The sequence below is a fragment of the Phocaeicola sp. HCN-6420 genome (assembly GCF_037890145.1).
Classification (GTDB): Bacteria; Bacteroidota; Bacteroidia; order Bacteroidales; family Bacteroidaceae; genus Phocaeicola.
Genome location: NZ_JBBKBJ010000011.1, coordinates 57,672 through 109,793 on the forward strand (window position 1 = coordinate 57,672; position 52,122 = coordinate 109,793).

Genomic DNA, 52,122 nt, shown 5'->3' on the forward strand with positions numbered 1-52,122 from the left:
ATCACAGCCATGAATATCGGCTATGGCAGCAAAACGGGGCTGAAATCCCCAGGCGTGAAAAAAATAAATCCAGTTAATGTATTCTGCCAGATCGTGTATCTCGTATGTAACTGTTGTAATGTCTGTCTGCATCTTTCATCGGTTAAAGACAAGTGCCTCCCCTCGGTGCTGGGTGTCGACCTTGCCATCACTGTATACTAAAGTTCCGTTTACAAATGTCTTTTCTACTTTCGCATGGAAGTGCTTTCCCTCCATCGGACTCCATCCGCATTTACTCAAGACGCAATCCTTGGTAACTTCCCATTCACTGTCCGGATTAACCAATACCAAGTCTGCCTTATACCCCGGACGGATATAGCCTCGTCTGTCTATCTGGAAAAGCTCTGCCGGAGCATGACACATCTTCTGTACGAGCTGTTCTACGGTCAATACACCTTCTCTTACCAGTTCCATGATACTCACCAGCGAGAATTGCAGGCTCGGCATGCCGGAAACAGCCTTCAGTGCTCCTCCCTGTTTTTCCGTCAGCAGATGAGGCGCATGGTCTGTACCGATGACATCTATCAGATTCGTAGAAAGGGCCTTACGAAGCATATCTCGGTCGTTTCGGGTCTTGATGCTCGGATTACACTTGATGCGCGCGCCCAGTGTCTTGTAATCTTCATCGCAAAACATCAGATGTGACACGCATGCTTCGGAAGTAATGCGTTTCTCAGCTATCGGCTTGTCTTCGAACAGTTTCAGTTCCCGTGCCGTACTTACATGAAGAATATGCAGGCGTGCACCTGTTTCCTTGGCGAGCTGCACTGCCAGCGATGAAGAATGCCAGCAGGCTTCTTCGCTCCGGATACGCGGATGGAAAGAAATATCAACGTCATCTTCTCCGTATTTTGACTTGATCAATTCGGTATTCCAGCGAATGATAGTCTGGTCTTCGCAATGAGCCGCTATCAGCATACCAGCTTCGGCAAATATCTTACGCAAAGACTCAATGCGGTCTACCAGCATATTTCCGGTACTGGCTCCCATGAAAAGCTTTACTCCGCACACACGGGTCTTGTCGAGTTCATGCAGCAAATCTGCATTATTGTTCGTTGCCCCGAAGTAGAACGAGTAATTTACGATGCACTTGTTGGCAGCATCGGCAAACTTATTGTTAAGCGCCTCCAGTGTAGTAGTCTGCGGATTGCAGTTCGGCATATCCATGAACGAAGTTACTCCACCAGCCGCAGCGGCAGTTGTTTCGCTCATCATATCGGCTTTGTGTGTCAGTCCCGGGTCACGGAAATGTACATGATCATCTATAACTCCCGGAATAAGATAACATCCATGAGCATCAATTTCGATGTCACACAAAACAGAGGGCCGAGTTTCTCCGTGCAATACTTCACAGATCGTATCACCTTCGACAACAACAGAACCAGCAAACTTTAATCCTTCGTTTACAATTGTAGCGTTATAAATCCATGTACGTTTCATATTTATTTATATTTTGGATAACTTTTAAACCAACTATCCCATTTCAGCCGAATCACTCCAAATACGGCTTCACCAAAAATACTACTATTCATCTTAGATGTTCCCAGTTCACGATTAACAAAAATAACCGGAACTTCCACTATCTTGAACCCACACTTGTAGGCTGTGAACTTCATTTCTATCTGGAAAGCATATCCTTTGAAACGGATATTATCCAGCGGTATGGTTTCCAGCACCTTACGCTTATAGCATTTAAATCCCGCTGTTGTATCGTGAATAGGAAGTCCCGTTACGAAACGTACATATTTCGATGCAAAATACGACATGAGCACACGCCCCATAGGCCAGTTTACCACATTTACGCCACTGATATAACGAGATCCGATTGCCACGTCGGCACCGTCGTCATGACAAGCCTTGTATAAACGAGGCAAGTCATTAGGATTATGACTGAAGTCGGCATCCATCTCAAATATGTAGTCGTACCCATGTTCGACAGCCCACTTGAAGCCTGTAATATAAGCCGTTCCCAAGCCCAATTTTCCTTTTCTTTCTATCATAAACAGACGTTCGGGAAACTCGGTCTGCAATCGCCGCACAATATCAGCAGTACCGTCGGGTGAATTGTCTTCGATAATCAGAATATGAAAACATTTCTCCAGGCCAAACACTGCACGAATTATATTTTCGATATTTTCCTTTTCGTTGTAAGTAGGAATAATAACGATACTGTCACTTGTCTGCATAATAATCTACATTTTAGGGCAAAGATAAATATATTTCAGGTCAAGCCCATGAGAAAACCGAGATTTTATGTACTTTTGTACTTCCGAACATAGAAACAATTAACCACTTATATCGGCATATGGAGAATTATATCGTATCGGCACGTAAATATCGTCCCGCTACATTCGATACCGTTGTAGGGCAGCGCGCCCTGACTACTACCCTGAAAAATGCGATTGCCAACCAGAAGCTGGCGCATGCTTATCTGTTTTGCGGACCGCGAGGGGTGGGAAAAACAACGTGTGCACGAATTTTTGCCAAGACAATCAACTGCCTGCATCCTACAGCCGATGGAGAAGCCTGCAACGAATGTGAATCGTGCCGTGCCTTCAACGAACAGCGTTCATATAACATCCACGAACTGGATGCCGCATCAAACAACTCGGTAGAGGATATACGTTCACTTATCGAACAAGTGCGCATTCCGCCACAAATCGGAAAATATAAAGTATATATCATCGATGAGGTACACATGCTTTCTCAGGCTGCATTCAATGCTTTCCTGAAAACGCTGGAAGAACCGCCTCATCATGCCATATTCATTCTTGCCACAACCGAAAAACATAAAATTCTTCCTACAATTCTGAGCCGTTGCCAAATATACGATTTCAACCGTATCAGCGTAAACGACACGGTAGAGCATCTGGAAAACGTGGCAAAGAAAGAACATATCGAAGCGGAACCGGAAGCGCTGAATGTTATCGCACAAAAAGCTGACGGGGGTATGCGTGATGCCTTGTCTATCTTCGACCAGGTGGTCAGCTTTACCAACGGACATATCACTTACCAAAGTGTGATAGAGAACCTGAATGTATTGGATTATGAATATTATTTCAAACTGACGGATGCTTTTCTGGAAAACAGAGTTTCCGACTGTCTGCTTACATTCAATGAGGTTCTGAAGAAGGGGTTTGACGGAAACCATTTCATTACGGGATTGACTTCGCATTTCCGTGACTTGCTGGTAAGCCGTGATCCCGAAACGCTGCAACTGCTGGAAGTAGGTGCATCCATACGCAGCCGCTATCAGGCACAGGCACAGAAATGCAGTCCTCAGTTTCTGTACAAAGCGATGAAGTTGTGCAACGATTGCGATTTAAATTATCGGGTGAGCAAAAACAAACGCCTGCTGGTGGAACTGACTTTAATTCAACTGGCACAACTGACAGCCGACAATGATATTTCCGGTGGTGGGCAAGGCCCTGCCAAGCAATCATTAAAACCAGTTTTCAATCAGGCGCAAACCAATCATACCGCACAAGCAAGCGCTAATCAGGCATATCCGCAGGCTACACATGAAGTAACGGGACATTATAATACAACAGTATCTCAGAACCAGCCTGCCGGACAGCAGCAAGTGACTAATAAGCCTTCTACTCAGCAGCAGACAACTGCTCCTGCTGCGGCTGCATCGCCTGCCGGTCATCCGAATCCGTTTCCGAAAACAAATACGGAGAAGAAAATTCCGGTTATGAAAGCAGGTAGTTTCGGCATATCCATCCGAAGACAATCTGCCCAACAGCCTGCGGCAAACAGTAGTACCACAAATGCGAATGCGCCTGTACAACAAGTAGAACAAGCTTACGAAGATTATATCTTCAACGAAAAAGACCTGAATTATTATTGGCGTGAATTTGCAGCAAGGCTTCCCAAAGAAGAAGCTGCCAATGCAGCCCGCATGATGAATATGCAACCTCATCTGCTGAAGGATCAGACGACTTTCGAAATTGCTGTAGACAATGATATGGTACAAAAGTATATGACGCAACTGGCTCCGCAAATAGAGCAGCATCTGCGTCAGCAACTGCATAACCGCAAAATAAAAATGACGGTCCGTGTCAGTGCGGCAAATGAAAATATTCGTGCCTACAGCCATGTAGAACGTTTCCAGATGATGAGCAAAAAGAACCCCAGCCTGCTGAAACTGAAAGAAACTTTCGGACTGGAACTGTCATAATGAAACAGCAGCAAAGACTGACTGTTCTGTAAGAAATAGTACTTACCTAATAAAGCAAGAAAGGCTGTCTTGACGAGACAGCCTTTCTTGCTTTGAATAAGGGAATACTGTTCGGATTGAATTTTCTATAAATCTTTACCCATTCTCTCCCCCCTTTCAATCATCATTCTTTATTTAAAGATCGTGGTTTTGCATACGATATTCTGCCAATTTCTCGTATTTCGTTCCTGGACGTCCATAATTACAATATGGATAAATAGATATTCCTCCACGAGGAGTAAAGATTCCGGTTACTTCGATATACTTGGGATCCATCAGCTTAATAAGATCCTTCATGATAATGTTTACACAGTCTTCATGAAAATCACCATGATTGCGGAAGCTGAACAGATATAGTTTCAGACTCTTGCTTTCTACCATCTTGACATCGGGAAGGTAACAGATACGAATTTCTGCAAAATCCGGCTGTCCGGTAATGGGGCAAAGACTGGTAAACTCCGGACAATTGAAACGTACCCAATAATCATTCTCGGGGTGCTTGTTTACAAATGCTTCCAAGACTTCAGGAGCATAGTCTTGTTTATAAGTAGTAGTTCTTCCCAATATTGTCAGTTCATCTTTTCTTTCCATATACTACAATCTAATATTTTAACCAAAACATCATTTTTTCGCTCGCGCATGTATCAATCAACTCACGAGAAACGATTTTATTTTTCCTTGCTGGCAAGATATTTTTCAAGTCCTTCCCGACGTAAGGTACATGCAGGACAGTGCCCGCAACCGTCACCCGGAATACCATTGTAACAAGTCAACGTTTCATGGCGTATCAAATCGAGCACTCCCAGTTCATCAGCTAATGCCCAAGTCTGCGCCTTATCAATCCACATTAAAGGAGTATGAATCACGAATTGTTCTTCCATGGCAAGATTCAGCGTTACATTCAATGACTTGATGAATGTATCCCGACAATCAGGATATCCGCTGAAATCGGTCTGAGATACTCCTGTCACAAGATGACTAATGCCATGCTCACGGGCATAGACAGCAGCTATACTCAAGAAGAAAAGGTTGCGGCCGGGGACAAATGTATTCGGGAACGTTCCTTCAGGCTTCTTTTCATCCATATGGATAGATGTATCGGTCAACGAGTTTTTACCTAAATGACCTATAAAAGATACATCCATCGCTTCAAATTCCACTTCGGCCTTACGTGCTATTTCACGAGCCAGTTCCACCTCTTTTACATGCTTCTGCCCGTATATAAAGCTCAGTGCATATACTTTTTTAAAATGTTTTTTTGCCCAGAAAAGGCAAGTGGTAGAGTCTTGTCCTCCACTGAAGACAACCAGTGCAGCTTCGTTGTTCATATTAAATTTCTTTTATTTTCAATACATTATAAGAAATATGTTCATCGTATACATCACTATCGTCCACGCGCTTAATGTATTTGACTATACGAATAGTGATAGGCAGAATGATTACTTCATACATAGTTTTAAGAACTACCTGTACCAGCATCATTTTACCCAATTCGGACACCGGCATCAAACCGCCAAATGCCAATGGAAAAAAAATCAGTGAATCGGCACTTTCGCCAAAAACAGTCGAAAGAATGGCACGCGCAGAAAAGTTTTTTCCATGTGATGCTATCTTCATACGACTCATAACGTATGCGTTGATAAACGAACCGACTAAAAACGCAAGAAGGCTGGCTACAGCGATACGGGGTGCCATTCCAAATACAAAATTAAAGCCATCCTCGCCTTCCCAGAAAGGTGCTGCCGGCAAAGCTACGGCAATCTGTCCCATCGCCACTACCATGAAGTTCATAAGGAAACCCATCCAGATGATAAGGCGCGCCTTACGAAAGCCCCATACTTCGGCTATGCAGTCATTAATAATATAAGAGATTGGAAATACAATCAGTCCGGCAGTAACAGAAATCGGACCTAACTGAACTACTTTGGTTTCTAAAAGATTGGCTGCAACCAGACAGACACAAAACACAATACCCAAAACCATAAAAGGTACTGATACGAGATTTTCTTTTTTCATCGCTCCTGTTTTTTACGTGGTGTTCTAGAATACACGGCCGTTATTCACGGCATCGCATGTTAATGTTCTCTTGTTTTTAATTGGGCGCAAAGGTACAAACTTTTTGCCGATTTACAAATAAACACTTATATTTGTGCATACTAAATTCATCCTGACATGGCAAAGAATAACTTACTCAGCGAAAAGCTGAAATATATAGGAGAAAGTGAAACTCCTACTCATCTACACCTATGTAGCTATAACGCCGAAGGAACACAGGTCTGTCGCGGTGACCTGCAAGAGATAATCTCTCAACTCAAGACAGATTGCATCAACTGGATACAAGTACATGGCTTGCAAAACACAGAAACAATACATCAGCTGTGCAGCCATTTTAATATAGACTTCCTCACTACGCAGGATTTATTAAACTCAGAACATCTGACAAAGATAGAGGAACATGAAACTTATAATGTAGTTATTCTGAAACAACTCTCACCGACAGCAGAGAATGAACTTATCCCCCAACAGCTTTGTATCGTACAAGGAAAAGACTTTGTACTGACCTTTGCCGAGAAAGAAACAGACTTCTTCAATGAAATAAATATTGCACTGGAAAAGAACGTCTTGAAAATCAGAAACAGGCAGTCAGACTTTCTGCTGAGTGTCATACTAAACAGCGTTATGGCAAGTTTTATGTCGCTCATTTCTAAAATGGAAGATGACCTGGAAGACTTGGAAGAACAGTTTCTCTCCCCGCTCTCTCCTATCCCCGAAAAACAACCGGGTATAGAAGAAATACAATCTTACCGTAGAAACTACCGATTGATAAAAAAAAGTATTTTCCCACTGAAAGAACAGATAAACAAATTGTTCCATACCGAAAACCAACTATTGCATAAGGCAAACCGTCCGTTCTTCAGCGACGTAAACGATCACTTGCAATTTGTATTGCAAACACTGGAAGGATGTCGCGATTTACTTTCTGCCATGGTAGATTTGTATCTGGCAAACAATGACCAGCGAATGAACAGCATAATGAAACAGCTTACTATTGTTTCTACTATTTTCATACCTTTGACGTTTCTGGCAGGAATATGGGGAATGAATTTTCAATGGATGCCGGAATTGGGATGGAAATACGGGTACTTTTTGGCATGGGGACTGATGATCGTTGTGGGAGTCATTGTGTATTTCTATTTCAAGCATAAAAGATGGTATTAAACTAACAACTATTGTATTTCAACTTATATCGCAAAGACATGAGAAAACAAGAATTATACAATCGGGCTATCGCTTATTTCAAACAAGCTATTCCTGTAGCTGAAACAGAGTTACACTATGAAAATCCTTTCCAGTTACTGATAGCAGTGATACTGAGTGCGCAGTGTACGGACAAGCGAGTCAATATGATCACTCCGCCCTTGTTCGAAGCCTGTCCTACTCCGGAAGCTTTAGCCAACACAACACCTGAAGTCGTATACGAATATATACGTAGTGTAAGTTACCCAAACAACAAAGCAAAACATCTGGTAGGCATGGCGCAAATGTTAGTTAAGAACTTTCAGAGTGAAGTGCCCAATACGCTGGAAGACCTGATAAAACTGCCCGGAGTAGGAAGAAAAACAGCCAACGTAATACAAAGTGTAGTATTCAATAAAGCTGCAATGGCCGTCGACACACATGTATTCCGCGTAAGTCATCGCATCGGACTGGTTCCGAAAACTTGTACTACCCCTCTGGCTACCGAAAAGTATTTAGTAAAATATATTCCTAAAGAACTTATTCCAACGGCACATCACTGGCTGATATTACACGGCAGATATGTGTGTACAGCACGCAATCCCAAATGTGAAGAATGCGGACTAAATGGAATCTGTAAGGAATCACTAAACAGCAAAATCAAATAAGCTCCATCACAAAGCCAATACCCAACAGTGGAAAAGAGAACTATATACATAAAAAAACGCCATATCACTACTTTACAGTACCGATATGGCTTATATTATAAAATACATCAGAGCTTTACCGCTCTCTCTTAATCTATTACAAGTCCATCGTATGCTAGATGTACATGCTCAGGAAGCAGCTTCTCTACTTCGGCATGCAATCCCATCTGATGACTCATATGTATAAAATAAGTTTCTTTTGCTCCTATACGTACTGCTTGTTCCAACGCTTCCGAAAGCGACTGATGCGTCCAATGGGGTTCGATGCGCAGTGCATTCATAAACAAGTAATCCAATCCTTTCAGCACTTCATACGATTCATCAGGCATAGTCAGCATATCTGTAATCCAAGCTACATTACCTATACGATATCCCATAATTGGTAACTTACCATGCATCACTCTGAATGGGATCACATCTACCGACTTTCCCGACAGGTTAGTAACCTGAAAAGTCTTGTATGGTTCTATCACAGAAAGCGGGATACTGGGTACTCCCGGATAGGTATGCTCTACAAAACAATAAGGCATACGCTTTTGCAGGCGGTCGGCTGTATATTTCTCTGCATATACAGGTACATCCCGAAAGCTACAGAACGGACGAAGATCATCCAACCCTCCCACATGATCGTAATGTTCATGGGTTATCAAGACTCCATCAATAGGCAGGAACTTTTTTACACCAAGACTTTGTTGCCTGAAATCTGGTCCGCAATCTATCAAAATACGTACCCCATCCGTTTCTACCAAACCAGAACAGCGCAGACGATTGTCGCGCGGGTCAGTACTGGTACATACCGGACATGTACATCCCACTTGAGGTACACCTGTAGATGTTCCGCTACCTAATACTGTTACTTTCATCGTGTTATCAAGTATCTTAAATATAATTCACTTCAGGATAAATATCTATACCGAATTTCTCCTTTACGGAAGCAACTACGGCATTCGCAAGATGCATAACTTCCTGCCCTGTAGCTCCTCCCAAATTAACCAGCACCAGTGCCTGGCGACTATGAACACCTGCGTGCCCCAACGATTTGCCTTTCCAGCCACATCGTTCTATCATCCATCCGGCAGGAACTTTCACAAAGTTTTCACCAGCCGGATAAGAAGGCATATCAGGATAAGTCCGCCGCAAAGCCTCAAACTGCTCTTTGGGGATAACCGGATTCATAAAGAAACTTCCAGCATTTCCCGTTTGGGCTGGATCCGGAAGTTTGTCTTCCCTAATACGGATTACTATACGACGCAAGTTCTCTAAGGTCAGCGGACATGCTTCTTTTTCCAGTTCCGTACGAATATTTCCATAGTCTAAATGCCATACGGGCTGCTTATGCAAACGATAAGTCACATACGTTACTATATATTTCCCCTTCAGGTCCAATTTGAAAATGCTTTTACGATAAGCATACTCACATTCCTTATTGGTAAACCGACGAAATTCTCCGGTATCTACACATACCGTATCGACAGCGACTATCAAATCTTTAGCCTCCACACCGTATGCACCAATATTCTGAACAGCCGAAGCACCTACTTCACCCGGTATCAACGACAGATTTACAGCTCCATACCAGTTATGTTGTACGGTATACGCTACAAAGTCATCCCACACTTCCCCTGCTCCGACTCGTACGTCGACAGTGTCAGAAGTTTCGGCTACAATTTCATAGCCCTTAATGGCTGAATGGAGTACAGTTCCCTCAAAATTACCCGAAAAGAGCAGGTTACTTCCTCCTCCGATATGCAACAACGGAAGCTTATAACTCTTCTGCTTCAAGAAAGTACAAAGTTCATCTTCCGAACCATATTCCACAAAATACGCCGCATATACATCCATGCCGAACGTATTATGATGCAAAAGAGAATAGTCTTTCAGTTCTTTCATATCTGTTTTTATAATAAAAATAAGTTCTACTTTCCTAAAAAGCCCAGCGAATCAGTCACTCAAGTCTTCAAACTTCATCAGCATCCACTTTCCACCACGATACTCAAAGTAAAGTGTATTGCTGAAGCCATTACCAAATCCCTTGAATTCGATAATTTTCTGGTCCGTGTCAGCTACCTCCTCTTGTCCATAATGCACATTTGTCAAACGCTCTTTCAGCATCGGCGGGCGGAAAGAAAACCATTGTCCTTCATCAAGAGTTGTTTCAAGAATTTGAAACTCATCTTCTGGATCGACCGTAACAAAACCAAGTGGGTCATGTAAACGTTCACGCTGAAAAATGGAATCATTGACGAAATGATTGTAAAAGTCAAAAAAATCTTCACGTCCTTCGGATGCCGAAGCCAGCTTTTCCTTATTGATAGCTTCCAGATACCAACAGTCGGCAACACGTTCAAAATAGTAGCGTTTAACCTTCCGATCCTTCAGATAAATCCAGTCTACCTGCACGCTATGTATGGCTGTATCTTTTTCCATCTCCATATCCTCTTCCTTATCGAACAATACGGTATAGACCGGATCACGGCTAAACAACGGATCATACACCCATTTATCTTTCGACATACGCTCTACCTGCTCACCCTTATAAAAAGGTATAGGAAATTTTATCCGTGAACGCTGGAAACGTGCATCGGAAGCAAAATTATAAAAGAAATCGGCGAAACTCTCATCGGCTGTAGCCGGAACTACATCTTCTACCTCCGGAGTTTCTTTCTGTAATGTATCGGTGCCAACAGCCAGCGAATCAATCTGTTTAGTTAAAGCATCAAAAGGATCCATTTTTTTCTTTCCTCCCCCACAAGAGGCTGCCAGCATAAGTACACAACACCCAAATAAAACTTTTTTCATCTTAGTGCTTCTGAAAAATCACGTGCAAAAATACGTCTTTTTTTCATTCAACAAATAAAACATATACAGTTTTCTTTTTTATGAGCTTAAAAAGACAAAATTTCAGTTTAAATCCTTACCTTTGCGCACAAGAAAATAATAAAAAGAAGAATATGTTAGCAAAAATAGAACAGTTACTTCAAGAAGTGGAAGGCTTGACAGCTTCGAACGCAGAAGAGCTGGAAGCCCTGCGCATCAAATATTTAAGTAAAAAAGGTGTAATCAATGCACTGATGGCAGATTTCCGCAACGTTCCTGCCGAACAGAAAAAAGAGGTGGGTATGAAACTGAACGAGTTGAAGAACCGTACTCAAGAACGTATCAACAGCTTGAAAGAAGCTTTCGAGTGTCAGGACAACAGTTCTGCCGAACTTGATCTTACACGTACAGCTTATCCTATTGAACTGGGAACAAGACATCCGTTAAGCATCGTCCGCAATGAAATCATCAATATCTTCAATCGTCTGGGATTCACAATCGCCGACGGTCCTGAAGTTGAAGACGACTGGCATGTATTCTCGTCGATGAACTTCCCTGAAGATCATCCGGCACGCGACATGCAAGATACTTTCTTCATCGAAAGCCATCCAGACATTATCTTGCGTACACATACATCATCTGTTCAGAGTCGAGTAATGGAAGTTTCACAGCCTCCTATCCGAGTTATCTGTCCGGGACGTGTATACCGCAACGAAGCAATCAGTTACCGTGCTCACTGCTTCTTCCATCAGGTAGAAGGTCTGTATGTCGACAAGAATGTTTCGTTTACCGACCTGAAACAGGTATTGCTCCAGTTTGCACAAGAAATGTTCGGACCTGAAACAAAAATCCGTCTGCGCCCTTCATACTTCCCATTTACTGAACCCAGCGCAGAAATGGATATCAGTTGTGACATCTGCGGTGGAGAAGGATGTCCTTTCTGTAAATATACCGGATGGGTAGAAATCTTAGGATGCGGTATGGTAGACCCGGCTGTTCTGGAAGCTAATGGCATCGACAGCAAAGTATACACGGGTTATGCCTTCGGTATGGGAGTTGAACGTATCGCCAACCTGAAATATAAAGTAAAAGACTTGCGTATGTTCTCGGAAAACGATACTCGTTTCCTTGAAGAATTCGAAGCAGCAAACTAATTTAATATACAGCAAACAAGAAACGCGGATTAACGCAGATTTTCAGATACGCCGATAAAGGTGAATGAAAGTCTATGTTAATCCGCGTTTTTCAAAAATAAAATTAAGAGGATATGGAAAAGGAACGTCTTGTCACACCCAGTTATTGTTGCATACTGGCAGCCAATTTTCTGTTGTATTTCGGTTTCTGGCTACTGACACCCGTTCTCCCCTTTTACCTATCGGAAATATTCAACGCTTCAAATGCGACAATCGGTATAGTACTTTCTTGCTATACTATTTCTTCTCTCTGCATCCGCCCCTTTTCGGGTTACTTTCTGGATACGTTTGCACGTAAACCACTCTATCTGCTGGCTTATTTTATCTTTACACTGATTTTTGCCGGATATATGATTGCCGGACTACTGACTCTGTTCATTATATTCCGTATCGTACACGGCATATCCTTTGGAATGGTTACTGTAGGAGGAAATACCGTCGTCATCGATATTATGCCTTCCAGCCGGCGTGGAGAAGGATTGGGTTATTACGGACTGGCCAACAATCTTGCCATGTCCATCGGTCCGATGTTTGGATTATTCCTGCATAGCGGAGGAGCTTCCTATACAACGATTTTTTCTTATTCTCTCGGATCGTGCATACTGGGCTTCATAGCTGCTACACTGGTAAAGACTCCCTATAAGCCTCCCGTAAAAAGAGAACCAATTTCGCTGGACCGCTTTATTCTGCTGAAAGGTCTTCCTGCCGGCTTCAGCCTGCTCTTGTTATCCATACCTTACGGTATGACGACAAATTATGTGGCTATGTATGCCAAACAGATAGGACTCACAACCGAAACAGGTTTCTTCTTTACCCTGATGGCAGTAGGAATGGCCATCAGCCGTCTGTTCAGCGGACGCCTCGTAGACAAAGGCATGATTACACAAGTTATTTCGGCAGGGCTCTACCTGGTCTGCCTGTGTTACTTCGGACTCACGGCATGTGGCTGGCTCATCGACTGGAACAGCACCTTTACCACAATTCTGTTTTTCCTGATTTCCTTATTATTAGGTATAGGATTCGGAACAATGTTTCCTGCATACAATACATTATTTGTTAACCTGGCTCCAAACAGCCAGCGAGGAACAGCAACAAGTACTTATCTAACGTCATGGGATGTAGGGCTTGGCATAGGAATGCTAAGTGGAGGATATATTGCAGAAATTGCTTCTTTCCGCATTGCCTACCTGTTTGGCGCCATCCTGACAGTAGTTTCCTTGTTTTATTTCCGCTTTAAAGCAGGCCCGCACTTCATAAAGAACAAACTGCGCTAAAGTCCGGCAACAGGAATGTCTTTCTATTCTTTGTACGTAAAGACAAAAATATGCGAAAGTTTTCCATTTACGTTCGTTACCTGAACTGACAATATAAACGAGCGGAACAATTCTACATGATCGTAAATAAAGGCAGGCAGATAGTCTTTATAAGCATTCAGATTCTGAGCAATCTTATCCATGTCTGCCACCATAATAAACGAAGCATCACGCGACAGATTTGAAACACATTCATCGAACAATGTGTGGTGGGGGGCGACCGCTACCTTCGATATACAAGAATCAACCTTTTCCTGTCCGGATAAAATCAGAATGCTATCTTCTGCATGCGTCTGGATATTCTTCATCCGCTCTTCAATCTGATGCATACATGAATCGGGAGCATACATAGAACCGCTTAAATAGAAAACCTCACTACTCAGGTGGATATCAAACTCACTCCAGCACACTGTACTATCACCAGCCAGCAAAGGAACAGAAGCCGTATGCCCGTAAAGAGTCAGAAAATTAGCGGTCTTGGTATGTGCCACCGCCGTAAACCCCTCATCCTGACGCAGGGAGGTTTTGTCCTTCTCTGCATCGATAACCTTTTCTATCAAAGATTTCTGATAGCTGACAGCCAAAAAACCTTTTCCATTATAAATGGAAACGAAATCGCCGTTATTTACCGGATAAATATCAATAGACTTACCACGGTATGACACCTTTTTAGGCTTAAAGTTTATTCCCCTCTTACGCACCATCTCACGCACAAACTTCTTCCCCGGTTCATTGGTCTTAAAATAAATAACCAAATTTCTTGGAGAAGCCGGTGCATGAAAACTGACCATCATATAATCCATCCGATTGTGCAAATCGTGGGCATTATTAAGGACATAGGGAGCCAGATCATTTCCGATAACCGACAGAAGACCACTGCGTTGCAATGTGTCCAGTTGACCGGCATACGTAGTTTGAGGGAAAACATTGACAATAAACTCTATATTATCCGTTTCCAGAAGGCCGATACAATCGGAAGGGACAGAAGCCAGCACGTCAGTCTCCTTTCCACTCTCTGCAAAACTCAGACGGGCAAAACTGTAAAGCCCAACCCCAATACAGAATAATATAATGGAAAGTATTACTCCTAATTTACCGACCGTACGCAGCTTCATAGTAATTTATATTTTTTATGCAAATATAAATAAATAATTAAAAAGTGCAAAATCGGAGAAATAAAAAAGCGATTCTCATGCTGAGAACCGCTTCCTTTTCAGATGGGTGACTAGTGGGACTCGAACCCACGACATTCAGAACCACAATCTGACGCTCTAACCAACTGAACTATAGTCACCATATAAATTATAATGTATGGCTGCTTTAATGAAAGGGTGACTAGTGGGACTCGAACCCACGACATTCAGAACCACAATCTGACGCTCTAACCAACTGAACTATAGTCACCATGTTGATTATCCTTTCAAAAGCGAGTGCAAAGGTATACATTTATTTTGAATATGCAAATAGTTTGGGCAAAAATTTTCAATAAAAGTATACTTTGCACTTTAACCAGCCTCTTTTAAGGCCTTTTACTTATTACTTGTAAATAGCCTTCTTTCCGGCAAGCAACGTATTCTTCATCAACGATACGATGGTCATCGGTCCTACTCCTCCCGGAACCGGAGTGATGTACGAACATTTAGGAGCAACTTCATCGAATTTCACGTCGCCTGTCAGCTTAAAGCCTGACTTCTTTGTTGCATCAGGTACACGCGTAGTGCCTACGTCAATCACTACGGCACCTTCTTTTACCATGTCGGCTTTTACGAAGTTGGGCTGTCCCATCGCAGCAATGATGATATCTGCTTCACGGCACTCCTTAACAAGATCTTTGCTACGGCTGTGACAAACCGTAACCGTAGCATCGCCCGGATAGGCCTTCTGCATCATCAGCATAGCCATCGGCTTGCCTACGATGTTGCTTCTTCCCAGTATCACGCATTTTTTACCCTGAGTTTCGATGTTATAACGTCTCAGCAATTCCAAAATTCCATTTGGAGTAGCCGATACATAACAAGGAAGACCAATCGACAATCGTCCTACGTTGATAGGATGAAAACCATCTACGTCCTTCCGATAGTCTATTGTTTCGATCACTTTCTGTTCGGAGATATGCTTGGGCAGAGGCAACTGTACGATAAATCCGTCAATATCGGGATCATTATTCAACTCGCGTACTTTTGCCAGCAGCTCTTCTTCAGTTACATCGCTTTCGTAACGGATGAGGGTAGACTTGAAACCGCAGACTTCACATGCCTTAACCTTTGCGGCAACATACGTTTCACTTCCTCCATCGTGTCCCACCAAAACCGCAGCCAGATGCGGACGCTTGCCTCCATGGGCAACAATATCGGCTACCTCGGCAGCAATTTCTTGCTTAACCTGTTCCGAAACCTCTTTTCCATTTATCAATGTCATAATACAAACTGCAATATTAGGTTGTTCATAGTATTAACAAATGTACGATTTTTCGACGGCGCTTGGCAGGGATGGATTCTGCGTTTATATTTTATTAACAGATTTGTTTTATCTTCCATCAATATGCCTGCCATTTTTTATTTTAACGGCAGATCCGAATATTTCTTATGCCCCAGTAATTTCGACTGCCATAAAATACTGAACGGAAAACGCCCCGACACATTAAAGCCAACTGCCTTGTCCAGGTTTTCCTGTCTGTCGGCTTTAAACTGCGGACGCAAGCGGGCATATTCTTTTCTTGCCTGTATTACGGCACGAAAATTTGCCCAATCACCCTTCAGTAAAAAGACACATGCAGCCACATAATCCAGACAAGCACGAACCCTCATCACTGGCCTCAATTCTTCCGGCGGAAGGTTTTTATACAGCATCAGCAGGTTATTGCGGAAATTCAGAAATGTCTTTCGAGGATTTTCCTTTTTCAACGTAGCACCTCCTACATGCCAGGCGACACTCTCGGGCAGGCAAACCAGTTTATAGCCACGGCTTCGCAAACGCCAGCACAAATCAATCTCTTCCATGTGGGCAAAGAAACGTCCGTCCAGACCGCCTACTTCGCGGTATTTATCCAGCCGGATAAACAACGCAGCTCCCGTTGCCCAAAATACAGAAACGGGGGCATCGTACTGTCCTTTATCTTTTTCTACGACCTCGAAGATACGCCCGCGACAGAACGGATAGCCATAGCGGTCGATAAACCCTCCCGCAGCTCCAGCGTATTCAAAGTATTCCTTCCGCTTCCAGTCGAGCAGTTTAGGCTGACAGGCTGCAACTTCCGGATGAACATCCATATATTTCACCATCGGTGCCAACCATCCGGGAGCAACTTCTACATCGCTGTTGAGCAGCACAACATATTCGGCGTCCACATGCTCGAAAGCTTTATTGTAACCATCGGCAAAGCCGTAATTCCGATCCAGGCGGATCAGACGGACTGCCGGAAACTCTTGCTCCAGCATCCGGCAGGAATCATCGGAAGAACCATTGTCTGCCACACAGACCTCTACCCCGTCGCCAGCCGAACAGATCAGGACAGAAGGAAGAAACCTGCGAAGCATATCAGCCCCGTTCCAATTTAAGATAACTACAGAAACCTTGTTCATATAATTGTTCCTTTCAGCGCGGTACCATCTTCATTGAAATCGCCCAGCCGAACATGTATCAAATGATTATCCAAATCGTCGTTGTGATTCAATTCCACGCGTATATAATTGGACGTAAATCCATGCATCGGAGCACCTGCCTTGGAATGTTCCATCAACACAGTTGCCTCCTGCCCGATATGACGTGCATAGAAAGCCCTGGTCTTTTCATCCGACAAAGCCAGAAGACGCTGACTTCTCTGATGCTTATCTTCGGGAGATACCACATAGTCAATCTTCAGAGCTTGTGTTCCGGGACGCTCCGAATAGCTGAACACATGCAACTGAGTAACATCCAGACTGCGTATAAATTCATAAGCCTGTTCAAAATACTCCGGAGTTTCGCCTCGTGTACCCACAATCACATCCACGCCGATAAAGGCATCGGGCATCAGCGATTTAATCTTCTGTATCTTGTGTGCAAAAAGTGCAGTATCATAGCGACGACGCATCAGCTTCAAGACTTCATCGCATCCCGACTGTAGAGGTATATGGAAGTGAGGCATAAAACGGCGTGAACGGGCCACATATTCTATAATCTCATCAGTCAGCAAATTGGGCTCAATAGACGAAATACGATAACGTTCGATTCCTTCCACCTCGTCGAGTGCTTTTACCAGATCAAAGAAACTTTCACCCGTAGTTTTTCCGAAATCACCGATGTTGACACCTGTCAGGACTATTTCCTTGCCTCCTTCAGCAGCTACCTGACGAGCCTGTTCTACCAGATCGGCAATCTTCCCGTTACGACTTCTTCCACGCGCAAACGGAATGGTACAATAAGAGCAGAAATAATCGCATCCGTCTTGTACCTTCAGGAAATAGCGGGTACGGTCACCTCTGGAACACGAAGGCACAAACGTACGTATATCCTTAGTAGCCGTAGTAATCGCTTCCCCATGTTCATGCTTTTCCAGATTACCCAGATATTTCATCAGGTCGCCTTTCTGCTCGGCGCCCAACACCAAATCTACTCCCTCTATATCTGCTACCTGCCCCGGCTTCAACTGTGCATAGCATCCTGTCACCACAATAAAGGCTCCCGGATGAGCCTTAGCCAGACGATGAATGGCCTGCCTGCATTTCTTATCTGCCATTTCAGTAACCGAGCAGGTATTAATCACACAAATGTCCGCTTGTTCGCCCTTGCGTGCAGTACGTACACCTGCCTCTTTTAATGTTTTACCGATAGTGGAGGTTTCTGCAAAATTCAGTTTGCAGCCCAATGTATAATAAACAGCTTTTTTATTCTGAAAAATAGTTGTATCTGTCATACCTTAATATAATGATTCGAATTGCAAAGTTACGCATTATTATCTGAAGCGCATCCTATCTTACCCAAAGATAGGAACAAAAAAAGGATTTCTTCACCGGAAACCCGCGCTAACTCTAAGGAAAAAGGGAAAATCGTCTTAAATATACGCATTATCTACGTATTTTCCGCGCCAGAAAACATCTTTTATGAAGAAAACTATTTAAAAACATATTTTTTTTGAAAAAAAACGCTCCAAAGAGAACAACGTATTAAAAAAGTCTATATCTTTGCATCGTTTTAAGAAAACAACATAAGTATTACAGATTTAAAAAAGCAAAGAAAATGAAAAAATTAGTATTTTTGTTCGTAGCATTCGCTGCTGTATCTTTCGCATCATGTGGTAACAAAGCAGCTAACAGTGAAGAAGCAGCTGACTCAACAGCAGCAGTTGAAACAGTAGAAGAAGCAGCTCCGGTTGTTGACTCTACAGCAGTTGTAGCTGACTCAGCAGCAGTTGATTCTGCAGCAGTAGTAGCTGAATAATTTCGAACAACATTCGAGAGAATTGAAAGTCTGGCATGCGCAAGCATTCAGACTTTTTTTTATACCCATACGTTTCCTCTCTCCTGATAGTTGAGCCATCTTTTCACGAAAAAGATTTCATGGCTCAATCTCATCGCCTTTCACAGGCTACCCCGCAACACTTCAAACGTCCCATGTTGCCGGTACAATAAACTCTACTTCCGTCCCTACAACTCACACTTCATGTAGCATAAAGAGCAATCTTACCTAAAACGACACAGGGTAATATCCCAGCATGCACATAAGACTCCTGCACTCATTTCATAAAGTGCCATATTCACTCCGTCGGAACCTGCTGTCCTAAAAATATTTTTTGTACAAAAAATATTTCTTTTTGTACAAATTTTCCGAAAACGTCAGGAGATTTTCTTGAACATGTAATAAGAAAAGAAGAAAAATCCCAAGAGAAAAGACGAGAGCCACCATCTTCCTCCGCAATCACCAGAAATCATTCCCAAAGACAGAAAACCCAATTTTCTATCCCCTACCAGCAGAAGAGAAAAAACTACAAAAAAAAGAAATCCCGAGTAGAACAAATATCTACTCGGGATCTTATCAAGTATTTACAGACTGCAAAATTAAGCTTCTTCTGCAACAACTTCGAAAGGAATTTCAACAGAAACTTCCTTATGAAGTTTAACGATTGCTTTGTAGTGACCAACTTCCTTAACTGCATCCTTAACAACGATAATCTTACGATCGATGTTGTGACCCAATTTAGCAAGTTCTTCAGCAATCTGAATATTACCTACTGAACCATAGATAACACCTGTAGCGCTAACTTTTGTAGCGATCTTCAAAGATACATCCTTCAAAGATTCTGCAACTGCTTCAGCATCTTTCTTAATCTTTTCCAATTTGTGAGCACGCTGTTTCAATTCTTCAGCCAGCATTTTCTTAGCAGCCGGAGAAGCGATAACTGCTTTGCCTGTCGGAATAAGATAGTTACGACCATAACCTGACTTAACGGTTACAATATCATTCTTGTAGCCCAAGTTAACTACGTCTTCTTTCAAAATAATTTCCATACTCTTATTCCTCCTTTAATTATTTCATCATATCAGTTACGAAAGGCAGCAAAGCCAAGTGACGAGCTCTCTTAACAGCCTGCGCAATACGACGCTGGAACTTCAATGAAGTACCTGTAATACGGCGCGGAAGGATCTTTCCCTGTTCGTTCAAGAATTTCTTCAGGAATTCAGGATCTTTGTAGTCGATATACTTAATACCACTCTTTTTGAAACGGCAGTATTTTTTCTTTTTAACGTCTACTGAAGGCGGAGTTAAATATCTGATTTCTGATTGTTGCTGTGCCATGATTAGTTTTCCTCCTTTTTAGTTGATTTAACATTTCTTCTCTTAGCAGCGTATTCTGCAGCGTATTTATCCATCTTGAAAGTCAAGAAACGGATAACACGTTCGTCACGACGGAAGTTTACTTCGAGTTTCTCGATTACCGACGGTTCTGCTTTAAACTCAATCAGCTGATAGAAACCTGTAGATTTCTTCTGAATTGGATAAGCCAATTTCTTCAATCCCCAGTTTTCTTCATTAATGATCTCCGCACCTTCTCCTGTCAGGATAGCTTTGAACTTTTCTACCGCTTCCTTCATCTGAACATCAGATAAAACGGGAGTTAAAATGAAAACGGTTTCGTATTGATTCATACTATTCGTTGATTAAAATATTAATAATAAATTTTCAAATGCGGCGCAAAGTTACGACTTTTTCTCTAATATACAAATCATTGCGCTCTTTTTATATGATAAAGAATGTTATTTTAAGACATTTTCTTATACTATATATGGTAAAAGTATCGTATATTTGCATAGTTGCTTAAACAATAATTAGATGATAGAACAGTTCAATTTTGACATACAGCTTATTTTTGCTATACTAAACGGAAAGGTTTCGGCTGCAATCAACCGCAAGCTGAGTCGTAACTTCCGTCAGAACGGAATGGACATAACACCAGAACAATGGACGGTATTATTGTTCTTGTGGGAAAAGGACGGTGTAACGCAGCAGGAACTGTGTAATGCTACTTTCAAGGACAAACCCAGCATGACACGTTTAATCGACAATATGGAACGTCAGCATCTGGTAGTGCGTATATCCGACAAAAGAGACCGGCGTACCAACCTGATTCACCTGACAAAAACCGGCAAAGAACTGGAAGAAAAGGCACGCTTCATTGCCAACAAAACCCTTAAAGAAGCACTTCATGGACTAACACTGGAAGAATTGCGAGTAAGCCAGGAAGTTCTCCGTAAAATCTTCACCAATACAAAAGACTAATAGTAAGCTTTTTTATTTTTTTTCATCAAATAATTTCTTCAATACAAGAATTATCCTTTAATTTGTAACCAAGAAAAAATAAACCATAAAATAGAAGACACACATGAAAAGCTTATTAAAGAATTTAGGATTGATACTGGTTGTAATCGGAGCAGTAATCCTGATTGCTTGCTACTTTGGAGGCAACGTAAACAACAATTCGATTTTAGCAACTTCTCTGATTCTCATTATCGTTGGATTAATTTCCTATATCGTCCTAAACAGACGTATTGCCGACTAATACTGAGTCAATCCGGAAAAGAAATAAAAAAGCCTGAGTTCTAAAAGAATTCAGGCTTTTTTATTTCTATAGCTTTCCATTACTATCATTCTTGTTCGGGAGTAATCAGTTTGTAACCCTTACCGTGGATATTAATGATTTCGATAGAATCGTCATCTTTCAAATGCTTACGCAATTTGGTAATATATACATCCATGCTTCGGGCATTGAAGTAATTATCGTCTATCCAGATAGTCTTCAAGGCAAAGTCGCGCTGCAGAATCTCGTTGGCATGTGCACAAAGCAGTCCCAGCAATTCAGATTCTTTGGTAGTAAGTTTGGTCTGCTTGTCACCGATTGACAGAATCTGTTTCTGTGTATCGAATGTAAAGCGACCGATCTTGTACATGTTGCTTTCCTTATTACGTTTACCACGTACACGACGCAGGATAGCTTCAATACGGAAAGTCAGCTCTTCCATACTGAAAGGTTTTGTTATATAATCGTCTGCACCAATTTTGAATCCTTCCAGAATATCTTCCTTCAATGTTTTTGCAGTAAGGAAAATGATAGGTATCTCAGCATTAGCCTGACGGATTTCCTGAGCCAAAGTAAAACCGTCTTTCTTCGGCATCATAACATCGAGCACACACAAATCATACTTATTCTTCAAAAAGGCCTTAAAGCCGGCTTCTCCATCGGGAAACAACTCTGCCGAATATCCTTTTGCCTGCAAATATTCTCTTAACAGCATGCCAAGATTCTCATCATCTTCGCATAACAAAATACGCAATTTTTCGTCCATATCAATCTTCTTTAAATAAAGGTAATACAATTATAAATTTAGTTTCCACATTCAGTTCACTTTCGGCACGTATCGTTCCCTTGTGATCTGTGATGATCTTCTTCACATAGGCCAAGCCCAAACCAAAGCCTTTTACGTCGTGCAAATTGCCAGTATGAACCCGGTAGAACTTTTCAAATATTTTTTTCAGGTTTTCTTTCTTGATACCGATACCATTATCCTCTATCGATATATGAAGCTTTCCCGATTCATTCCAAGTACGAACTTTCAAATGGATATTGACATCCGGTTTCTTGTACTTCAATGCATTATCCAAAAGGTTGAAAATTACATTCGTAAAATGCATCTCATCTACATAAACAAATGGGTCATCCGCATCAAGTGCTACATCCAAGGTACCGTTACAATTCTCTACCTTCAAACGGAAGGTATTGGTTACTCCATAAATCAACTCGTTGGCATCAACCTCTTTCTTCTTTAAGGTAGCTTTCTGACGCTCGAACATAGACATCTGAAGCACTTTTTCTACTTGGAAGCGCAAGCGCTTGGTTTCGTCGTTTATCACTCCCGAAATGTGCTTGAACATGGCAGGAGATTTACCCACTGCCGGATCATTCAACATTTGTGCAGCCAGAGATATTGTCGAAATAGGTGTCTTGAACTCATGCGTCATATTATTGATGAAATCGTTCTTTATCTCGGTCAGTTTCTTCTGGCGGAAGATAATATAAATGGTAAAGATAAATGTCACCAGCAACACCAGCGTAAAGATGATAGACGGAATCATAAACCGTACAGAACTGAAAATGTAATTGTCCATTGTCGGGAAGAATACATTTACAAATCCCATCTTAGCTGGAGGATCTTTTTCAAAAAGCAACCGAGAATAAACTTTCTCATTATCGTATTCATAATCCGAGCAACGATAAATTTCTTTTCCATCACGGTCGGTCACCGTAAAATGATAAGGAATATCTACTCCGTTGTTCTTCAATTCCGAATTCAAAAAATAATCCAGTTGTTTAAAGTTAACGCGTTCCTTCAGCGGCTTGTCGCTCGCCGTATAAAGAATATTGTAAACAACCTCATTCAGCAAAGCACGCTGATAGATATAACGTTCCTTTACGATTTCCTGCAATGTACGAGAAGTCTGAGGAATATTCTTTCCCGTCGAAATAATCTCTTTGGGAATGCTCGAAGGACGATTTATCACCGTTTTCCATTCGAAAGTAGAAATCGTACTTCCATCGGAAGACCCAATCAGCACACTTCCACTCGACTGCGACTGATGCTGTCCTTGAAACTGCTGGGAAAGCTGTGCCGCACGTTCGGTAGCAACAACATCTTTTTCCAAATATTTTTTAGTTTCTACTAATTCCAGGTTATGCACAGCCTGGGCAAGGCTTCGTCCTACATTCTCTTCGAACTGTTCCTTACGCATCTTGACCATCTCTTCTATATAGCTCACCTGCAAATAAAGCAAACTTAGAAAAGAAAGCCCCATTACAATACCTAATATCCAAATAGTTGACTTTTTCATGGAGGCAAATTTAAACGGCTATCATTTACGAGATACTCTGCTTAACATGTTTTAATCCGCGATTCTCTTATATTAACAAAATCAGAAGATTTACATGTTATTTTTTAAACCTCACATCACGTTTTCCGTGGTCTTAGTGCAAAAATAATGAAATTTTAAATTAATAACAAACAAAGTAAGCTAATTGTTTAAGCTTCGTTAAATAAAAAAGGCCGCATTTTTAAGAAATGCGACCTTTGCAACCTATAAAAACAACAACTAGAAAGTTTATGCTTCTTCTTTTTCTTGTTCTTCGAATTCCTTCATCAACTTATTCTGAACATCGGTCGGTACAAGTTCATAACTTGCAAATTTCATAATGAAGGAAGCACGACCTCCCGTCAAAGAACTTAAAGCCGTAGAATAATTAGACATTTCTTTCAATGGAACCTTAGCAGCCAGCTTTTCATAACCTTTTTCACTGCTCATACCCATGATCATACCTCTACGTCCCTGCATATCACTCATTACGTCGCCCAACTTATCGCTCGGAACAAATACTTCTACATCATAAATAGGTTCCAGAATCTTAGGACCTGCATTTTTAAAGGCTTCGCTGAAAGCATGACGACCGGCCAGCATGAAAGATATTTCATTAGAATCTACCGGATGCATCTTACCGTCATAAACGATGACACGCACATCACGGGCATACGAACCAGTCAAAGGTCCTTGTTCCATACGACTCATGATACCTTTCAGAATAGCAGGCATGAAGCGAGTATCAATGGCTCCACCTACCACACTGTTAACAAATACCAATTTACCGCCCCATTCCAAGTCTATTGTTTCAGAACTTTTTACATTTATCTTGAATTCCTGTCCATTAAACTTATAGACTTCAGGAGCAGGCATACCTTCATAATAAGGTTCTACAATCAAATGAACCTCACCAAACTGTCCGGCACCACCCGACTGCTTCTTATGACGGTAATCAGCACGAGCTGCCTTTGTAATAGTTTCACGATAAGGAATCTTCGGCTCATAGAACTGTACCTGAAGTTTTTCGTTGTTTTCCAAACGCCATTTCAATGTACGCAAATGGAATTCACCTTGACCATGTACCAAAATCTGCTTCAACTCTTTAGACTGTTCTACAACCCATGTCGGATCTTCTTCACGCATACGGTTCAATACAGCCATCATTTTCTCTGTATCAGCTTCATTTACAGGCTTGATAGCGCGAGTATATTTCGGATTCGGATATTTAATGAAATTAAAGCGATTCTCACAATCTTTGCCATTCAAGGTATTTCCAGTCTTCACATCTTTCAGTTTCACCGTACAACCAATATCACCAGCACGAAGTTCATCTACCTTTTCACGATTAGCACCGGCACATACATAAAGCTGGGCCATACGTTCCTTTGAGCCACGATCAGCATTGCTCAAATCATCACCTTCGTGTACCACACCACTCATAACTTTAAAATACTGTACATCTCCGATATGCGGTTCTACGGCTGTCTTAAAGAAATACAAGGAAGTAGGTCCGTTGGCATCAGGAGGTACAGGAACGCCACGAGTATTATGAACAACCGGCATTTCATCAACAAATGGAACTACATTGCCCAAGAACTCCATCAGACGGCGAACGCCCATATCCTTACCGGCACATACACAGAACACAGGGAACATACCACGTGCAGCCAGTCCCTTACGGATACCTTCACGCATTTCGTCCTCGGTCAACGATTCCGAATCGAAGAACTTTTCCATCAAGCTTTCATCGTGTTCGGCTGCAGCCTCAACCAACGTTTTGTGCCAAGCCTGAGCTTTATCCATTTCTTCAGCCGGAATTTCTTCAATAGTCGGAGCACCACCATCAGGACCCCACGAATATTTTTTCATTAAAAGTACATCGATCAACGAATTGAAGTCGGGTCCGGTAGCCAACGGATACTGAACCGGAACAACTTTAGAACCGTAATTTTCTTTCAACTGTTCCAATACATGGTCGAAATCACATTTTTCACTATCAAGCTGGTTAACCAGGAAGATAACCGGTTTACCCAGCTTTTCTGTATAACGGAAATGATTCTGTGTACCTACTTCGGGACCATACTGACCATTCAACAATAAAATAGCCGTATCCGTAACGTTCAATGCTGTAATAGCAGCTCCCACAAAGTCATCACTTCCCGGACAGTCGATGATATTCAGTTTTTTGCCATTCCACTCTACATGATAAACGGTAGAGAAGACCGAGTAACCATACTCCTGCTCTACCGGAAAATAGTCGCTGACTGTATTTTTGGCAGTGATTCTGCCGCGACGTTTTATAATACCACTCTCATAGAGCAACGCTTCTGTGAGGGTGGTTTTACCTGATCCGTCATTGCCAAGCAGGGCAATGTTTTTGATTTCGTTGGTCTGATATACTTTCATGGTATTTCAAGATTTAATTATTGAACAAAAGGATATGCTTTTCATATCTCTTACATAGTGATGCGCAAATTAGAAATTAATGAGCAGAAATGCAACAAATTCATTCGTGTTACTAAACTATGTTTTTAGACAGAAAACATCTGCTTCGATGCTTCTTTTCGCCAACATCCCAACGAAACAATAAAAAAGGTCACGCCGCAGCGAACTAAACAGTTGCCAAAGCATGACCTTCTAAAGACATGGAAAAATACTACATCACCAAATATTTACACGTTTTTCAGGTGCAATGTACATCGGACTTTCCGGAGTGATATGGAAAGCATCGTACCAAGCCTGAATATGAGGCAGAGCACCGTTTACACGCCATTCACCCAAAGAGTGAGGATCCGACTTTGTACGAGAACGAATTTCCTCATCACGAATATTGGCAGCCCATACTGTAGCATAAGCCAAGAAGAAACGCTGTTCCGGAGTAAATCCATCAATATCGCCCAGAGGATTTTCCTTCATGGCATGCTGGAATGCGAGGAATGAAACATTCAGACCTCCATGGTCCGCAAGATTCTCACCTAATGTCAATTCACCATTTGCTTTCAGTCCCGGCAATACTTCGATGTTATTGAAGAAATCAACCATCACTTTTGCACGAGCATCAAAGCGTTCTGCATCTCCTTTAGCCCACCAGTCGGTCAAGTTACCGTTCTTATCGTACTGACGACCTTGGTCATCGAACCCGTGAGTCATTTCATGACCGATAACCACACCGATAGCACCATAATTGAATGCATCATCAGCATTCATATCGAAGAACGGATATTGCAGAATTCCGGCAGGGAAACAAATTTCATTTGTAGAAGGATTATAATAAGCATTTACAGTCTGAGGTGTCATCAGCCATTCATCCTTGTCGACTGGCTTGCCAAGACGGCTGTACATATCATCCAGTCCCCATTTGTTAGCACGGCAAGCGTTAGCCCAGTAAGAATCCTTCTTGATTTCCAGATTTGAATAATCTTTCCATTTATCAGGATATCCCACTTTTACATGGAAAGCAGCCAGTTTTTCCTGAGCAACCATCTTGGTGCTGTCGCTCATCCATTCCTGAGCCTGAATACGTTCTCCAAGAGCTTCCTGCAAATTCTTTACCAGCTTAACCATACGTTCTTTGGCTGCTGCAGGGAAATACTTTTCTACATACATTTGTCCTACAGCCTCACCCAACATATTTTCTACAGCACTGACAGCACGTTTCCAGCGAGGAGAATTTTGCTGACGTCCAGACAACACCTTACCATAGAAATCAAAACGAGCAGATACAAAATCATCACTCAGATAAGGAGCAGCAGCATCCAGCAAATTATACTGCAAATAAGAGATATGCTTAGATACAGGCAATGTATTAATCAGTTTTTCAACTTCTTTCAGAGGTTCTATCTGCATTACATTCAGTTCAGTAACTTCCTTAATGCCTAAACCCTTCAAATAAGCATCCCAGTCGATACCTGCAAACGTCTTCTTTAAATCAGCGTAAGACATCTTATGATAGTTAGCTTCCGGATCACGCTGCTGTACAGCACTGAAAGCTTCTTTAGCGATAGAAGTTTCTATTTCCATTACATCTGCCATTTTCTGCTGAGCCTCAGCTTCAGAGAAACCTGCCAAAGTAAAGAGCTTAGAAATGTATTTCTTATAATTTTCACGCACATTGACAGTTGCACTATCGTTATCAAGATAATATTCCTTTTCACCCAAATTAAATCCACCTTGGCTTATCTGGAACATATTTACATCACTGTTCTTCGGATCGGCATAAACAAAACTTGAAAAATAAGTACCGATACCACAGTTCAACAGCTCTACCATCATCGGAACAATTTCCTTCCGGTCTTTCAGAGCAGCAATCTTATCCAGTTCCGGCTTAATCGGATTCATACCCTCCTTGTTCAGAGTCACGCTATCCATTGCCAGATTGTATACATCACCAATCTTCTGAGCCAATGTTCCCTGTTCATTTTGTTTGGAAGCCAAGCCCTCAATAAGCTCCTGCAACTGCTTGCGATTATTTTCAATCAGTACTTCGAATGTGCCATAGCGAGAATATTCAGCTGTCAGAGGATGATTTTTCATCCAGCCACCACACGCATAATGATAGAAATCCTGACTTGCAGAAACTGTAGTATCAAGATTTGCCAAGTCAATGCCAGAAGTGCTTTTAGCCTCCTTTTGTCCGGCGCAACTTGTCATGGCAGCAGCAACGAGCACTGCCACAGCAGCAAAATGTTTTGTTTTCATAAGCATTTATAATTAGTCTTTCAATTTTTAAGTTCTTCCAGTTCCAGGGAAACACTCTCCCACTCTTCTTCAGCATCCGAAATCTGTTTTTTAAGTTGCTGATGCTGTTCGTACAATTTCATGTCGGATGCTCCTTCAGGCGTAGCCATCTGCATTTCCAGTGCTGCCACTTCCTTTTCCAGACGCTCTATAAGAGCTTCACAATCGGAAACCTGTTTCTCAAGCTTACGGATTTTCTTATTCTGCTCCTTCTGAGCTTCGTACGACAATTTACTCTCACTGGCCTGTGCCGCTGTTTCTTCCTTCTTGACCGACTGAGCAGTCGTAGGCGACTGAGATAGTTGCAGTTCATTGAGGCTTTCCATTTTCTTTTTTTGCAAGAAATCATAAATACCTCCGATATGTTCCTTCACAACACCTCCGCCAAATTCATAAACCTTCGTTACCAGTCCGTCCAGAAACTCACGGTCGTGAGAAACAACAATAACCGTTCCATCAAATTCACGGATAGCTTCCTTCAGTACATCCTTGGAACGCATATCCAAATGATTGGTAGGCTCATCCAGTATCAGCAGATTCACCGGTTCCAGCAACAGCTTAATCATAGCCAAACGGCTCCGTTCACCTCCCGAAAGAACTTTTACTTTCTTATCGGAAGCCTCACCACCGAACATAAACGCACCGAGTATGTCACGTATTTTCAACCGAATATCTCCTTTGGCTACAGAATCAATCGTATCAAACACTGTCAGATTCTCATCGAGCAACTGCGCCTGATTTTGTGCAAAATAGCCTATCTGTACATTATGACCGATAACCAGCTTACCTTCATAAGGAATCTCATCCATAATACACTTTACCAAAGTAGACTTACCTTCACCATTCTTTCCTACAAAAGCAACCTTCTCTCCTCGGTTAATAGTCAGTGTTACATCGTGAAACACTACATGATCACCATAGGCTTTTCGGAGGCCCTCACAGATTACCGGATAATTTCCGGAACGCATGGCAGGAGGAAACTTCAGACGAAGAGCTGAATTATCTTCCTCATCTATTTCAATTGGAACAATCTTCTCCAATTGTTTGATACGACTTTGAACCTGTACAGCCTTTGTTGCCTTATAACGGAAACGTTCAATAAAGTCTTCTGTATCTTTTATCTCTTTCTGCTGATTTTCATAAGCACGCAACTGCTGTTCACGACGTTCTTTACGAAGTACGACAAACTCATCGTAAGGAACTTTATAATCATAGATATGTCCACACGATATTTCTATCGTACGATTAGTCACATTATTGATAAAAGCACGGTCGTGGCTTACCAGTACAACAGCTCCGGGACTCATTTTCAAAAAATTCTCCAGCCACTGAATACTCTCAATATCCAAATGGTTGGTCGGCTCGTCCAACAACAGCACATCAGGACGACGCAACAATAGCTTTGCCAACTCAATACGCATACGCCATCCACCGCTGAACTCACTGGTTGGACGGTCAAAATCGGAACGGCTGAATCCCAAACCGACGAGTGTACGTTCTATTTCCGCCCGATAGTTAGTTCCTCCCATCATCAGGAAGCGTTCGTTATCGTGCGTAAAGCGTTCTATCAGTTCATGATAGCTCTCCGAATCGTAATCCGTACGGTCAGCCAATTCTTGGTTCATCTTAGCCAGCCTGTCTTGCAGCTCAAATATATGTTCGAACGCCATTTCCGCTTCCGCCATAACGGTACGCGTGTCACTTAGAATCATAACCTGAGGCAAATAGCCAATAGTCACACCTCTTTGCACCGCTACACTTCCCTCTGTAGGCTTCTGCAATCCAGCCAGAATCTTCAGCATAGTCGACTTACCGGCACCATTCTTACCGACCAGTGCTATACGGTCTTTCTTATTAATGACAAACGAAACATCCTCGAACAAAGGAGTAACTCCAAACTCAACTTTCAGTCCTTCAATAGAAATCATATATTCGCTCCAACTTTACAAAGTGCAGGCAAAGGTAGCATTTATTTCCTTTTATTTCATACATTTGCCCACACAAATCAAACATTATATCACATTTATGAAAGACACGATAAAAAAAATTCTTTGGATCTCGGCAGGTATATGCATCTGTCATTCTTCAAATGCTCATTTTAAGACGACCCCCGGAATGCCTATTCATATCACCGAAGACGGCAAACTGATTTACTACGCTTACCCCAATGGCGACCGTGTTCCCGATTTTTCTTTTTGCGGCTACCGGCGTTCCGAATATCCTATTCCTTATATCGAAGCCAAAGTATATGTCAATCCAACAGAAGGAGATGCCACTCAACTTATACAAGATGCCATAGACTATGTCAGCTCACTTCCCCTGCAAGCAAACAACTTCCGGGGCGCCGTACAATTATTGCCCGGCACATACAATATAGAAGGACAACTACTGATACGTACAAGTGGAGTGGTCTTACGAGGCAGCGGATGTCATACGTCAGGAGGTACCATTCTACGGGCAAAAGGCTTCACCAAGAACGAACTAATACGCGTTTTGGGATACAACAATGCAACGGCTTCGGAAAAACTGAAAATCAAAGATGAATATGTACCGGTCAATGCAACCTTTATTCCACTGGACAGCACTTACAGCCATCTAAAAGTCGGCGACAAAATACAAATAGTACGTCCTTGTACATCAGAGTGGTTAAAGGAAATAGGGACAGACCAACTTGGTAACCAGCAGGAATACAACTTTTCCAAATGGCAACCCGGACAATACACGATGAAATGGGAACGCAACATTATTCAGATTACCGAAAAAGGAATAAAGATAGATGTTCCTATTACCATGAGCCTTGATCCCCAATACGGAGGAGGATATATCGTTCCCCTACAATGGAAGGGGCGTATATATAATATAGGTATAGAAAACTTATGCTGCATATCCGATTTTGACAAACAGAATACCAAGGATGAAAATCATCGATGGCAAGCAGTAACCTTCAATCATATACAGAATGGCTGGGTAAGAAGAATAGAAGCTCGACATTTTGCAGGCTCTGCAGTTATGCTGCTGGAAGGAAGCAGTCAGATAACAGTAGAAGACTGCAAATATCTTGCACCGATTTCGGAAATAGCCAACCATAGAAGATATGCATTTCATACTCTTGGACAATTAACGCTTTTCCAACGCTGCTATTCAGAAAACGGATATCGGGATTTCAGCGTGGGAAAAGGAGTTCCCGGGCCCAATGCATTTGTACAATGCCATTCGGAATGTCCTTACAGCTTCAGCGGTTCTGCCGGAGGTTTTTCGAATGGTATTCTTATGGATAAAATGACCGTATCGGGAGGAATACTGGAATACGGTTATCGTGATATGGCAGATCAGGGTGCCGGATGGACTGCTGCAAACTCTCTTTTATGGCAAGGACGTGCTTCGCAGACGCATTGTGTCACCCCTCCCACCGCACATAACTGGGCATACGGTATGTGGACACAGCCTTACGGAAACGGATATTACCAGCTTTCACATACATTCATCAAACCGGAAAGCATATTTTATGCTCAACTGGAAGAACGAACTGGTAAAAGTCAGGAAACCGAAACAAAGAAAATATATGTATACCACACACTCGAAACAGCTAAACCTACTGTGGCATATGCAGCTCAAATGTCGAAAGCATCACTTCAGCCAGACATCCGCATGGACCAGTGGATAGACAGCATGATGATATCTTACCCGATAACCTGCAACATAAACCATATTCCCGAAATATCACAAATAAAGAACAAACGAATAAATAAGCGAACTATAACAGAATCGGCTCCTCTTGCCATCAAAAACGGATGGATTGTCCGAGGCAACCAGATTATGACACGGGGCACGTATCCCGGCAAATCAGAACCGGGAACAACCGGATGGCAAGGTACAGGCTCACTTACACTTTTTTATCCGGGAAGAACCGGACGAGGATATACTGAAGAACCCGACAGTATTGCACAATTACTGGAAACATCAGGAAGTCATGTACTTCATCACCGTACAGGACTGTGGTACGAACGCCGACGCAATGACCACGAACGAAACATGCAAGCCGACTCGGAAGTATGGGCTCCTTTCAATGAATATCCCTATAGCCGGAGTGGACAAGGAGAAGCACAAGACCGGCTCAGTAAATACGATTTAACTAAATTCAATCCCTGGTACTGGTACAGACTCAAACAGTTTGTCAATGCAGCCGACCATAAAGGCTTGCTATTATGGCACGACCATTACAACCAACATAATATCATAGAAGAAGGAGCGCACTGGTGCGACTATCCTTGGCGTTCGGCAAACAATATCAACGGAGTGGGATTCCCTGAAAAGACATTGTTTGCCGGCGACAAGCGTGTATACATGGCAGAACAGTTTTATGACATCTCCCGCCCCGTCATCAAGAAATACCACGAACTGTTTATTCGGCAAAGCGTAAATACGTTCCATGACAACAACGGAGTGATACACAGTTTGGGAATGGAGTATACCGGACCATTACACTTTACCCGTTTTTGGCTGGAAACAGTCAGCTCCTGCCCCAACCATCAGCTTATTGCTCTGACAGCAACCAAAGATGTACAAGACTCCATCCTGCAAGACAGCAAGTACAGACCGCTGGTCAATATCATCGATATCCGGCAATGGCATTATCGCAACGACGGAACTACTTACGAACCGCAAGGCGGATGCAGTCTGGCACCTCGCCAGTGGGCCCGCCTCATCAATCCCGGAAACACATCATGCGAAAGCATCTATCGGGCTGTACGAGAATACCGTTCCCGTTATCCGGAAAAAGCTGTAACATACAATGGCCTTATGCCGCGGAATATAGAAGGAAATGCTGCTAACTGGGCCATATTCATGGCAGGTGGTTCTCTTGCCAAAGTGCCTCCTGTAGACGGAATACCTGTTTACGAACTTGCTTCCGATTTTGAACCGATTGAATTCCAGACGCACAACCAGCACCAGTGGGTAATGGGAAAGACCGGCAAAGGATACATTGCTTATTGTTTCCGGCAAGAAGTAACCTTCGACCTACAACATGACAAAAGACAAAAATATAAAATAGCATGGATAGACCCGACAAGCGGAAAAATACTTGAGAAAGGAAAGATTACATCCGGCAAGTCGTCTACCATCACCCTCCATGCTCCACAACGATATTGTGTATGTTTACTTTATTAGGAAAGTATCAAACAAAAAAGATTCCACAAGCAGCATTCTACTTGCGGAATCTTTTTCCTATCTGCGGGAACAAATATATGTTCACTAATTATTCTTCGGTATAACGTTCGATAGTCTGTTCACGGTCCGGACCTACAGATACAATCTTGATAGGAGTACCAAGCTGTTCTTCGAGGAATGAAATGTATGCATTAAATTCTTCCGGGAACTCATCTTCACTTGTCATCTTCGTCATGTCTGTCTTCCAACCCGGCAATTCTACATAAACAGGTTCTACACCTTCAGTTATGTCGAACGGGAAGTAATCTATTTCCTCACCGTTTACCTTGTAAGCCACACAAGCCTTAACAGTATCGAAACCATCAAGTACGTCACTCTTCATCAGGATAAGCTGAGTTACACCGTTTATCATGATAGCATAACGCAGAGCAACCAAGTCAACCCAACCGCAACGACGTTCACGACCGGTTACTGCACCGTATTCATGTCCCAAATCACGGATAGTCTTACCCGTTTCATCGAACAATTCTGTCGGGAAAGGACCTGAACCAACACGTGTACAGTAAGCTTTCATAATACCATATACTTCACCAATTTTGTTAGGACCAAGTCCCAGGCCTGTACAAGCACCAGCACAAATCGTATTAGAAGAAGTTACAAACGGATACGAACCAAAATCTACATCCAGCATAGTACCCTGAGCACCTTCACACAACACACTCTTGCCTTCCTTCAACAGGTTATTGATTTCATGTTCGCTGTCTACCAGCGGGAACTGACGCAAGTATTCGATACCTTCCATCCACTGTTTTTCCAGTTCAGTGATATCGTATTCATAATTCAGACTCTTCAGAATCTTTTCGTGACGTGCCTTAGCAGCTGCATATTTTTCTTCAAAGTTATGCAGAATATCGCCTACGCGAAGACCGTTACGGCTTACCTTATCAGTATAAGTCGGACCGATACCCTTACCGGTAGTACCTACTTTCGAAGCACCTTTTGCAGCTTCGTAAGCAGCATCCAGAATACGGTGAGTAGGCAAAATCAGATGAGCCTTTTTGGAAATGTGCAGGCGCTCCTTCAACGGATGACCGCTTGCTTCCAAAGCTTCAGCCTCAGCTTTGAACAAAGCCGGATCGAGTACCACACCGTTTCCGATAATATTAACTTTATCTCCCTGAAATATTCCCGAAGGAATAGAGCGGAGTACATATTTCTGACCTTCAAATTCCAGAGTATGACCAGCATTCGGTCCTCCCTGAAAACGAGCAACAACATCATAGCGCGGAGTCAATACATCGACTACTTTTCCTTTTCCTTCGTCGCCCCATTGTAAACCTAGCAATACATCTACTTTCATGATTTCCAACTTTTATAATAAGTTTATTTACTTTTCTTACGTTTAGCCGCCATACATTTATTGCACAGTCCATATATATATAAGGAGTAGTGCGAAGCATGAAAACCTTTCAGTTTGGTTTCGGCTATAGCCTGTTTCAAAGCTTCATCTTCGAATTCGGAAACTTTTCCGCACGAAGTACATATCATGTGATGGTGGGTTTCATTGTTATACGAACGCTCGTACTGCGAAGTATTGCCAAACTGGTGCTTGATAACCAGTCCGGCATCAATCAAGAGTATGATTGTGTTATAAAGAGTAGCACGACTTACACGGAATTTCTCTTTCTCAGCCATATAAGAATACAGCATATCTATATCGAAATGTCCTTTTATGGTATAGATAGTGTCGAGTATAGCATAACGCTCGGGTGTCTTCCGATGCCCGTTCTTCTGAAGATAATCCGTCAGAATCTGTTTTGCCTTATCTTTTATATTCTCTTCCATCCGGTAATTCGTTCAGGGTTCAAAGTTAATCTTTTTTGTGTAATTTAGAAAATCAATAAAAGAAAAATTTCTTTATTTCAAGTCGTCTAAACGTCAGTATTCCATATCAGCTTTTATCTCTTCTGCCAGTGCACGTACTGTCTGATTTTCCGATTTCATCCAAAGTCCGAGCTGTTTGCTTACAACTTTTTTGCTTTCCCGCGACTGGTGTGCAAACTTACGCAATGCAACCGCAGCAGCCTTCTGCACCGATGTACAGTTGCCTTCTATCGCTGTATAAGCCTGGTCGAGAAACTCCGCTTCTGCACGTTCGTTCAACTTTTCACCCTTCATCAACAAACGCGCCATCAGCAGAAAGCCACACAACTGAAACATTTCCCGTTCGTCTGCCATCCAGCGGAACACTACTTCCGAAGCGTAAGGCAAACGCTGGAAAAGATTCATGACCGTATACTCTGCCAGTTCCGGATAATCCATTCCTTCAATCCAAATATCGGCTATCTCAGGATAAAACGTTTCGACAGGCTGAAGCAGCCCTGCCATAATCTTACATTCTCTGATATTTTCTTTCCACAATGCCTGAGCCAGTTCATGATTCGGCTCATATTCGGCAGCTATCTCTTTTATACGCGGATATTCGATGCCGAAATTGAGTTTGTACCCCATCCCCTTCTCGCGCATACTCTGCGATATCATGCCATTCATAAAAAGGCGGAACTTCGATTTGATATCTCTAATAACTTCGTGTATATTGTCCATGATAAAAAACGATAAATCCTGTAACAAAAGACTTCTCTCAGGAACAATCTCTTGCTACAGGAAGATAATTATAAATTAGAATAATCCCGGCTATAACGGAGCATCTGCTCGGCATATCCTTCCGTATAAGAAATATGTACGTCTACAATATTTCCTTCGGCATCTGTCTGCGGCGTGTAAACCGGATTCAAGAAGCCTTTATAAGGAGCCAGATGCAAGCTGCGGTAACGTTGCAACACTTCGGCATGCAATACCGGATCAACTTGTACGCCATACTTTTCTACAAGCTGGCGTGCCGCTTCATAATCGCCCTCACTCTTGATACGCTGTATCTCGGCCAACAGCTCACCAAACAGCAAACGCAACTTGGCATAATCGTTGATACGTACATAAGTCTTGCCGTCGCGTACAACCATCTCCACTACATGCTCAGCCTTTCCATGTTCCAAAGCCCAGCGAGCAATCAGTTGGCGGTTACGCATGTGCGCCTCTTCTACCGTACATCCCGGTTCTATGCGTACAAGCTGTGTCATCAGCCCGTTCATCATATACGAATAATATTCAGCTTTGTATGCCTCAGCATCAGGTACAAGCCCCAGCTCTACCATCTTGGCATCAGGCAAGTAATACAGTCCGAACAAATCGGCACGTGCTTCTTCTATTGTCGAGCCATGTGCTTTCAGTGCATCAGGATCTACGCCCGGAAGCAATTTACCCGAACCATGCCCCAGACATTCATGCAAGTCGGTATGCAGGTCATCGGTTATGTCGGCGTATTTCTCCAGCAACAGACGTTCCGTGTCACTATATACAAACTCTTCACGGAAACCGTTTCCACGGGCAGCCTTGTTATAGGCATCTGTCAAATTGCCGATAGTAACCGACTTCGACCCATGTACGCTACGAATCCAGTTTGAGTTAGGGAGATTAATTCCGATAGCGGTCGACGGATATAAATCGCCCGCCAGAATAGCTGCCGTAATTACTTTTGCCGAAACACCTTTCACCTCTTCTTTTTTGAAACGTGCATCAACCGGCGAATGGTCTTCGAACCATTGTGCATTACTGCTGATGGTTTCCGTGCGGTGAGTAGCCTCCATGTCCTTAAAGTTGACTATCGACTCCCAACTGGCTTTCATGCCCAGCGGATCTCCATAGCTTTCGATGAAACCATTGACAAAATCTACCAGCGAACCAGTATCTTTAAGCCATGCTATGGAATATGCGTCGAACACCTTCAGGTCGCCGGTACGATAAAATTCCACAAGCAGACGAATAACCTCACGCTGTGCGTCGTTTTCGGCTACAGCTTCTGCTTTTTCCAGCCACACTATGATTTTCTCAATAGCAGCAGAATACATGCCCCCAACCTTCCAGACCTGCTCATATACACGGCCGTCCTTTTTTACCAGCCGGCTGTTCATGCCATACATTACCGGTTCCGGATCATCTGCCTTCTTCTGAGCGGCATAAAAATCTTCAGCTTCCTGCTGGGTGACTTCCTCGTAGTAGTTGGCAGCCGAAGTCTGTACCAAATCCTCTCCATCAGCCTGATTCACACGTTTGGACATGACAGAGGGATCAAAGATTACCGGAAACAACTTATCGCACATGGCCTGACGCGTTTCTCCCTCTTCAAGGGGAAGCACCTCTTCAGGCAACGACTTGATTACCTCTTCCAGATATGCTGCCGTAAACGCCGGCACGAACTTGTCGCACGCATAATGATGATGAATTCCGTTCGAAAACCATACGCGTTTCAAATAGACTTCCAGCGCACGAAACTGTTCAGTCGTCCGGTCACCTTTAAAAGAAGTATAAACAGCCTCCAGCAAACGGCGTATTTGCAAATTAAACTTACCATTCTGATCAAACAAGATATCTCTTCCTTCCAGAGCAGCCTGCGAAAGATAATACACCAGCTGTTTGCGGCGTAACGACAACTGCTCGAATCCGGGAACCCGATAACGCAATATCTGCAAATCGGCAAACTGTTCTACAGTGTATGAAAACGAATTTTCTGACATATCTCTTTTTTCTTTATATATAAACATCCATTATCTAATAAAAAAGCCTTAAACTAAATGTCATTCCAAGCGCAAAGAAAGAGTAGTCAGAAAAAAGCCTTGCCTGTACCCCTTTCTTCCGTCTGGAATGACATCCCGTTATTTTATTATTGCTAAGTCTTCGTTTGTTCTAGTTGTTATCTATTGTTTTCCAGCTTTCGCCTTCTATAATTATTCGGTGTTTCACCTACATTCTTGTAAAATGCAGCATAGAACGATTGTCGATTAGCAAAACCTACCATCGTACTGATTTCTTCCACATTTTTCTCTGCGTAACGCTTGTCTATCAGCATGTGTAAAGCGTCTTTAATCCGATACTCATTTACCAGGCATGAATAGTTCATTCCGAAACGGGAATTGATGACAGCCGACAAGTAACGGGTGTTAGTTTTAAGCTCTTTCGCAAGGTCTTTTGCCGAGTAATTAGGATCCTTGTACTTCTTTTGAAGAACAATAATGTTCATAATTTTATCATACAATTCATCCGCAAGCTCGGCGCGGATCATGTTACGGTAAGGCGCATCCTTTATCTTCCTCTCCCGAAGATTATAGGGCCTTTTCTCTGAAACCCGACCATATTCGGTCATTAATTTGTCCTCTTCTCTCATCTGTCTTTTTATTTAGATAATGGTTGTTTCTACGCTTTAAAATACTATAATTATACAAAATTGCTAAGAGTTTTTGTATTTTACAACAGAAATACGAGCTTATTTTTGCGTTATATCATTTTTTCACATTTGGAACAGCCTACAAATAAAAGATAAACGATATTTTAAAAGATTGAGCTATCTTTGCCGCCAATTACATAAATATAGAAAATGGTACTGAAAACGCTGAAATCATACTTCGGATATACCCAATTCCGACCGCTACAGGAAGAAATCATTACTCAAATCTTAAATAAGAAAGATACACTTGTACTTATGCCCACCGGAGGAGGCAAATCAATATGCTACCAGCTTCCGGCATTGCTCATGGAAGGAACTGCCATTGTAGTTTCTCCTCTGATATCACTGATGAAGGATCAGGTGGAGAGCTTGCAGGCGAATGGTATCATTGCCCGTGCACTGAACAGTACAAACGATGAAACAGCTGATGCCAATATCCGGTTTGAGTGCAGACAGGGAAGAGTCAAACTGCTCTATATATCGCCCGAAAGGCTCATGACCGAAATAAACTTTCTGCTGAAAGATATCCGTATTTCTCTGTTTGCTATCGACGAAGCGCACTGCATCTCGCAATGGGGACACGACTTCCGTCCGGAATATACCCAACTGAAAGTTCTCCGGCAGCAGTTTCCCGATGTTCCGGTGGTGGCGCTGACTGCTACAGCCGACAAAATTACACGGCAGGATATCATTAAGCAGTTGGACATGAAAGACCCGAAAGTTTTCATTTCTTCTTTCGACCGCCCCAACCTGAGTCTGGACGTGAAACGCGGTTATCAGCAAAAAGAAAAGATGCGTACCATTTTCGATTTCATCGCGCGGCATCGCGGAGAAAGTGGAATTATCTACTGCATGAGCCGCAACAAGACAGAAAAGGTGGCGGAAATGCTGGAGGAGCATGGCATTTCGACAGCAGTCTACCATGCCGGACTCAGCACGGCGGCACGCGAGGCAGCACAAGATGATTTCATCAACGATCGTGTGCAGGTGGTTTGTGCAACGATTGCTTTCGGAATGGGAATAGACAAGTCGAATGTGCGTTGGGTAATTCATTACAACCTGCCCAAAAGTATTGAAAGTTTTTATCAGGAAATCGGTCGTGCGGGACGTGACGGACTTCCCAGCGACACGCTGCTGTTTTATTCTTTCGGCGACATCGTATTGCTCTCGAAGTTTGCAGCCGAAAGCAATCAGCAGGAAATCAATATGGAAAAGCTGAACCGTATGCAGCAATATGCCGAAGCGGATATCTGTCGCCGGCGGATTCTGCTGAACTATTTCGGTGAAACAATGGATCACGACTGTGGAAACTGCGACGTGTGCCGCAATCCTCCCGAACGGTTCGACGGTACCATTATCGTACAAAAGGCGCTGAGTGCCATCGCACGCGCCGACCAGCAGGTAGCTACCAATACGCTGATAGATATACTGAAGGGAGCTGCTACGCAGGAAATCATCGAACGGGGCTACGACAAGCTGAAAACTTACGGTGCCGGACGGGATATTCCGGCTCGCGACTGGCAGGACTACCTGCTGCAAATGCTGAACTTAGGCTACTTTGAAGTGGCGTACAACGAAAAGAATCACCTGAAAATAACCGAAGCCGGACGAAAAGTATTATTCGGACACGAACGTGCTTTGCTGGTTGTCATCAAACGTGAAGATTACACGGAGAAGGCAACAGGAAAAAGACGTAAACAGACTGCCCCGAACGATGTTTTGTTCCCTACTCCAATGGTGTTCGAAAACGAAGACGAACAATTGTTCGAAGAGCTCCGTGCACTGCGAAAAAAACTTGCCGACCAGCAGGCGATACCGGCTTATATCGTGCTTTCCGACAAGACACTTCACCTGCTTGCCTCATCACGCCCGACTACGATAGAAGCCTTCGGAGAAATCAGCGGTATCGGCGAATACAAGAGGGATAAATATGGTAAGGATTTTATCGAAGTGATTCGGAAATTCGTCAGATAGAAAAGAGGAACACAGTCAACTATTTTTACCGAATATAAACAGACAAAACGGTGCTTGATCCAAGGCTTTCAAGCACCGTTTTTACCTTTCCCGCCATTCATAAAGAAAACAAGCAGTCATTTTCAATAAAACGTCGGCACGTTTAAAAAAAATGTGCCGACGTTTTACCCAAAACCTCAGCATCTTTTTTTTTAAATTTGTAATGATTTTCAGCAGAGATTTAAACACTTATCAGTCAATTACTTGCATTTCTTTATTTTTTCCATCAGTTCCAGTCGAGGAATACCCAGTGAAACTGCTTTCTCATAAGCTTCACTTGCCTCATGCTTCTTTTCCATTTGTAAATAAATATCTCCCATTACTACATATGCATCGGCATCCCGGCTATCAAGTTTCAAAGCCTCTTCCAAATCAAGCAAAGCGGCATCGGGCAAGTTCTGCTCCAGCTCCAGATTAGCGCGCATTTTATATAAAGAAGCATCCTTCGGATAATCCTCTATCAGCAAATCCATTCCATTTCGCGCAGCTATATATCTTCCTTCTTTCTGGTCCAGCATAGCCAGTCCCAGACGAGCAGCCTTGTGCTTGGCATCTACACCTAATATTACATTATAGTCGATACGAGCCTCTTTATACTGGCGTCGTTTCATATAAATATAAGCACGAAACAAACGGGCTTCCTTATCGTTCGGCAACAAATCGATTACGTTACAGTAGTCCAAGTAAGCCTTCTCGGTCAGGTTTTTCTCCATATAAAGAGTCGCACGATTCAACAGGATAGCTGTAGCATAGGGAGTAATGTTCAATGCCATGGTATACGATTCTATTGCTTCGTCTATCTTGCCCTGACGTTTCAGTACAGTTCCCAGGTTGGAAAAGAGCAAAGCATTTCGGGCATTGTAAGGGTCAAGCCGCAAAGCTTCGCGAAACAGTTGCTCGGCTTGCTGCAGGCTATCTTTAAATGTATAGTCCATAGCTTTTTCCACCAGCTCGTTGTACGACTGCGCGCGACCGGCTGCCAACGAGAGAACGCATATCAAACATAGAAATATTCTTTTCATCCAGACACAATTTTAATTAAATCTGCAAGCAAAGGTAATGGAATAATCCGTGGGGATAAGTGTATATTAAAAAGTTTTTGTAAGTTTGAACAATCATTTAAACAGAAACCATCATGAAAATAGAAAAAGCCATATTCGCCTGCGGGTGTTTTTGGGGAGCACAATACCAGTTCGAACATGCTAAAGGGGTGGTACGCTCCACTGTAGGTTACATCGGAGGACATAAAGAACATCCCGCCTACGAAGAAGTAAAGGCACATACCACCGGACATGCCGAAGCCACGCTGGTGGAATTTGATGCCGAACAAACATCGTTCACAGAACTGTGCAAGCTCTTTTTCGAGATTCACGATCCGGCACAAACCGACGGGCAGGGTCCCGACATCGGACCGCAATACCGCAGCGAGATATTTTATCTGAATGAAAAGCAGAAACAAGAAGCCGAAGCGGTCATTGCACTACTCCGTGAAAAAGGATATGTGGTGAATACCAAACTTACTCCTGCTACAACTTTCTGGGAGGGAGAAGAGTATCATCAGCACTATTATGACAAGACGGGAGGAGAACCTTACTGCCATATCCGTACAAAGAAATTCTGATTTCAACGGGCATTGAAAGTAACCGGCCTGCATATTCTTCTGTAACAGCAGAAGAAGTCATTATACCCCCGTAACCAAAAGACCGTTGCTGCAAGACATGCAACAACGGTCTTTTGGTTATTATCACTCAAATTCAGCAGTAAGAATGTATCATGCCTTTTTGATATAGTCAACAATCCATGCACCTACTTCCTTTGTTCCATATTTAGGCTTACCTTCTACCTGAATTTCGGGAGTACGCACATATGCGTCGAGCGACGCATCGACTGCCTTACGAATCAACGCACCTTCTTCTTTCAGGTCAAAATACTCGAACAACATGGCTACGGACAGAATCTGTGCCAGCGGATTGGCGATGTTCAATCCCTTAGCCTGCGGCCATGATCCGTGGATAGGTTCAAATACCGGAGTGCTTTCACCAGTAGAAGCCGAAGGCAGCAATCCCATAGAACCGCTGATGCAAGAGCCTTCGTCGGTCAGGATATCTCCGAATGTGTTCTCTGTAACCATTACATCGAAGAAAGTAGGTTCCTGAATCATACGCATGGCAGCGTTGTCTACAAACATATAGTCAGTAGTTACCTCCGGATAAGAAGGAGCCATTTCCTGAGCAATCTGACGCCACAGACGAGAAGATGCCAGTACGTTTGCCTTGTCGACTACCGTCAGATGCTTGCGGCGTTTCATGGCATATTCGAAACCAACCTTCAGGATTCGTTCGATTTCAGGACGAGTATACATGTTGGTATCGTAAGCCTTGTCGTTGTCCTGATATTTTTCTCCGAAATACATACCACCGGTCAGTTCACGGATGCAGAGAAAATCGGCACCTTCTACCAGTTCGGCGCGCAAAGGTGACTTATGCAACAAGCATTTGAAAGTCTGAACCGGACGGATATTGGCAAACAATCCCAGTTTCTTACGCATGGCGAGCAATCCCTGTTCCGGACGAACCTTCGCAGTCGGATCGTTGTCAAATTTAGGATCGCCTACAGCCGAGAACAATACAGCATCGGCATTCTTACATACTTCGTAGGTTGCTTCCGGGAACGGGTCACCTACCTTATCGATAGCATCCGCACCGCAAAGCGCATATTCGTAGCTTACTTTATGACCAAATTTCTCACATACAGCCGACATTACATCTACTCCCTGAACAGAGATTTCAGGACCGATTCCGTCGCCAGCCAATACAGCTATTTTAAAATCCATAGTTTTAGTATTTATTTTATTCTTCTATAATGTTAAGCATTTTTATCGTTGCCTTGATGGCTGCCTCCGTCTGGTCAGCATCAAAGCCGCGGGTACGGAATTCTCTGTCCCCGTAATTCCATGTAATGACTGTCTGCACAAAGGCGTCCGTACGTCCGCCGGGAGGAATAGTCACCGCATAATTCACGAGCATAGGGAAGGTACGTCCCAGTATACCTTTGTAAATTTTTCGTAACGCACGCACAAAGGCATCGTACTGTCCGTCGCCGGAAGAGCTTTCCTGATATACCTTTCCATCTATCTCGATGCTCAGTGTAGCCATAGGCTTGAGTCCTTTTGCCAAAGTGACAAAATAGCTCAACAGTTTCACCTTATTGGTTGTGGTATCGTGTTTCAGCACATCGGATATGATGTAAGGCAAATCTTCCTGCGTAACCTGTTCCTTACGGTCACCCAGCTCGATGATACGGTCGGTTACCTTCTTCATCGACTCTTCATCCAGCTCCAGTCCCAGGCTCTCCAGGTTCTTCCGTATATTTGCTTTACCGGAATTCTTACCCAACGCATACTCACGTATTCTGCCAAAACGTTCAGGAAGCAGGTCGTTGCAATACAAGTTATTCTTGTTATCGCCATCAGCATGTACTCCGGCCACCTGAGTAAATACGCTGTCGCCTACAATCGGCTTGTTGGCAGGAATAGTTACTCCCGAATAAGACTCTACCATACGGCTGACTACATTCAGGCGACTTTCATCGATATTGGTTATAGCATGGAAGTGGTCTTTCAAGATAGCCTGTACACTGGCCAGCGGTGCATTACCCGCGCGCTCACCCAAACCGTTGATGGTGGTATGCAATCCTTTCACTCCACTCAGAACAGCTGCCAGCACATTACTTACAGCCAAATCATAATCGTTGTGTGCATGAAAATCGAAATGCAAATCGGGATAACGCTTTTTCATCTTCCGCATATATTCGATAACCTGCAACGGATTGAGGATACCCAGTGTATCCGGTAACATGAAACGCTTTATTCCACAATCTTTCAGCCCGTCCATCAATCCAAACACATAATCGGGAGAATCTTTTATGCCATTACTCCAGTCTTCCAGATAGACATTGACATCCATTCCCTTTTCACGGGCATAGTGAACTACCTTCTGAATATCTGCCAAATGCTGGTTTAATGTTTTTTTCAGCTGAAACGTACAGTGCTTTTCCGAACCTTTCGTCAGCAGATTGATCACCCGGCATCCCGCATTGTAAATCCAGTCGACAGACACATTTCCGTCGACAAATCCCAACACTTCTACCCGAGATAACATTCCCCGACGAGCTGCCCAGTCGCAAATCATTTTTACTGCTTTCGATTCTCCTTCAGACACACGTGCCGAAGCTACTTCAATACGGTCGACTTTCAAGTCTTCCAGCAGTAAACGGGCTATCATTAATTTTTCATGGGGTACAAATGACACTCCGCTGGTCTGTTCGCCGTCGCGGAGTGTTGTATCCATGATTTCTATTCTCGGATGATTGTTCATTGAAATTGTTTAATTAGTTACGAGCTTTTTCGTAAGCTTCTATTTTATCTTTATTTTCTACCAGAAAATCGATGTCGTCGAGTCCGTTCATCAAGCAATGTTTCTTGTAGGCATTGATTTCAAATTTCTCGGACTTACCTGTTGCTTTATTGGTAATGGTCTGTTCAGGTAAATTCACTTCGACCTCAGTTTTCGGATCGGCATAGATGGAATCGAACAACTCTTTCAGGAAACCTTCGCTTACGACTACCGGCAACACAAAATTGTTCAGTTCGTTATTTTTATGGATATCGGCAAAGAAGCTCGATACGACCACACGGAAACCATAACCTGCGATGGCCCATGCTGCATGTTCACGGCTTGAACCACTGCCGAAATTCTTTCCGGCTACCAGAATCTGTCCGCTATAGGCTGGATTATTCAGTACAAAATCTTTGTTCAGTGAGCCATCCGGATTATAACGCCAGTCGCGGAAAAGATTATCGCCAAAGAACTTTTCATCGCGGGTAGTTGCTTTCAGGAAGCGTGCCGGAATAATCTGGTCTGTATCCACATTTTCCAATGGCAAAGGAATACAAGTACTTGTTATGATGTTGAATTTCTGTTTCATAATGATGCACAATTTTACGAATTACATAAGTGTTCTGGGATCGGTTATTACTCCGGTTACGGCGGCAGCGGCGGCAGTCAGCGGACTGGCAAGCAAGGTGCGAGAACCTGGTCCCTGACGTCCTTCGAAGTTTCGGTTGCTGGTAGAAACTGAATATTTTCCTGCCGGAATCTTATCGTCGTTCATGGCAAGACAAGCCGAACATCCCGGCTGGCGGATTTCGAAACCTGCTTCTTCCAAAACCTTATCCAGTCCTTCCTGACGAATCTGCTCGTCTACCATCCACGAACCCGGAACAAGCCAGGCTGTGATATTATCGGCTTTCTTTCGTCCCTTCACGATAGAAGCAAAAGCTCGGAAGTCTTCGATACGTCCGTTGGTACATGCTCCGAGGAATACATAATCCACTTTCTTACCCAGCAAAGATTCGCCCGGCTGGAAACCCATATAGTGCAAAGACTTTTCGAATGAGCTCTTTTCTACCTCACTCATGCCTTCTGTAGTAGGAATATGGTCGGTAATAGCCATTCCCATACCCGGATTGGTTCCGTAAGTAATCATTGGCTGAATATCGGCTGCATCGTAACGGACTTCTTTATCGAATACGGCATCATCGTCACTCTTCAGTGTTTTCCAGTAAGCAAGTGCCTTGTCCCATTCTTCTCCCTTCGGTGCATATTCGCGTCCCTTGATGTATTCGAAGGTAACTTCATCCGGAGCAATCATACCTCCACGAGCTCCCATTTCGATACTCAGGTTACACAAGGTAAGACGTCCCTCCATGGTCAGACTGCGGATGGCCTCGCCCGCATATTCTACAAAATATCCGGTTGCACCGCTTGTCGTCATTTTCGACATCATGTAGAGTGCTACATCTTTTGCCGTTACACCTTTACCCAGTTTCCCGTCGATAGTGATGCGCATGGTCTTCGGACGTGCCTGAAGAATACACTGTGAAGCCATAACCATTTCTACCTCACTGGTACCGATACCGAAAGCAACTGCTCCCATAGCTCCATGAGTAGAAGTATGCGAGTCACCACAGACAATGGTCATTCCCGGCAAAGTAAGTCCTCTTTCCGGACCAACTACATGAATGATACCATTCTTCTTGTTCATCATGCCGAAGTGAGTCAGACCGAAATCGGCAGCATTCTTGGCAAGTGTATCCACCTGTGTACGAGAAATAGGATCTTCAATCGGTTTGTCCTGATCGTGAGTCGGAGTATTATGGTCGGGCATACAGTAAATCTTTTCCGGACGGAAACATTTCAATCCGCGAGCCCGCATACCAGCAAATGCCTGAGGACTTGTCACCTCATGGCAGTAAAGGCGATCAATATACAATTGAGTAGGTCCTTCCTCTACTTTCTGCACTACATGTGCATCCCATATTTTGTCGAATAATGTATTAGCCATACTTAAAATCTCATTATATTATTTTCTGAATTTATTGATACAATCTATATAAGCTTCTACAGATGCCGCGATGATATCGGTATTGGCTCCGAAACCGTAATACATCTGTCCGTCGTATTCTACCTGCATGTGAACTTTACCTACATCATCACTACCCTTGCTGATAGCCTGAATGGTAAATTCTTTCAGGGTCATCTGACGCTTGATAATCTGTTTTACAGCCTTGATGGCAGCGTCTACCGGACCGTTACCCGTTGCTGCTGCTTCAAAGTGCTCGCCGGAAATATTCAGTCCCAGACTGGCAACCGAACGAACTCCCACACCACTGGTCACCTGAAGATATTCCAGCTTGATGTGATGGTTCACATTGCGGTCGGCTCCGGCAAGTACAAGTATATCATCATCGGTAATGTCTTTCTTCTTGTCGGCAAGTTTCAGGAAATCCTCGTATACCTTATCCAGTTTTTCCTGATTCATTTCAACACCCAGTACATGCAGACGGTGTTTCAATGCCGCACGACCACTGCGGGCTGTCAGTACAATAGCATTATCGTCTATACCTACATCCTTCGGATCGATAATTTCATACGTCTGCACATTCTTCAGCACACCGTCCTGATGAATTCCTGATGAGTGGGCAAAAGCATTACGTCCTACAATGGCCTTATTGGGCTGAACCGGCATATTCATCAGGCTGGAAACCATTCGGCTGGTAGGATAAATTTTCTGGGTATTGATGTTGGTATCGATGTCAATGCCGTGATGGCAACGTAAAATCATGGCAACTTCTTCCAGGGCTGTATTTCCGGCACGCTCGCCGATACCATTGATGGTTACTTCTACCTGACGGGCACCGTTCAATACTCCACTGATGGTATTGGCTGTTGCCATGCCCAAGTCGTTATGACAATGGGTAGAAATGATTGCTTTGTCGATTCCGTCGACATGATCTATCAGGTATTTTATCTTGGCACCATATTCATCGGGTAAGCAATATCCTGTTGTATCGGGGATATTGACAACCGTAGCTCCTGCTTTGATGACAGCTTCTACTACACGAGCCAGATATTCATTTTCTGTACGACCGGCATCTTCCGCATAGAATTCTACGTCTTCTACGTACTGCTTAGCATATTTTACGGCCGCTACTGCACGCTCGATTATCTCTTCACGAGTAGAATTGAATTTATACTTGATATGAGGATCCGATGTTCCAATCCCCGTATGAATACGTTTGTGCTTGGCAAACTTCAATGCTTCGGCAGCCACATCAATATCTTTTTGAACAGCACGCGTCAAAGCACAGATGGTAGGCCAAGTTACGGCTTTCGAAATTTCAATTACAGAATTAAAATCGCCCGGACTTGATATAGGAAATCCTGCCTCTATCACATCTACTCCCAAAGCTTCGAGCTGCTTTGCTACCTGAATTTTCTCGACTGTATTCAACTGGCAACCGGGAACCTGTTCTCCGTCGCGCAACGTCGTATCAAAAATAAATAATCTGTCGCTCATAAACGTATATCTTTATATTATTTTATTTAAGCAAAAAGCCTTTCGCACCAGAAGTGAGAAAGGCTTTATATCATAAATCTTATACCGTCATGCACACGGCTCACTTCCCACTGGTTGCACCAATAGAATAATAATACCGCATAGCAAAATATGTATAAGAAATGTATTCATTATTATCTTTTATTTGTCTTAAACGCTTGCAAAGGTAGAGAATATTTCAACATCACAAAATAAAATGAAAGTTTTTTATTCATTTTAGCAACAAATTAGTATTTCGCACGTTATTTTAGACGTAATTCATACAAACAAGCCTCTACTTCGGCGTTGCTTCCCATGTGTTTTCCCATATCATCTGATAATTTGACACATTCTCTCCATTCTTGGTTAATATTCATCTTACAACGGGATAATTTCATAACAATATTTGAGGGATGATACCCTGTATCATTTGTCAGATTCGTACCGATACCAAAAGAACAGTTTATCTTGTCTTTACAATAATCGAAGATATGTAATGCCTTCTCAAAATCGAGTGCATTGCTGAAAATAATCGTTTTAGTCTGCGGATTAATGCCTAATTCCTTGTAACGAGCAGTAAGCCGGTCGATGAATTCAAATTCGTTACCCGAATCACATCGTACCCCGTCGAAAAGCTTAGCTTGCTTCCTGCTGAAATTAGACAAGAAGGAGTCGGATGTATACGTATCCGAAAGGGCTGTACCCAAATCACCATCGTATACATTTACCCAGTTTTCAAGTGCCATGTAATTAGCATGTTTATAACCAAACTGTGCTCCATGAAACATAAACCATTCATGCGGATGGGTTCCCATCGGACGCATATCGTATTTCATGGCAAGATAGCAGTTTGATGTTCCGGTACAGTAACGGGCATGTTCCTTCAGATAAGCTACTACAATATCGTGCACATCAAACGAGAACCGGCGCCGAGTACCAAACTCAGAAAATGGCATATGGTGCTCATTCGATAATTCAACTTTTCCTGCCAGCTTGGCTAAAATAGATTCTTTATCCGGAACCCTGTTCAAGAACTGGTTCTTGATTTCCGAAACAATCGCCAGCAAAGGAACTTCATATAGTGTTACCTTATATAAGTAATCGGTTACTTCTATATGCAAATGATGTTGCTCGTCCAGACATACTTCTATTTTATCGGGATCGAAACGGAAAGAAGATAACCATTCCCAGTAAATCCGCGGTAAAAAACGACAATGTGAAAACATATATTCCAGTTCTTCTTTACGAAGCGATACCAACGACAAATTGTGTATCTCACTTTTCAATGCTTCCAGAAAGCCTTCTGTATATTCTGTTTCATCCCGATCCTTGAATGTGAATGTTCCCCATGCATAGGGAAAAAGTTTGATATAAGCGTACGAAGTAGTAAATTTATATAAATCTGTATCTAAAATAGTTTTTATCACCATAACATTGTTTTTATTTCTTTCTGTAAATATAAGCAAGAAAAATTACTTCCAGCAATTCTGACAGATTTTTTACTTTAATTTCAATGCTACGATACAATCGGCCGACGGCTTCAAGTTTGCTGTATGCAATACAATTCCTCCATCAATCTTTTCCCATTTCACCTTTTCTCCAGAGTCGAACAAGGTGGAAGACACAACTTTTTCAGTCAATGGTAAAGTTACAAACTGAGGCATCTGGTCTGCCAGCAAGTGCACATAAAGCATATTGTCCTTACGGGTAGTGGTTCCCCATGAAGCTGTTACGACATTGCCACCAGTCGAACCATAGATAGTTTCTCCATATTTATCCATCCATTCACCTATTCCTTTTAGTCGTTCGACTGCCACGGCAGGCAGTTCACCGTTAGGCTGAGGACCGATATTCATCAACAGATTAGCACCTTTGCCAGCTGCACGCACCAGCAGACGTATCAGTTCGGTAACCGATTTATAATTCTGGTCTTTTATTTTGTACCCCCACATTCCATTCATCGTTTCACATGTTTCCAACGGCAAGGCACTGATTGACTGTCCAGAAAGTCCTGCCGTATTCTCTCCGGGAAGATCACGTTCAAACATTTGGAAATCCTCACCCGGGAAAGGCGTTTTATGATGGTTATTTCCAATCAAACAAGCGGGCTGCAATTTATGAATCAAGGCATATTGTTCCTTCAGTCCCCAGTCAAAATCGTCAGGCTGATCCCATAACCCATCGAACCAGATAGCTCCTATCGGACCGTAATTGCTTAGTAATTCAGTCAGCTGATTATTCATAAACTGATAATACGTGCTCCATTCCCCATGAGAAGTACGTCCGGTTCCACGCCCTGTTCTTCCCAAAGGATAATAATCCTCTCTTGTCCAGTCCAAATGTGAATAATACAAATGCAACTTGATGCCTTGCTTTTGGCATTCTTCTGCCAGTTCTTTAATAATATCTCGTTTAAACGGGGTAGCGTCTACAATATCATAATCAGAATATTTGGTATCAAACATCGAGAATCCTTCGTGATGCCGGGAAGTAAAACAAATATATTTTGCTCCCGAAGCTTTGATAGCTGCAACCCAGTCGTGTGCATTGAAACGGGAAGGATAGAAAGCGGATGCCGCTTTCGCATATTCATGACAGTCAATATTCTCATTAGTCATATACCATTCTCCTTGTCCGAACATACTATAAAGTCCCCAATGAAGAAAGATACCGAATTTACTGTCCTGAAACTCTTTTCGTGCCTGCAAATTTTCAGGAGCAGGTACATAGTCTGCTACTGGTGCTTGTGCATAGAGAGATGAAACGCCCAAAAGTCCACTAAAACAAATTGTCTGCCAAAAGCGAAAGATACGTGTTTTCATATTTACTTTATAGTTATTATTGAAAATTAGATTTAGTTTTTCAAAGGTACAATAAAAATTCGAGTTTTTCATCAGACAGTCAAGCAATGATCTAATTCTTGCTAATGTCCCTCTCCCCAAATTCAATGGACAGAAACATCTCAAGTACCATTGTCATCATTTCCTGAGCATCCGGAGAAAGCCCCTGCGGGAGGGGG

Annotated in this window: 45 protein-coding genes and 2 tRNA genes (1 of these 47 cut by a window edge); 11 read left to right on the top strand and 36 right to left on the bottom strand. The window is 42.8% G+C overall.

Features of this window, described 5'->3' with window-relative positions; translation table 11 throughout:
* The 3 genes in view from WKT12_RS08690 to WKT12_RS08700 are tightly spaced (at most 3 nt apart) and all read right to left on the bottom strand, a layout consistent with a single transcriptional unit that may run on beyond the window.
* Positions 1-132, bottom strand: partial view of a vitamin B12 dependent-methionine synthase activation domain-containing protein gene (locus WKT12_RS08690; RefSeq protein ID WP_021970790.1) — the start only. The gene continues 774 nt to the left of window position 1, outside the view; 132 of the gene's 906 nt are visible here — the first part of the coding sequence; it begins with the start codon at positions 130-132; its stop codon lies off the left edge, out of view.
* A gap of 3 nt (positions 133-135) precedes the next feature.
* Entirely contained in the window at positions 136-1,479 is a 1,344-nt protein-coding gene (locus tag WKT12_RS08695) for a dihydroorotase (RefSeq protein ID WP_021970789.1), read from the bottom strand.
* A 2-nt stretch (positions 1,480-1,481) separates the two neighbouring features.
* Entirely contained in the window at positions 1,482-2,225 is a 744-nt protein-coding gene (locus WKT12_RS08700) for a polyprenol monophosphomannose synthase (RefSeq protein WP_340319436.1), read from the bottom strand.
* 119 nt (positions 2,226-2,344) lie between these two features.
* Between WKT12_RS08700 and WKT12_RS08705 the strand changes: the two genes are divergently transcribed.
* Positions 2,345-4,222, top strand: coding sequence for a DNA polymerase III subunit gamma/tau (locus WKT12_RS08705; RefSeq protein WP_340319437.1), 1,878 nt, complete (start codon positions 2,345-2,347; stop codon positions 4,220-4,222).
* Positions 4,223-4,396: 174 nt separating this feature from the next.
* Here WKT12_RS08705 and queF read toward each other — a convergent pair whose 3' ends face one another.
* The 3 genes from queF to WKT12_RS08720 form a co-directional block, all read right to left on the bottom strand.
* The gene (queF, locus tag WKT12_RS08710; protein WP_340319438.1) at positions 4,397-4,852 is read right to left on the bottom strand and encodes a preQ(1) synthase; all 456 of its coding nucleotides are present in this window, start codon (positions 4,850-4,852) and stop codon (positions 4,397-4,399) included.
* A gap of 77 nt (positions 4,853-4,929) precedes the next feature.
* The gene (gene queC, locus WKT12_RS08715) at positions 4,930-5,589 is read right to left on the bottom strand and encodes a 7-cyano-7-deazaguanine synthase QueC (RefSeq protein WP_340319439.1); all 660 of its coding nucleotides are present in this window, start codon (positions 5,587-5,589) and stop codon (positions 4,930-4,932) included.
* A 1-nt stretch (position 5,590) separates the two neighbouring features.
* Positions 5,591-6,277, bottom strand: a complete 687-nt coding sequence (locus tag WKT12_RS08720) for a queuosine precursor transporter (RefSeq protein ID WP_340319440.1) — start codon at positions 6,275-6,277, stop codon at positions 5,591-5,593.
* Between the two features lie 156 nt (positions 6,278-6,433).
* Here WKT12_RS08720 and corA point away from each other — a divergent pair, with 156 nt between their 5' ends.
* Together corA and nth are read left to right on the top strand one after the other, a co-directional pair.
* Complete coding sequence (corA, locus tag WKT12_RS08725) at positions 6,434-7,480, top strand: magnesium/cobalt transporter CorA (RefSeq protein WP_021970783.1); 1,047 nt, start codon at positions 6,434-6,436, stop codon at positions 7,478-7,480.
* A 38-nt stretch (positions 7,481-7,518) separates the two neighbouring features.
* On the top strand, positions 7,519-8,166 hold the full coding sequence (gene nth / locus WKT12_RS08730; protein WP_340319441.1) for an endonuclease III: 648 nt from the start codon (positions 7,519-7,521) through the stop codon (positions 8,164-8,166).
* A 128-nt stretch (positions 8,167-8,294) separates the two neighbouring features.
* Here the strand turns inward: nth and WKT12_RS08735 are convergent, their stop codons facing one another.
* The 3 genes from WKT12_RS08735 to WKT12_RS08745 are packed head-to-tail and all read right to left on the bottom strand — an operon-like array spanning position 8,295 to position 11,004.
* Entirely contained in the window at positions 8,295-9,068 is a 774-nt protein-coding gene (locus tag WKT12_RS08735) for an MBL fold metallo-hydrolase (RefSeq protein ID WP_340319442.1), read from the bottom strand.
* A gap of 16 nt (positions 9,069-9,084) precedes the next feature.
* Positions 9,085-10,095 carry a UDP-N-acetylmuramate dehydrogenase gene (gene murB, locus WKT12_RS08740; protein ID WP_340319443.1) on the bottom strand — a complete coding sequence of 337 codons (1,011 nt, stop codon included), beginning with the start codon at positions 10,093-10,095 and terminating at the stop codon, positions 9,085-9,087.
* 51 nt (positions 10,096-10,146) lie between these two features.
* A complete protein-coding gene (locus WKT12_RS08745; RefSeq protein ID WP_340319444.1) occupies positions 10,147-11,004 on the bottom strand; it encodes a DUF4348 domain-containing protein in 858 nt (285 codons plus the stop codon).
* A 152-nt stretch (positions 11,005-11,156) separates the two neighbouring features.
* On the opposite strand from WKT12_RS08745, the gene WKT12_RS08750 reads away from it, so the two are divergent.
* Entirely contained in the window at positions 11,157-12,176 is a 1,020-nt protein-coding gene (locus tag WKT12_RS08750; protein WP_021970778.1) for a phenylalanine--tRNA ligase subunit alpha, read from the top strand.
* Between the two features lie 113 nt (positions 12,177-12,289).
* A complete protein-coding gene (locus WKT12_RS08755; protein WP_021970777.1) occupies positions 12,290-13,489 on the top strand; it encodes an MFS transporter in 1,200 nt (399 codons plus the stop codon).
* Positions 13,490-13,512: 23 nt separating this feature from the next.
* Here WKT12_RS08755 and WKT12_RS08760 read toward each other — a convergent pair whose 3' ends face one another.
* The 6 genes from WKT12_RS08760 to mtaB form a co-directional block, all read right to left on the bottom strand.
* A complete protein-coding gene (locus tag WKT12_RS08760) occupies positions 13,513-14,643 on the bottom strand; it encodes a hypothetical protein (RefSeq protein WP_021970776.1) in 1,131 nt (376 codons plus the stop codon).
* A 105-nt stretch (positions 14,644-14,748) separates the two neighbouring features.
* Positions 14,749-14,822: transfer RNA gene (locus WKT12_RS08765), tRNA-His, on the bottom strand.
* A 36-nt stretch (positions 14,823-14,858) separates the two neighbouring features.
* A tRNA-His gene (locus WKT12_RS08770) sits at positions 14,859-14,932 on the bottom strand.
* Positions 14,933-15,064: 132 nt separating this feature from the next.
* The gene (folD, locus tag WKT12_RS08775; RefSeq protein WP_340319445.1) at positions 15,065-15,946 is read right to left on the bottom strand and encodes a bifunctional methylenetetrahydrofolate dehydrogenase/methenyltetrahydrofolate cyclohydrolase FolD; all 882 of its coding nucleotides are present in this window, start codon (positions 15,944-15,946) and stop codon (positions 15,065-15,067) included.
* 137 nt (positions 15,947-16,083) lie between these two features.
* Positions 16,084-17,109, bottom strand: coding sequence for a glycosyltransferase family 2 protein (locus WKT12_RS08780; RefSeq protein WP_340319446.1), 1,026 nt, complete (start codon positions 17,107-17,109; stop codon positions 16,084-16,086).
* Positions 17,106-18,422: a tRNA (N(6)-L-threonylcarbamoyladenosine(37)-C(2))-methylthiotransferase MtaB gene (gene mtaB, locus WKT12_RS08785; RefSeq protein ID WP_340319447.1), complete on the bottom strand. Its 1,317-nt coding sequence runs from the start codon at positions 18,420-18,422 to the stop codon at positions 17,106-17,108. The genes WKT12_RS08780 and mtaB overlap by 4 nt, the downstream gene beginning before the upstream one ends.
* A gap of 323 nt (positions 18,423-18,745) precedes the next feature.
* Between mtaB and WKT12_RS08790 the strand changes: the two genes are divergently transcribed.
* Entirely contained in the window at positions 18,746-18,946 is a 201-nt protein-coding gene (locus WKT12_RS08790) for a PG1828 family lipoprotein (protein WP_021970764.1), read from the top strand.
* A 617-nt stretch (positions 18,947-19,563) separates the two neighbouring features.
* Here WKT12_RS08790 and rplI read toward each other — a convergent pair.
* The 3 genes from rplI to rpsF are packed head-to-tail and all read right to left on the bottom strand — an operon-like array spanning position 19,564 to position 20,652.
* Positions 19,564-20,013 carry a 50S ribosomal protein L9 gene (gene rplI / locus WKT12_RS08795; RefSeq protein ID WP_340319448.1) on the bottom strand — a complete coding sequence of 150 codons (450 nt, stop codon included), beginning with the start codon at positions 20,011-20,013 and terminating at the stop codon, positions 19,564-19,566.
* A 19-nt stretch (positions 20,014-20,032) separates the two neighbouring features.
* Positions 20,033-20,302, bottom strand: coding sequence for a 30S ribosomal protein S18 (rpsR, locus tag WKT12_RS08800; RefSeq protein ID WP_005841178.1), 270 nt, complete (start codon positions 20,300-20,302; stop codon positions 20,033-20,035).
* Between the two features lie 2 nt (positions 20,303-20,304).
* Complete coding sequence (gene rpsF, locus WKT12_RS08805) at positions 20,305-20,652, bottom strand: 30S ribosomal protein S6 (protein ID WP_294596355.1); 348 nt, start codon at positions 20,650-20,652, stop codon at positions 20,305-20,307.
* A gap of 184 nt (positions 20,653-20,836) precedes the next feature.
* On the opposite strand from rpsF, the gene WKT12_RS08810 reads away from it, so the two are divergent.
* Positions 20,837-21,283, top strand: coding sequence for a MarR family winged helix-turn-helix transcriptional regulator (locus WKT12_RS08810; protein ID WP_021970278.1), 447 nt, complete (start codon positions 20,837-20,839; stop codon positions 21,281-21,283).
* Positions 21,284-21,386: 103 nt separating this feature from the next.
* Entirely contained in the window at positions 21,387-21,563 is a 177-nt protein-coding gene (locus WKT12_RS08815; RefSeq protein WP_021970279.1) for a hypothetical protein, read from the top strand.
* Positions 21,564-21,648: 85 nt separating this feature from the next.
* Here WKT12_RS08815 and rprY read toward each other — a convergent pair whose 3' ends face one another.
* From rprY to abc-f, 5 genes are all read right to left on the bottom strand, one after another.
* Entirely contained in the window at positions 21,649-22,347 is a 699-nt protein-coding gene (rprY, locus tag WKT12_RS08820) for a response regulator transcription factor RprY (RefSeq protein WP_021970280.1), read from the bottom strand.
* 1 nt (position 22,348) lies between these two features.
* A complete protein-coding gene (locus WKT12_RS08825; protein ID WP_340319449.1) occupies positions 22,349-23,887 on the bottom strand; it encodes a sensor histidine kinase in 1,539 nt (512 codons plus the stop codon).
* 267 nt (positions 23,888-24,154) lie between these two features.
* Positions 24,155-26,314: an elongation factor G gene (locus WKT12_RS08830; RefSeq protein WP_340319450.1), complete on the bottom strand. Its 2,160-nt coding sequence runs from the start codon at positions 26,312-26,314 to the stop codon at positions 24,155-24,157.
* Between the two features lie 255 nt (positions 26,315-26,569).
* Positions 26,570-28,606: a M13 family metallopeptidase gene (locus WKT12_RS08835; RefSeq protein ID WP_340319451.1), complete on the bottom strand. Its 2,037-nt coding sequence runs from the start codon at positions 28,604-28,606 to the stop codon at positions 26,570-26,572.
* Between the two features lie 20 nt (positions 28,607-28,626).
* Positions 28,627-30,573: a ribosomal protection-like ABC-F family protein gene (gene abc-f / locus WKT12_RS08840; protein WP_340319452.1), complete on the bottom strand. Its 1,947-nt coding sequence runs from the start codon at positions 30,571-30,573 to the stop codon at positions 28,627-28,629.
* A 97-nt stretch (positions 30,574-30,670) separates the two neighbouring features.
* Between abc-f and WKT12_RS08845 the strand changes: the two genes are divergently transcribed.
* Positions 30,671-33,814 (top strand): DUF6298 domain-containing protein, encoded by a 3,144-nt coding sequence (locus WKT12_RS08845; protein ID WP_340319453.1) that lies wholly within the window; start codon positions 30,671-30,673, stop codon positions 33,812-33,814.
* An 88-nt stretch (positions 33,815-33,902) separates the two neighbouring features.
* Here the strand turns inward: WKT12_RS08845 and WKT12_RS08850 are convergent, their stop codons facing one another.
* From WKT12_RS08850 to WKT12_RS08870, 5 genes are all read right to left on the bottom strand, one after another.
* Positions 33,903-35,174, bottom strand: a complete 1,272-nt coding sequence (locus WKT12_RS08850) for an adenylosuccinate synthase (RefSeq protein WP_340319454.1) — start codon at positions 35,172-35,174, stop codon at positions 33,903-33,905.
* A gap of 23 nt (positions 35,175-35,197) precedes the next feature.
* Positions 35,198-35,659, bottom strand: a complete 462-nt coding sequence (locus WKT12_RS08855; protein ID WP_340319455.1) for a Fur family transcriptional regulator — start codon at positions 35,657-35,659, stop codon at positions 35,198-35,200.
* A gap of 93 nt (positions 35,660-35,752) precedes the next feature.
* Entirely contained in the window at positions 35,753-36,418 is a 666-nt protein-coding gene (locus WKT12_RS08860) for a DNA alkylation repair protein (protein WP_021970472.1), read from the bottom strand.
* A gap of 68 nt (positions 36,419-36,486) precedes the next feature.
* The gene (locus tag WKT12_RS08865) at positions 36,487-38,445 is read right to left on the bottom strand and encodes a dipeptidyl-peptidase 3 family protein (RefSeq protein WP_340319456.1); all 1,959 of its coding nucleotides are present in this window, start codon (positions 38,443-38,445) and stop codon (positions 36,487-36,489) included.
* A 176-nt stretch (positions 38,446-38,621) separates the two neighbouring features.
* Positions 38,622-39,092, bottom strand: coding sequence for a helix-turn-helix domain-containing protein (locus tag WKT12_RS08870; protein ID WP_021971557.1), 471 nt, complete (start codon positions 39,090-39,092; stop codon positions 38,622-38,624).
* Between the two features lie 210 nt (positions 39,093-39,302).
* Here WKT12_RS08870 and recQ point away from each other — a divergent pair, with 210 nt between their 5' ends.
* On the top strand, positions 39,303-41,126 hold the full coding sequence (gene recQ, locus WKT12_RS08875; protein ID WP_340319457.1) for a DNA helicase RecQ: 1,824 nt from the start codon (positions 39,303-39,305) through the stop codon (positions 41,124-41,126).
* 239 nt (positions 41,127-41,365) lie between these two features.
* On the opposite strand, the gene WKT12_RS08880 is transcribed toward recQ, so the two are convergent.
* Positions 41,366-42,187 carry a tetratricopeptide repeat protein gene (locus tag WKT12_RS08880; protein WP_021971062.1) on the bottom strand — a complete coding sequence of 274 codons (822 nt, stop codon included), beginning with the start codon at positions 42,185-42,187 and terminating at the stop codon, positions 41,366-41,368.
* Positions 42,188-42,300: 113 nt separating this feature from the next.
* Between WKT12_RS08880 and msrA the strand changes: the two genes are divergently transcribed.
* Positions 42,301-42,786 carry a peptide-methionine (S)-S-oxide reductase MsrA gene (msrA, locus tag WKT12_RS08885; RefSeq protein ID WP_021971063.1) on the top strand — a complete coding sequence of 162 codons (486 nt, stop codon included), beginning with the start codon at positions 42,301-42,303 and terminating at the stop codon, positions 42,784-42,786.
* Positions 42,787-42,936: 150 nt separating this feature from the next.
* On the opposite strand, the gene leuB is transcribed toward msrA, so the two are convergent.
* The 7 genes from leuB to WKT12_RS08920 form a co-directional block, all read right to left on the bottom strand.
* A complete protein-coding gene (gene leuB, locus WKT12_RS08890) occupies positions 42,937-43,998 on the bottom strand; it encodes a 3-isopropylmalate dehydrogenase (protein ID WP_021971064.1) in 1,062 nt (353 codons plus the stop codon).
* Positions 43,999-44,014: 16 nt separating this feature from the next.
* Positions 44,015-45,541, bottom strand: a complete 1,527-nt coding sequence (locus tag WKT12_RS08895) for an alpha-isopropylmalate synthase regulatory domain-containing protein (protein WP_021971065.1) — start codon at positions 45,539-45,541, stop codon at positions 44,015-44,017.
* A 13-nt stretch (positions 45,542-45,554) separates the two neighbouring features.
* Entirely contained in the window at positions 45,555-46,151 is a 597-nt protein-coding gene (gene leuD / locus WKT12_RS08900; protein ID WP_340319458.1) for a 3-isopropylmalate dehydratase small subunit, read from the bottom strand.
* A gap of 21 nt (positions 46,152-46,172) precedes the next feature.
* Positions 46,173-47,570 (bottom strand): 3-isopropylmalate dehydratase large subunit, encoded by a 1,398-nt coding sequence (gene leuC / locus WKT12_RS08905; RefSeq protein ID WP_340319459.1) that lies wholly within the window; start codon positions 47,568-47,570, stop codon positions 46,173-46,175.
* Between the two features lie 18 nt (positions 47,571-47,588).
* Positions 47,589-49,085 carry a 2-isopropylmalate synthase gene (locus tag WKT12_RS08910; RefSeq protein WP_340319460.1) on the bottom strand — a complete coding sequence of 499 codons (1,497 nt, stop codon included), beginning with the start codon at positions 49,083-49,085 and terminating at the stop codon, positions 47,589-47,591.
* Positions 49,086-49,366: 281 nt separating this feature from the next.
* Positions 49,367-50,533 carry a nicotinate phosphoribosyltransferase gene (gene pncB, locus WKT12_RS08915; RefSeq protein ID WP_021970834.1) on the bottom strand — a complete coding sequence of 389 codons (1,167 nt, stop codon included), beginning with the start codon at positions 50,531-50,533 and terminating at the stop codon, positions 49,367-49,369.
* 69 nt (positions 50,534-50,602) lie between these two features.
* Positions 50,603-51,925 carry an alpha-L-fucosidase gene (locus tag WKT12_RS08920; protein ID WP_340319461.1) on the bottom strand — a complete coding sequence of 441 codons (1,323 nt, stop codon included), beginning with the start codon at positions 51,923-51,925 and terminating at the stop codon, positions 50,603-50,605.
* Between the last annotated feature and the right edge of the window lie 197 nt (positions 51,926-52,122).

What these genes read in the sequence shown, in the direction of transcription:
- WKT12_RS08895 (WP_021971065.1), bottom strand. Translation starts at nt 45,541, where the DNA reads ATGAACAATCATCCGAGAATAGAAATCATGGATACAACACTCCGCGAC.
- WKT12_RS08910 (WP_340319460.1), bottom strand. Translation starts at nt 49,085, where the DNA reads ATGAGCGACAGATTATTTATTTTTGATACGACGTTGCGCGACGGAGAA.
- WKT12_RS08815 (WP_021970279.1), top strand. Translation starts at nt 21,387, where the DNA reads ATGAAAAGCTTATTAAAGAATTTAGGATTGATACTGGTTGTAATCGGA.
- mtaB (WP_340319447.1), bottom strand. Translation starts at nt 18,422, where the DNA reads ATGACAGATACAACTATTTTTCAGAATAAAAAAGCTGTTTATTATACA.
- WKT12_RS08695 (WP_021970789.1), bottom strand. Translation starts at nt 1,479, where the DNA reads ATGAAACGTACATGGATTTATAACGCTACAATTGTAAACGAAGGATTA.
- abc-f (WP_340319452.1), bottom strand. Translation starts at nt 30,573, where the DNA reads ATGATTTCTATTGAAGGACTGAAAGTTGAGTTTGGAGTTACTCCTTTG.
- rprY (WP_021970280.1), bottom strand. Translation starts at nt 22,347, where the DNA reads ATGGACGAAAAATTGCGTATTTTGTTATGCGAAGATGATGAGAATCTT.
- WKT12_RS08720 (WP_340319440.1), bottom strand. Translation starts at nt 6,277, where the DNA reads ATGAAAAAAGAAAATCTCGTATCAGTACCTTTTATGGTTTTGGGTATT.
- rpsR (WP_005841178.1), bottom strand. Translation starts at nt 20,302, where the DNA reads ATGGCACAGCAACAATCAGAAATCAGATATTTAACTCCGCCTTCAGTA.
- WKT12_RS08835 (WP_340319451.1), bottom strand. Translation starts at nt 28,606, where the DNA reads ATGAAAACAAAACATTTTGCTGCTGTGGCAGTGCTCGTTGCTGCTGCC.
- folD (WP_340319445.1), bottom strand. Translation starts at nt 15,946, where the DNA reads ATGACATTGATAAATGGAAAAGAGGTTTCGGAACAGGTTAAGCAAGAA.
- WKT12_RS08745 (WP_340319444.1), bottom strand. Translation starts at nt 11,004, where the DNA reads ATGAAAAAAGTTTTATTTGGGTGTTGTGTACTTATGCTGGCAGCCTCT.
- WKT12_RS08850 (WP_340319454.1), bottom strand. Translation starts at nt 35,174, where the DNA reads ATGAAAGTAGATGTATTGCTAGGTTTACAATGGGGCGACGAAGGAAAA.
- WKT12_RS08880 (WP_021971062.1), bottom strand. Translation starts at nt 42,187, where the DNA reads ATGAAAAGAATATTTCTATGTTTGATATGCGTTCTCTCGTTGGCAGCC.
- WKT12_RS08845 (WP_340319453.1), top strand. Translation starts at nt 30,671, where the DNA reads ATGAAAGACACGATAAAAAAAATTCTTTGGATCTCGGCAGGTATATGC.
- WKT12_RS08865 (WP_340319456.1), bottom strand. Translation starts at nt 38,445, where the DNA reads ATGTCAGAAAATTCGTTTTCATACACTGTAGAACAGTTTGCCGATTTG.
- WKT12_RS08755 (WP_021970777.1), top strand. Translation starts at nt 12,290, where the DNA reads ATGGAAAAGGAACGTCTTGTCACACCCAGTTATTGTTGCATACTGGCA.
- msrA (WP_021971063.1), top strand. Translation starts at nt 42,301, where the DNA reads ATGAAAATAGAAAAAGCCATATTCGCCTGCGGGTGTTTTTGGGGAGCA.
- rpsF (WP_294596355.1), bottom strand. Translation starts at nt 20,652, where the DNA reads ATGAATCAATACGAAACCGTTTTCATTTTAACTCCCGTTTTATCTGAT.
- murB (WP_340319443.1), bottom strand. Translation starts at nt 10,095, where the DNA reads ATGAAAGAACTGAAAGACTATTCTCTTTTGCATCATAATACGTTCGGC.
- WKT12_RS08790 (WP_021970764.1), top strand. Translation starts at nt 18,746, where the DNA reads ATGAAAAAATTAGTATTTTTGTTCGTAGCATTCGCTGCTGTATCTTTC.
- queF (WP_340319438.1), bottom strand. Translation starts at nt 4,852, where the DNA reads ATGGAAAGAAAAGATGAACTGACAATATTGGGAAGAACTACTACTTAT.
- nth (WP_340319441.1), top strand. Translation starts at nt 7,519, where the DNA reads ATGAGAAAACAAGAATTATACAATCGGGCTATCGCTTATTTCAAACAA.
- WKT12_RS08825 (WP_340319449.1), bottom strand. Translation starts at nt 23,887, where the DNA reads ATGAAAAAGTCAACTATTTGGATATTAGGTATTGTAATGGGGCTTTCT.
- WKT12_RS08705 (WP_340319437.1), top strand. Translation starts at nt 2,345, where the DNA reads ATGGAGAATTATATCGTATCGGCACGTAAATATCGTCCCGCTACATTC.
- pncB (WP_021970834.1), bottom strand. Translation starts at nt 50,533, where the DNA reads ATGGTGATAAAAACTATTTTAGATACAGATTTATATAAATTTACTACT.
- leuD (WP_340319458.1), bottom strand. Translation starts at nt 46,151, where the DNA reads ATGAAACAGAAATTCAACATCATAACAAGTACTTGTATTCCTTTGCCA.
- WKT12_RS08750 (WP_021970778.1), top strand. Translation starts at nt 11,157, where the DNA reads ATGTTAGCAAAAATAGAACAGTTACTTCAAGAAGTGGAAGGCTTGACA.
- corA (WP_021970783.1), top strand. Translation starts at nt 6,434, where the DNA reads ATGGCAAAGAATAACTTACTCAGCGAAAAGCTGAAATATATAGGAGAA.
- WKT12_RS08760 (WP_021970776.1), bottom strand. Translation starts at nt 14,643, where the DNA reads ATGAAGCTGCGTACGGTCGGTAAATTAGGAGTAATACTTTCCATTATA.
- leuC (WP_340319459.1), bottom strand. Translation starts at nt 47,570, where the DNA reads ATGGCTAATACATTATTCGACAAAATATGGGATGCACATGTAGTGCAG.
- WKT12_RS08855 (WP_340319455.1), bottom strand. Translation starts at nt 35,659, where the DNA reads ATGGAAGAGAATATAAAAGATAAGGCAAAACAGATTCTGACGGATTAT.
- leuB (WP_021971064.1), bottom strand. Translation starts at nt 43,998, where the DNA reads ATGGATTTTAAAATAGCTGTATTGGCTGGCGACGGAATCGGTCCTGAA.
- WKT12_RS08780 (WP_340319446.1), bottom strand. Translation starts at nt 17,109, where the DNA reads ATGAACAAGGTTTCTGTAGTTATCTTAAATTGGAACGGGGCTGATATG.
- WKT12_RS08700 (WP_340319436.1), bottom strand. Translation starts at nt 2,225, where the DNA reads ATGCAGACAAGTGACAGTATCGTTATTATTCCTACTTACAACGAAAAG.
- WKT12_RS08920 (WP_340319461.1), bottom strand. Translation starts at nt 51,925, where the DNA reads ATGAAAACACGTATCTTTCGCTTTTGGCAGACAATTTGTTTTAGTGGA.
- recQ (WP_340319457.1), top strand. Translation starts at nt 39,303, where the DNA reads ATGGTACTGAAAACGCTGAAATCATACTTCGGATATACCCAATTCCGA.
- WKT12_RS08830 (WP_340319450.1), bottom strand. Translation starts at nt 26,314, where the DNA reads ATGAAAGTATATCAGACCAACGAAATCAAAAACATTGCCCTGCTTGGC.
- queC (WP_340319439.1), bottom strand. Translation starts at nt 5,589, where the DNA reads ATGAACAACGAAGCTGCACTGGTTGTCTTCAGTGGAGGACAAGACTCT.
- WKT12_RS08860 (WP_021970472.1), bottom strand. Translation starts at nt 36,418, where the DNA reads ATGGACAATATACACGAAGTTATTAGAGATATCAAATCGAAGTTCCGC.
- WKT12_RS08870 (WP_021971557.1), bottom strand. Translation starts at nt 39,092, where the DNA reads ATGAGAGAAGAGGACAAATTAATGACCGAATATGGTCGGGTTTCAGAG.
- WKT12_RS08735 (WP_340319442.1), bottom strand. Translation starts at nt 9,068, where the DNA reads ATGAAAGTAACAGTATTAGGTAGCGGAACATCTACAGGTGTACCTCAA.
- rplI (WP_340319448.1), bottom strand. Translation starts at nt 20,013, where the DNA reads ATGGAAATTATTTTGAAAGAAGACGTAGTTAACTTGGGCTACAAGAAT.
- WKT12_RS08810 (WP_021970278.1), top strand. Translation starts at nt 20,837, where the DNA reads ATGATAGAACAGTTCAATTTTGACATACAGCTTATTTTTGCTATACTA.